Source organism: Corallococcus macrosporus (assembly GCF_017302985.1).
Taxonomy (GTDB): Bacteria; Myxococcota; Myxococcia; order Myxococcales; family Myxococcaceae; genus Corallococcus; species Corallococcus macrosporus_A.
Genome location: NZ_JAFIMU010000012.1, coordinates 57,672 through 115,342 on the forward strand (window position 1 = coordinate 57,672; position 57,671 = coordinate 115,342).

Genomic DNA, 57,671 nt, shown 5'->3' on the forward strand with positions numbered 1-57,671 from the left:
AAGATGGGCGTGCTCTTGTTGCAGTGCGGGCAGACGAACTGGCTCATGTTCTCCACGATGCCGAGCACCGGGATGTGGACCTTGTCGAACATCTGCTTGGCGCGCACCACGTCCGCCAGCGCCACGTCCTGCGGCGTCGTCACCAGCACCGCGCCCGCGGCCCGCACGGACTGCGACAGCGTCAGCGCCACGTCGCCCGTGCCGGGGGGCAGGTCCAGGATGAGGTAGTCCAGCTCTCCCCAGTTCACGTCGCGCACCAGCTGCATGAGGGCGCCGTGGAGCATGGGGCCGCGCCAGATGAGCGCCTGATCCGCCTCCACCAGGAAGCCGATGGACATGATCTTCAGGCCGTGGGCGACCAGCGGATCCAGCGTCTTGCCGTTGGGGCTCACCGGGCGCTTGTCCGCGGTGCCTGTCATCAGCGGCACGGAGGGGCCGTAGAAGTCCGCGTCCAGCAGGCCCACCTTGGCGCCGTGCTGCGCGAGCGACGTGGCCAGGTTCACCGCCACCGTGCTCTTGCCCACGCCGCCCTTGCCTGCGCCCACGAGCAGGATGTTCTTCACGCCCGGCAGCAGCGCCCCGCCACCGGAGCCGCCCGCGACGCCGCGCACCTGGGCGCCCCACTCGATGTCGAAGGACTTCAGGCCCGGGACGGCCTTGAGCGCGGCCTCCGCGTCCGCCTGGATCTTCCCCTTCATGGGACAGGCAGGCGTGGTCAGTTCGATCTTCAGCTTCACCGTGTCACCGGTGACGCGCACGTCCTTCACCATCCCGGCCTTCACCAGGTCGACGTGCAGCTCGGGATCGATCACCTTCGACATGGCCGTCATCACATCGGCCTGGGACACGCTCATCGGGACACCTGAAACCTTTTGAAAACAGGCGTTTGCACGCTTGAAGGGGGGCGGAGATTGCCAGCACTCCGGGGGCTGTCAACGTCGTTTAACGCACATCTCCGGAGGCCGCCCGGCCTTCCACCGGGCCCGGACCGCGCCCGGCTTCTGGGCGTCATTCAATGGCCGCCACGCGGTACTCGCCGTCCTCCAGCACCAGCCGCACGGCGCGCTCGCCGCCCAGGGGGAACAGGGCCTCGCCGGCCGCCACGCGCACGTGGGTGTTGAGGGCCAGCCGGGCGCGGCGCAGGCGCTCCTTCGCAAGGGGCTCGCGCTCGAAGTCGTCCTTCAGGCGCTCCGGCGTGTAGCGGGCCCTCAGCGGCGAGGCGAGCAGGCCCCACGCGCCCTTCCAGTCGCGGGACTCCACCTCGTCCAGGAACTTCTTCAGCGCCGCCCGGGGCACGTCCGCAGGGCGCGACTCCACCACGCGCCAGTCCTCGCCCTGGCGGGCCAGCGTGACGGACGAGGCCCGGGCCTCCAGCACGCCCGCGCCCGTGCGGACGGCGGCGGCGCGCTCCTTGCGGGCGGCTTCGTCGGAGAACTCCTCCAGGAAGGCACCCTCGCCCTCCGGGCCGCCGGTCGTCAGGCGGTAGGCGTCCGACAGCCGGTTCTCCTCCAGCGCCTTCGCGTAGGCCTCCGCCACCGAGGCTGGTTCGCGCGAGGCGGTGGCGCAGGCGGTGCCCAACAACAGGAGGCTCAGGGGAGCGAGGCGGGTCATCACTGGCGCGGCAGGGTAGACCCCGGCCCCGGGGCGGGCAATCTCCCCGCGGTGCGCAGGGCTCCAGGCGGGCGGGCGGCGCGCGGTGGTTCAGCGTTTCAACAGCCGGAACAGCCAGATGACCAGGTCCGCCAGGTCGACGCCGTCCGACGCGTCGAAACTGGGCAGGGTGCTCGGGTCGCGGCTCCTGGGGAGGCTGGCGCCGGACACGGCGCCCTTCGGGCGGTGTTCGCCGCAGTAGAGGTCGCCGTTGAACGCGTGGGCGTGGACCACGGAGACCTGGATGCCGCACTGGACGCAGGCCAGGGGGGAGCGCACGCCCAGGCCACCCGTGGGTGAATCCGACGGCGGCAGCGCGGCCGTGGCGCCCGGGGCCTTCCACGGATCCGCGCCCCCATCCGTCGCGGGGGCGACCTCCCAACCCTTGGCCACGGGCGCGGCCTTCGGGGCCGTCACGGTGGCGTTCTCCAGGGCCTCGAACTTGCCCGCGTCCAGCCACGTGCCGCCGCAGTGCGTGCACAGGTCCACGTTGCAGACGCGCGCGTTGACCAGCGCCAGGCGCGCGCCGCAGCCGGGACAGCCCACGGGCTCGCCGTCGCAGGTGGCACAGAGGGCCCGGGCGCGAGGAATCAGGTGCCCGCCCTTGCGGCACCGCGACGCGGCCTGCTTCGCCGCGTTCACCAGCGGCTTGAGCGACGGCCGGTCCGGGAAGCGCTCCAGCTCCCCCCGGTCGAAGTACATGCCGTCACAGCGAGGGCAGACGTCCACCTCCACGTCGGAGGCCTGGACGACGTTCAGCGGCTGGCTGGGGCAGACCGGGCAGGAGCGGGCCATGCGGCGCATGCTAAGGGGCCGCCCCTCCCGGTGAAAAGGGAGCGCGGCCTACTCGATGCGATTGGACGAACCGGAGCGCTGGAGGCTCCAGGCCGCGGTGCAGAACGCGTACGTGGCCGGGTGCGCCGCGCCCATCAGCAGCTTGAGCAGCGACAGCTTCGCCTGGGGGCCGCCGTAGCGGACGATGTCGAAGTCGTCCGACGGAACGCGCGCCTCGTCCAGCGCGTGGCGGCAGACCTCCTCGAAGCCGCCGATGCGGTCCACCAGCCCCGCGTCCTTCGCGCGCACGCCCGAGTAGACGCGCCCCTCCGCGCGCTGGTGGATCTCCTCCTTCGTGCGGCCGCGCGCCTGAGCCACCAGCTCCAGGAAGGACTGGTAGCTCTCCTCCACCTCGCGCTCCAGCGCCGCGCGCTCCTGCGGCGTGAAGCCTCGCGACGAGGAGAAGAAGGCCGCGTTCTCCCCTCGCGCCAGCGTGGTGCGGTGGATGCCCAGCTTCTCCAGCAGCTCGCCGTACTCGAACTTGCCCACGAACACGCCGATGGAGCCCACGACGGCGTGGGGCGCGGACCAGATCTCCTTCGCGCCGATGGCCGCCATGTAGCCGCCGCTCGCGCAAATTTGATCCACGTACGCGATGACGGGCTTCTGCTTCGCCACGCGCTTCACTGCTTCCAATATCTGCTCGGACGCGAGCGCGGATCCGCCGGGGCTCGCCACGGCCAGCACCACCGCCTTCGCGCGCTTGTCCCGGCCCGCCTTCCGCAGCGCCTTCACCACCGTGTCCGCCGCCGCGAACCGGCCTGCCCCGCCGCTGCCCGGGACGATGATGCCCGCCACGTCCACCAGCGCCAGCCGGGGCTTGCGGCGCAGCCGGCGCCACTTCACCGGCGGGAACGCGAGCGTCGCCAGGTACGCGTCATACGTGGGCACCGGCGGCTCCTCGTCCTTCTTCGCCTCCAGGCCCAGGTGCGCGCCCAGGTCCGCCTCGTGGACCAGCCCGTCCACCAGCCCCGCCTCCAGCGCCCGCTTCGCGCTGTAGGGCCCCGCGTCGATGAGCGCCCGCGCCTCGGCCGGCGTCTTGCCCCGGTCGCTGGAGATGGCCTCCACCAGGGTGGCGTAGCGCTCGTCCAGGAAGGACTCCAGCGTCTGCCGCTGGATGTCGGACACCTTGCCGTCCGTGAAGAGCTCCGGCGCCGTCTTGTAGTCGCCGCGCCGGGCGAAGTGCGCGTGGATGCCCACCCGGCCGAACGCCTCGCCCAGCACCGTGGCCTGGGCCGCGTAGCCCACCAGCTCCACCCGGCCCATGGGAGCGAGCAGCACCTCGTCCGCCGCGCCCAGGACGGGGTAGCCGTCCGTGTCCACCATCACCGCCCAGGACACCACCCGCTTGCCGGCGGCCTGGAAGTCCGACAGCAGGCCGCGCAGGGCCTCCCGCCGCGAGTCCGGGATGCCCAGCCCTTCAATCTCCAGCAGGACGCCCTCCACCTTCGGATCCGCGGCCAGCACCTTGAGTGCGCGTCCCAGCGCTTCCAGTGAGGTCGCCGTGGCGGGCTCCACCGGGGTGCCGCCCAGGCGGAAGCGCGGCACGGGGCGCGGGCGGTACGGAAGGTTGCCGGCGAGCCGGAACCGGATCCACGTGGGTCGCTTGCGCGCCGCCATCAGACGGAAGGGCAAGCCCAGGAGCAGCCGCAGCCCCAGGAGGAGGTTCGCCAGCAGGAGGAAGGGGAGCCGGAGCATCCCGCGCGCCTAACGCCCTGCGCCGGGCGAAGCAACCCCTGTTCACCCGCCCCGGGAGGCTCTGTTAGGCTCAAGGCCCATGCCCTCCCCCTCCCTCCCCCGGCTTGTTCTCGTCCTCGCCCTTGTCTGGGGCGGCGCTGTCCTGGCGCAGCCCCAGCGCCGGCAGCCCCAGGAGTTCCAGGAACGCAAGGAGTTGACCCAGGCAGAGAAGGACGCCGCCAAGGCGCGCGCCATGGGCAACAACCTCAACGGCTATGGCAAGGACGTGCAGATCAAGGAGACGCCCATTCCCTGGATGGCCATTGGCCTCGTGGGCATCGTCTTCCTCGTCGCCACGCCCTTCGCCATCCGCGCCTACCGCGGCACCGTGAAGGAGATGGCGGACACCAACACCTTCGGCGCCCGCGGCAACGCGACCGAGGACGAGGCCTAGCGCCTCGCCTGCCGTCTCACGCCGGGCGGACCTCCACGCTCCCGCCCGGCTCCACCTGGATGTGCACCGGCAGGAAGCGCCGCAGCACCTCCGCCTGGACCGTCAGCTCCCCGGTGATGCGAGCGGCGGTGAAGCGCGTGGTCCCCGGCGTCACCGCCCCCAACCGTCCTGACGCCAGGAGCGCCGCCGGCAGCAGCAGCTGCTCCGCCAGGTGCTCGTCGAGCGCGCCGCCCGTCTGCATGAAGCGCGTCAGGGCCTCCGCCGCCTCGCGCCCCACCCCTTCGGCGTCCAGGCCCCGCTCGCCCAGCGACGTGAAGGCCGCCACGGTGTGCTCGAACTGCGCCAGCACGAACGTCGCGGACCCCTGCGAGCGCGTCACCGCGAGCGGCCGGTTGTCGGCCTCCGCCAGGATGCCCCGCTCGCGCAGCGCGGCCACCGCGGCGCGGGACTGACGCTCCGCCACCGCGAAGGGCAGCCCGCCCACGAAGGACATCACCCGCACCTCGCGCAGCACGCCCCGCGCGGGCAGGTCCACGCGCACGGGCGGTTCGACAGGCGCGCCCACCTCCGCGGTGAACTCACCCGCGCCCTCCGGATGGAAGCCCGCGTGGGTGAGCGACAACTGCACGGGCAGCCCGTACGCGCGCGCCACCGGCAGCCACGCCCCGACGAGCGCGTGGAAGCTGGGCCCACCGCGCAGGTGCGTGGCCCCGCGCAGCGTGAGCCGTCCGCCGCCCGCGAGCGCCAGCGGATACACCAGGCACTGGAAGAGCCGGGGCGTGCTGCCGGACGCGCCGGCCTCCAGCAGGTAGTCCCCCGCGCGCACGGGCCCGGGGGTGAAGCCCAGGCCGGTGGCGCCCACGACGGCGCCCTCGCTGGTGCCGCCGCACAGCGCCTCCGCGCCGCGCACGTAGGCCAGGTGCTGGGGACGCAGGCCCGCCGGCTCGCGGTGCTCGCGCAGCCCGGTGAGCTGGAAGGGACGGCCGGTGATGAGCGACAGGGACAGCGCCGAGCGGAGGACGTGGCCGCCCCCCTCCCCCAGGCTTCCGTCGAGCAGCACCCGCCCGGCGTCGGGCCGGTCGTGACCGGTCATGTCCCTCCCGTCATGGCGTGGCGTGGCGCGCGGCCTGGCAGGGGCCGCGCGCCGTGGTGGCGGGCGCGCAGCCTAGCAGACCGCGCGCGGGGGGACCGGGGAACTACTCGTCCAGCGCGGGCAGGACGTTCACCTTCAACGCGCTGGGCTGGGCCGCCGTGTGGTGCAGCCGGTGCATCGCGCGCACGAAGTCCGTGGGCTTCGCCTCGTAGATGCTGGGCACGAAGGTCTGCGGATTGCGGTCGATGAAGGGGAACCAGCTGGACTGCACCTGCACCATCAGCCGGTGGCCGCGCTGGAAGGTGTGGAACACGTCGTTGATGACGAACTTCACCTTCGTCACCTCGTTGGGCGTGAAGGGCTTGGGCTGGGAGTAGCTGTCGCGGAAGCGGCCGCGGAACGGCTCCCCGCGCACCAGCGTCTGCTGCGAGCCCCGGTTGCGCTCGCCGGACTGCTCCTGCTCCTTCGTCCAGCCGGGCATCTTCCCGGGGTTCACGTCCACCAGCTTCACCACCCAGTCCGCGTCGCTGCCGGTGGTGGACACCCACAGCTCCGCCTCCAGCGGGCCCGCGAGCGTGAGGTCCTGGGTCAGCGGCGCCGTCTGGTACGTGAGCACGTCCGGCCGGCGCGAGGCGAAGCGCTGATCCTCCGTCATGTACGTCTTGGACCAGCCGGGGCTCAGGTCCGTCGTGTACGGCACGGGCTTCGCCGGGTCGCTCACGTACTCGTCGAACGAGGCCTGCGCCGCCTTGGGCGCCTGGAACGTCAGCGCGCCCTGGGGCTGGAAGTACAGGCGCGTCTCCTTCGTGCCCTTGGGCGGCCACGCGTCCAACTGGCGCCAGCGGTTGGCGCCGCCCTCGAAGACGAGCGCCTCCGGCACGGCCGCGTCCGGGCCGCCCTTCAGGTGCTGCTTGAAGAAGGCCAGCGCCAGGTCCTGGTACGTGGTGCTGGTGGGGAAGCCGAACTCCGCGTCCCCCAGCGACGTGCCCTCGCCGCGCATCCAGCCGCCGTGCGGCCAGGGGCCCATCACCAGCGTGTTGGAGATGCCGGGGTTCTGCTTCTCGATGGCGGCGTACGTGCGCAGCGGCCCGTAGAGGTCCTCCGTGTCGTACCAGCCGCCCACCACCATCACCGCCGCCTTGATGTTCTTCAGGTGCGGCAGCAGGTTCCGCGCCTGCCAGAAGGCGTCGTAGTTGGGGTGCGCGACGATGTCCTTCCAGAAGGCCACGTCGCCCTTGAAGTGCTGGGGCTCCACGTTGGCCACCGGGCCCAGGTCCAGGAAGAACTGGTAGGCGTCCGGGGTGCCGAAGTCATAGGGCTTCCACTCCACCTCGTCGGTGAGCGTGGGACGCGGCCTGCCGAAGGCGGCGAAGAAGTTGAAGGCCAGCTGCAGGTTGAGGGCGCCATGCCGGTGCATGTCGTCCCAGAACCAGTCCGCGATGGGGGCCTGCGGCGACACCGCCTTGAGCGCGGGGTGCGAATCGATGGCGCCCGCGGACGAGTAGAAGCCCGGATAGGAGATGCCCCAGAGCCCCACCTTGCCGTTGTTGTTCGGCACGCGCTTCACCAGCCACTCGATGGTGTCGTACGTGTCGCTGCTCTCGTCCACGTCCTTGCCGCGCTTGCTGTCGCGGTGGGGGCGCACGTTGACGAACTCGCCTTCGGACAGGTAGCGGCCGCGCACGTCCTGGAAGGCGAAGATGAAGCCGTCCTTCTCGAAGGCCTGCGTGGCCATGCCCTTGGGGTAGCGGCCTGCGCCGTACGGGCCCACCGAGTACGGCGTGCGCGTGAGCAGCACGGGGTAGCGCTTCTGGGGGCTCGCGTCGTTGGGGACGTAGAAGGCCGTGAAGAGCTTCACGCCGTCGCGCATGGGGATGCGCACCTCGTACTTCGTGTAGTGCGACCGGAGGTACGCGGCGCGCTCCGCCTCCGGATCCGCGGGGGGCTTGGGCGGTGTGGCCTGGCCCTGCGCGAAGGCGGGACCGGCCAGGGAGAACAGCGCGAGCGCGGCCACGAGGCCACGGCGGTGGAAGGTCATGCTCCCCTCCTCTTTCGTGAAAGAAATGCGGGGGAAAATGCGGAGGAAATGCATCTTGGGGGAAGCCGCCGGGGCAAGGAAGCTGGAACGCCCGCCGCATCGCGCCGCGCGCGGAGCGTGCAAGGTTTGCACAGCCTCCTCGCGTGCATGGGCATGCAGCGATTGCATCCACGGCAAGGTTTGCACACTCGGGACAAATCAGACACGCGTTGTCAATAACAGCCGCGTCCTTCGTTCCTTTGGCAACGGGGACGCGGTGGTGTGCCCCACGAACTTCGAAGGCCTGCGGGAGACGGACACATGAAGGCGAGCTTCACGACGTTGCGGCGGTGGTGTCTGGCGGTGGGGATGGTGACGGCCCTGGGCGCGGAGGCGGATCCGCCGCCGGTGAACAGCGCGCAGGGCACGCAGCTGCACGGCTCGGAGCGCTTCGAGACCGTGAACATCCCGCTGGACTCCTTCGAGACCGCCACTTCGCCCGCGGGGTTCACGTGCACGAAGTCCGCGCTGATGTTCGGCGGGCGGCTGGTGGGCATGCAGTCCTGCCCGGGCGCCAACCCACCGCTGTGGTTCCTGGAGGGGCCCGGCCTCGTGGGCGCGACCTTCCGCGCTCCCTTCGAGGGGCGCTCCGTGAAGCTCACCGTCGAGGAGGCCCGCTGTCACGAGAGCATCACGGGGCCCGCCGTCGCGTGCACGACGCAGAACCTGGCGGACGGCAAGGCGTTCTGGGAGTACCGCGTGACGGCGGCCACGGAGGACACCCTGTCCCAGCCGCTGTGCCCCACGGGCAGCGGCTTCGCGCTGACGGCGCCCCACGCCTGGTCCACGGGCGGCGAGCTGCTTCCCAACTCCGAGTACTTCACCTTCGCCTGCGCGGCGAAGAACGAGGGCACCGCGAGCCAGCCGTTCTTCGTGGGCGGCGGCGTCATCGCCAAGTGTATCGACTGGGGCTATGCGCCCTGGGCCTCCGGGTCGTTCACGCAGGCCGTCGCGCAGGAGTACCACCAGCTGTGCACGCGCATGGCCGCGGCGGACTACTGCGGCGAGGGCCGCAGCAACACGCTGGATGGGACGCCGCTGAAGTTCATGGGGCCGCAGGACGCCATCCTGCTGAACGCGGGGAACCTGCCGGCCACGCTGGAGGGCTACTCGCTGGAGGCCGTGTGGAAGGTGGATGACTGCGGCGACGTGCGGCCGCTGTGCCTGGGCAAGAAGCGCTGGGACACGCTTCCCCTGGAGGCCACGTGCGTGAACCGCAAGCTCCTCCTGGCCCCGCGTGCGACGCGGCCGTGCGAGTCGATCAACCTGTCTTCGTACGCCAACGCGACACTGCTCGTGTCCTATTCGCTCTTCATCGACCGGTCGCTGGTGACGTTCAAGGACGCGAACAACACCTACGTGACGACCACCGCGGTGACGGTGGATCAGGTGACCCTCGAAGGCGGCAAGAACGTGACGGGCATCTCCCTGGACATGGACGCGAACGGGGTGGCGGACGCGACGCCGTACACCGCGCTGCGCAAGGAGGGGCCCATCCTCTCCCCGAAGCTGCCCGCCAACATCCGCGCGCGCATGAGCAACTTCATCAAGCCGCTGTACCGGTGCGCGGACGGCACCGGGCGCTACCTGCTCACGGACAAGTCGACGTGTGACGGCGTCCCCGGGTACTTCCTCAAGGTGCTCAACGGGGACCAGGGCATCGAGGGCTTCGTGTACAGCTCCGTGGACGTCACCAGCACGGGCCAGCGCCGGCCGCTGAAGCTGTGGCGGTCCCTAACGGTTCCGGGCGCTTTCGCCACGTCGACGCAGCCTCCGGCCGGGTTCGTCTTCGTCCGGGAGCTGGGCTACCTGCCGGCGGTGGGACAGCTGCCGGGACGGGACCTCTGATCAAGGTACGGACGCGCACACGCGCATCCCGATGAAGGGGAAGCGTGTGCGCGGCTCGCCGTCGCCGTGGTTGTAGGCACGGGCGGTGAGCGCGTCCTGGTAGAACGACCCGCCGCCGTACGCGGGCGTGCCTTGCGTGTCCGTCACCAGCCACTCCCACACGTTGCCGGACAGGTCCGCTACGCCGAAGGGGCTGTCGGACGCGGGATGCGAGCCCACCGCGTCCGGACCGAAGGCGCGCGGCTTGCGGCCGTAGGTGGCGTCGAAGTTGGCGTCATCCGGCGCGAGCACCGGGCCGTGCGGATAGTCGCGCCCATCCGCGCCCCGGGCCGCGCGTTCCCATTCGCGCTCGGTGCACAGGCGCGCATGCGGCAGGCGGCCGGTGGCATCCAGCCAGGCGGTGTACGCGCGAGCGTCCTCCCAGGAGATGCCGGACACGGGGAAGCGGCGCCAGTCCTGTTCGGCGCGCAGGGCGCGGTCCTGGTAGCGCAGCGGCTCCCCTTCCCTCGCCCGGTACGTGACGCCTTCGTGCTCCAGGTGGAAGGTCCAGGTGCCGTCCGTGGCCGGGCGCAGCTCGATGGTGCCGAAGTAGTTGGTGCCTCGGGGCCTGCGTGCGGCGCGCTCGGAGGGGGGCAGCTCGCGGAGCCAGGCGAGCCAGTCCGCGTAGGTGACTTCGTGGCGCGCGATGAGGAAGGCGCCGGTGGTGAGCGGGTGCATCGGGCGCGTGCGGATGACGGTGCGGCGGATGGTCTCCGCGTCGCTGCTGCCGTAGAGGAAGCGGCCGGCGGGCACGTGGACGTAGCCGTCCGGGACGTGCTCGGGGATGGGGACCTTGGCCCGGAAGGTCTCTCCGCGCGTGAGCATCACGGGGTGGTGGACGGGCGGACGGCCCGGGAGCGTGAACGTCAGCCGGTGCGAGCCGGGCTCCAGCGTGAGGCCGGAGGTCATGGGCGTCTTGTCGAAGACCCTGGGTTCGGACCAGCGCGGCGGGCCGCCAGGGATGGGCTTGAAGGTCTCGACGTGGATGACGGCGCCGGGCGGGTCGCTGTCCAGCTCCATCCGGACGGGCGCGGTCAGCTTCCGGCTCGTCTCGGCGCCGGTGTCCAGCGCATCGAGGTGCTCGGTCAGCGCGGTCTGCGTGCTGGGGTCGCGGTCCCGCTCCGCGACGAGGATGCGCTGGAGCAGGAGTTCGTTGACGCGTTGATCCAGCGTGCGGTTCGAGCCCCGGCCCACGCGCGTTTGCGCGGCTTCGAGGATGGCGCTGGCGTCCTCGTAGCGGCGGGCCTGCTTCGCGCCCAGGTCCAGGGCCTGGGCCCAGGCGGTCTCCGCTTCGGCGGAGCGGTCGGTGTCGAACGCGGTGAAGGCCTCCATGCGAAGGGCTTCGATGCGGTCGTTCAGGGCGCGGCCTTCATCGACGAGGGATGCGGCGGAGGTCATCGCCTGCTCCGCGTCGAGCCGCCGGGAGCGCTCGCCCCACCAGTTGCCGCCGAGGAGGACGGCCACCGCGAGCCCCGGGAGCGCGAGCACTCGGGTGACGCGGAGCCAGCGTGGACGCGGTGGCGGAAGCGCCGGAGCCGCGTTGCGCGAAGCGATGGACTCCAGGGCTTCGCGCAAGGCGTCCGCGGACTCGAAGCGCGCGAATGGATCATGCGCGAGGCAGCGCGTGAGCACCGCCGCGAAGGACGCATCGACGCCGGGCACGGCGGCGTCCAACGGTTCGAAGACCCGGGGACGCAGCGGGGCCTCCGCGAGCGGTCCGGGCGTGGGACCGCCGCACAGCTCGTAGAGGAGCACGCCCAGCGAGAACAGATCGCTGCGGACCGTGGCGGGCTCCCCGCGCCAGACCTCGGGCGCCATGTAGAGCGGCGTCCCGATGCGGCCCGTGGACATCAGGTCCGCGGGACCGAGGAGGCGCTCGGGTGGAAGCGGTGTGGACGTCGCGGTCCGTTGCGCTGCGTCCGCGTTCGCCAGGTCCATGGCGCGCGGTGAGGCACCGCTGTCGGAGCGGCCTGTGCTCGCGGGATCCCTCGGCACGTCGATGGTCGCGGTGCGCCGGGGATCCGCGGTGCCCGGGACATCCACTGTCGCATCCCCTTGCACGGGTGCGGCTCGGGCCACCTCCGGCAAGTGCACGGGCGCCATCGCCACGTCGAGCAGCTTCGCCACTCCGAAGTCGAGCAGCTTCACCTGCCCGTCCTCGGTCAGCAGCGCGTTCGCGGGCTTGAGGTCGCGGTGCAGCACGCCCTGCCGGTGCGCCGCCGCGAGCCCCCTTGCCAGTCCTATCCCAATCTCCAGCACGCGCGTCCACGGCACCGGCCGGGCCAGCCGGTCCAGGCTGTCCCCTCTCAAGAACTCGGAGACGAGGTACGGCCGGTCCTTCACCTCACCGACGCGGTGGATGCCCACCACGTTCGGGTGCTGCACCCTCGCGATCGCTCGCGCCTCCGTGCGGAAGCGCTCGCGCTGCACCTCATCCGGTGCGACGCCCGCGATGAACTTCACCGCCACCAGCCGGTCCAGCACCGTGTCGTGCGCGAGGTACACCTCCCCCATCGCGCCGCGTCCCAGCGGCTGCACCAGTCGGTACTCCCCGAACGTCGCGGGGGGCTGCCACGCTGGAAGCGGCTCGCTCCTCATTCACCCGCCGGGCCCCGGCCTCGCGAGGGCGTGATGCGGTGCTGCTTCAGCTTGAACGCGAACGTGCGCAGCGGCATCCCGATGAGCTGCGCCGCCCGCGTCTGCACCCCACCCGTCGCCTCCAGCGCTTCCTGCATCCGCTGCCGCTCCAGCGTCCGCAGCTCCTCCGCCAGGTTCTGGAACACCTTCGGCGCCTCCGCGGCCCCTTCCGTCCGCACCGCCTCGGGCTCCTGCTGCGCGTCCGTCCCCGACCGCAGCGACTCCGGCAGGTGCGACGGCTCCACCACCGGCCCCGGCGACGTGGCCACCGCGTACTCCACCGTGTTCTTCAGCTCGCGCACGTTGCCCGGCCACGCGTGCGCGCCCAGCACCTCCATGGTCGCGGCGGACAGGTGCAGCGGCGGACGCCCTGCCCTCGCGCATGCGTCCTCCATGAACGCCCGAGCCAGCAGCGGCAGCTCCCGGGGCCTGTCCCGCAGCGGCGGCAACACCACCACCGCCGCGGACAGGCGGAAGAACAGGTCCTGCCGGAACCGCCCCGCCTTCACCTCGTCCGCCAGCACCCGGTGCGTGGCCGCCACCACGCGCAGGTCCACCGGCCGCTCACGCGAATCCCCCAGCCGGGTAATCACCTGCTGATCCAACGCGCGCAGCAGCTTGGCCTGGATGGGCAGCGACAGCTCCGCGACCTCGTCCAGGAACAGCGTCCCGCCGCTCGCCCGCTCCAGCAGGCCCGCGCGCGCCCGGTCCGCGCCGGAGAACGCGCCCCGCTCGTGGCCGAACAACTCCCCTTCCACCAGGCTCTCCGGCAGCGCCGCGCAGTTGAGCGGCACGAACGGCTGCGCCGAGCGCGGCGACCAGTGATGCACCGCCCACGCCGCGTTCTCCTTCCCCGCCCCCGTCTCGCCGTGGATGAGCACCGGCAGCGGGCTCGCCGCCAGCCGTCGGAGCAGTTCGAACAGGCGCATCAGCGCCGCGTCCGCCACCACCACCGACCGCTCGCCCAGCGCCAGCCGGTACATGGACGGTCCGCTGACCCGCACCTCCCCCGGGGCCGCCGCCAGCGCCGCCGCCTTCGCCGCGCCCAGCAGCGCGTCCCCCTGCATCCCGTCCCCCGGCGCCGACGCCAGCCCCGCCCGCACGCGCCCGGCCATCGGCGTGAGCACCGACACCAGGTGCGCCGCCGCCGCTTCCGCCTCCTCGCCGGACAGGTCCGGCAGGAGCACCATCAGCGTGCCGCCCACCTGCCCCACGCCGTCCATCAACCGCAGCGCGCCGTGCAGCGCCCGCACCAGCTCCACCTGCGGCACCCGCGCGGACTCCACCTCCAGCGCGAGCACGCTCACCGCCAGCCCCGAGCTGCGCACCCGGTCCAGCTCCTCGGAGAGCCGCGCCCGCAGCCCTTCCGCCTCCAGCGCCCGCCGCTCCGGCAGGGGCCGCTCGCCCCGGTGGAACACCAGCGTCACGTTGCCCAGCGTCACCACGTCGCCGCCGTCCAGCGGCCGGGTGCCCTGCACGCGCTCGCCGTTGACCCGCACGCCGTTGTGGCTGCCCAGGTCCGCGATGAACGCCTCGCCCTCCGCCACGCCCACCTTCGCGTGCTGGCGGCTCACCGACGCGTCCTCCACCAGGATGTCCGCCCCCGCCGCGCGGCCAATCACCACCGCCCCCTCCCGGGGCAGCGGCACCAGCGTGGAGGTGTTCCCCTGCAACAGCAGCAGGTACAGCCGGTCCGCCGGGGCGGCGCGGGAGGCCCCCCTGCGGGAGTCCTCGGTGTCCATCAGGTCGCGTGACGGCATTCCCTGAAAGAATGCCCAGGCCCATGAATTCCGGGCAACCTGGATGCCCGATTGATTTGCGGGTCAGGCCATGCGCGGTCCATGCTCCCCCGGGAGGAGAGGGACGCTCATGGCCAAGATGCTGAAAGAAGGGGATTCGGTTCCGGACGTCACACTGCGGGGCCCGGGCGACGTGCCGGTGCGCCTGCGCGACCTGCTGGGTGACAAGGCGATGGTCATCTACTTCTACCCTCGGGACGACTCCCCGGGCTGTACCGTCCAGGCCTGCACCCTGCGGGACCAGTACCAGGACTTCACCGACGCGGGCGCGGACGTGGTGGGCATCAGCAGCGACTCCGCGGAGTCCCACGAGAAGTTCATCGCGAAGCACCGGCTCCCCTTCCGCCTCCTCAGCGACCCGGATGGCGCGGCGCGCAAGGCCTTTGGCGTGGGCACCAACTTCCTGGGGCTTTTGCCCGGGCGGGTGACGTTCGTCGCCGACAAGGGCGGCACCATCCGCTACGCGTTCGACTCGCAGGTGCAGGTGAAGAAGCACGCGGAAGTGGCGCTGGATGTCGTCCGGTCGCTCACGGGCCAGGGAGCCGCTCCCACCCGTCCTGCCTGACACACGCGTTTGCCCCGCGTTTCCCGGTAGACTGATTCACGACGTCCCGGCGGTGGGAGCCCGGACGTCGCACCCCCGTCACGAGCAACAATGGGACGCCTCGGGTGGGCCGGAGGTCATGTCATGCGGTTTCACTGGTTGCTGGGACTGTCGCTGTGCGTCGGCGGCTGCGCGAGCCTGACGAAGGACCTCCATGACGAGGGCCTGGCGGACGAAGAGGTGCCCACGGAGGAGACGGTGTACCTCGTGCCGCTGGACGAGGCCCTCTTCACCATGCGGCGCGTCTTCGAGGAGCAGCGCTACGACGTCTTCGAGCGCGACGGCCACCACGAGCTCTACACGTCCGCGCACGAGCCCGGCATGAACCTCCCGGGCAACCGCACCTTCGAGCGCTACTTCGTGAAGGGCGCGGCGGTGGGCCCGCGCCAGTCCGTCGTCCGCGTCTTCCGCCTGCGCTACCGCGAGCAGGACACCAACATCGAGGTGAAGCCCAAGTGGCTCAACGAGCGCATCCAGGACGAGGAGAAGTACCTCGCCCGGAAGACGTTCGAGCGCTTCACGTTCGAGGGTGTGCCGGACATGGAGGGCTTCAAGATGGTGCGCGGCACGCGCGACCTGCCGCTGGAGCGCCAGTTGCTGGCGAAGCTGGAGATGGTGCCGTCGCTGGAGCTGGTGGGCGGCAGGACCACGGCGCCCGTGCGCTCCGTGCAGGTGGAGGGCTGGGGGGAGGACGGGGCCCAGCCGGTGAAGTGCGGCGAGCCGCTGCAGGGCGTGGAGCCGCTGCTCACGGCCGGGCACACGGTGCTGGTGGGCGATCCGCTGGGCACGCGCGAGCTGCCGGAGGTGGCCACGCGGATGCTCTGCGACGCGGCGGAGAAGAAGCTGCCGGTGGCGCTGGCGCTGTCCATGCCGTCGGAGGACCAGGGCGCGCTGGATGACTACCTGGCCAGCGAGGGCCGCGGTCCGGACCTGGAGCGGCTGCTGGTGGTCAGCTCCTTCTGGCGCCGGGTGTACCAGGACGGCCGCAGCAGCGGCGCGCTCCTGCACCTCATCGAGCAGGCCCGCCGGCTGCGCGCGCAGGGCAACAGCGTCACGGTGCTGGCCTTCGACTCCAACAACGCGTCCGGCAACGCGCGCGAGGAGGAGATGGCGAAGAACCTCATCGCGTACCGCCAGGCGAACCCGGACACGTGGCTGCTGGCGCTCGCGGGTGACGTGCACGTGCGCACGAAGCCGGTGAGCTGGAACAAGGACTTCGAGCCGCTGGGTGCACGGCTGACGAAGGCCCTGCCCTCCTCGCCGGTGAAGGCGCTGGAGGTGGGCTTCACGCGAGGCTCGCAGTTCTCCTGCCGCTTCAACGTCTGGGAGCAGGTGGACTGCAACGTCTTCGCGCTGAGCCCGACGCCGGAGCTGCGCCAGGAGCCGGGCACGCCGCGCAAGGTGGCCCTCTTCGACGCGCCCAGCGACAAGGGCTTCCACGGCCGGCTCTGGGTGGGAACGCTCAACGCCTCCCCGCCCGTCATCCAGCGCGCCGTCCCGCCCGTGGCCCAGCAGCAGCAGGGCGCCGCGAAGCCCGCGGCCCCCGCGCCCTGATCAGCTACCGCTGACAGGCATTCCCTCGAAGGCCTCCCATCCGCCGGGAGGCACCGGGACTCCCATCGCGTCCAGACACTCGCGGGCCTGGGCGTTCCATCCAGGATTCATGAGGTGACCGGGAGGCGCGGCTGACAATGACTCAGAAAGCGCTTTCATCTTGGGAGCCGCCGCCCGGAAGCGCTCCGCATCGGGGCTCCCCCACGCCTTCGCACAGAAGACCGAGAGCGCCTCCATTCGAGCCTGGAGCACTGTTCGCAGTTCCTCCGCCGGAGCCTGGGTGCACCACCGTTCGTAGAGACGAGGCGCCGCCAGGACGGTCAGGAGGTTGAGCGCCTCTGCCACCAGCGCTGCGTCCTGCGCCCACGAATCCTCAGCCACAGAAGGGCCCCAGGCGAGCGTTGAAGGGCGCTGTGTTGAACAGCAGCGCCCTCCCCGTCACGGTGTCACCGCTCGTGCATGTGTAGACCGCCCATCCTGTGAAGACGAGGTTCTCCGTGCCCTTGATGAAGCAGTAGGGGCACTTGCCTTCACCACAGCTTGAGACGAAGCACGGCGTGTTTCCGCAGGTGACGGTCGCGGGCCAGCCGCGCCTGGCGCATCCCGGAGCCTTCGTCAGGGGTGGCTCCGCATGGGCTGTCGATAGCTGCAAGACGCCAAGCATTCCGAGCCCCAGCAGCAGAGGTCCATGTCGCGGCACGCGGTCCCCTTCACCCAGCAAACATCCGGAACATAGAGTGTTCCGTTCACGACCCGGGGGCGCAATCCCTTCACCCGGAGTGTTAGACTCGGACGTCCGGGGATGGCGCCTGCCTTGGGCTGTCTCCGTCCACGAACGGGGGCAGGACCATGCGGTGGCACTGGACGCTGGGACTTCTTTGCATGACGGGGTGCGCGAGCCTCTCGCGCGGACTGGACGGGGATCCGCTGGACACGGAGCCCATCCCCACCGTGGAGCGCGTGTACCTGGTGCCGCTGGACGAGGCGATGTTCGTCGCCCGCCGCCTGCTCGAAGAACAGCGCCTGGACGTCTTCGAGAACAACACCACGCATGAGCTGTACTCCCAGTCCTGGGAGATTGGCGTGAACGTGCGCGGCAACCGCACCTTCGAACGCTACCTGGTGCGCCCCGAAGCCGTGGGCCCGCGCCAGTCCATCGTGCGCATCTTCCGGCTCCAGTACCGCGAGGCGGATGACGCCGTCGAGGAGCAGGTGCCCGAGCCGGGCAGCCAGCGGGCGAACGACCACTACTACAACCACTTCCGCGAGGTGTTCGCCCACGAGAAGTTCGAGGGCATCCCGCAGATGGAGGGCTTCAAGCTGCGCCGCGGCTTCCGCGACCTGCCCCAGGAGCGCAAGCTGCTCATGCGCCTGGAGATGGTGCCCTCGCTGGAGCTGGTGGGCGGCAAGGCGTCCATTCCCGTGCGCGACGTGAAGGTCGCGGGCTGGACCCCTGAAGCGTCCGACGCGGCGCCCCGCTGCGGCGACCCCGTGCAGGGCGTGGACGCGCTGCTCACCCCGGGCGGCACGGTGCTGGTGGCGGACCCCATGGGCACGCGCGAGCTGCCGGACGCCGCCGCGCGGATGCTCTGCGACGCCACGGCGAAGAAGCTGCCGGTGGCGCTGGCCCTGTCCGTTCCGTCCGTGGATCAGTCGGCGCTGGACGAGTACGTGACGAGCGCCGGCACGGACGCGGACCTGGAGCGGCTGCTGGTGCTGAGCGACTTCTTCCGCCGCGTGGATCAGGACGGCCGCAGCAGCGCGGGCGTCATCCACCTGCTGGAGGCCGCGCGGCGCCTGCGGGCCCAGGGCCATGCCGTGTCCGTGGTGGCGTTCGACTCGAAGGGGGCGGCGGGCAACGCGCGCGAGGCGGAGATGGCGGCGAACCTGCTGGCCTTCCGGCAGGAGCACCCGGACGCGTGGATGCTGGTGCTCGCGGGCGACGTGCACGTGCGCACCGGTGGCGTGGGCTGGGATTCGAAGTTCGAACCCATGGGCCACCGGCTGGCGGCCGCCCTGCCCTCTTCATCCGTGCGAGCGCTGGACGTGGGCTTCGCGCGAGGCGCCCACTTCGCCTGCCGCTTCAACGTCTGGCAGCAGGTGGACTGCGACGTGCACGGCATCAACCCCTCGGCGGAAGCGCGCCAGGAGCCGGACTCACCGCGCAAGGTGGCCCTCTTCGACGCGCCAGGGGACACCGGCTTCCACGGCCGGCTCTACCTGGGCACGCTGAGCCCGTCCCTGCCCGTCCTCCAGCGCACCTCGAAGCCCGTGGCCCAGCAGCAGGCCCCCGCGAAGCCCGCGGCCCCCGCGCCCTGAGGCACCGACAGCGCGGGCCCCGGAGGAAACCGGAGCCCGCGCACGTCGGATGCGCCTACGGCACCTTCGTGTTGAGCGACACGCCGCTCACGACCAGGGCGTAGTCCGCGTCCACCGCCGTCGTCTCCGTGCGCGCGTCCTGGACCAGCTCCTCGGCCAGGACCTCCACCTTCCACGTGCCCGTGGCCGGGTTCGCGATGAAGACGTTCTCCACGGTGTCGACCTTGTTGGACACGCCTCCGGACGTGGACACGTTGCCCGCCGTCAGGCCGTTGTTGCCCCAGTACACGGTGCCGTTGGGCGCCGTCACTCGCAGGGACAGGTCGTTGATGCGCGCCCGGGCCGCGCCCACCGTGCCCATGGGGTCCGTGTAGACCATCGTGACGTTGAGCTCCGTCTCACCGCTGGCCACGGCGAAGGTGTACGTCTTGGTGGCCAGCGGCGTGAGGACGTCCGTCTCGTCGACGACGAACGTCTTCGCCGCGCGGTCGTACAGGCGCTTCAGGTCGGACGTGCCCCAGCCCTGCTTGTTGCGGTCGATGTCCGCGTTGGCGCCGCCCGCGAGCCAGTTGTACTTCGCCGCGCCGTTGATCATCAGCGCCTTCGCCGTGGCCATCTGCGGGCGGCTGGTGAAGACGTCCGCCTTGCCGCCGTGGCCGGCCCACACGCCCTGGTGCCACATCTGGTGCAGGAGGCCGAAGTGGCCGGACGTCTGCGGCGTCGCGGAGCTGGTGCCGCTGAACTCCGTGTAGCTGCTGTCGGAGGAGCCGGACGCGCCCCGGATGCTGTCGTAGTAGAAGGCCAGGTCCGGCTTGATGCGGCCGTCCGCCGCCGGGCCGATGCTCGCGCCCGAGGACCAGCGGTCATCCGTGCGGGTCTGCGTGTTGTAGTGCCGGATGCCGCCCACGGAGACGATGTTCTTCGCCCACGCCTGCGGCCGCGAGTTGCGCGTGCCGCTGTTGCTCTGCGACTGCGTGCTCAACAGCGGCGCCTTGAAGAGGTAGTCGTCCACCTCCGCGGAGATGGTCGTGTACGACGTCGTCAGCGTGCTGCCCACGCTGGAGGTCTGGAACACCGCGCGGTACGGGCCGCTCGGGTTGATCAGCTCCTGGTTCGCCGTGTAGCGGGACTTGGTGCCGCCGAACTGCGTGGACTCGCTGTAGAGGAAGAAGATGCCCTGCCCGGCCGGCAGCAGGCCCTTGGCCAGCGGATCCACGCCCTGGGCGAAGTTGTGGCTGTAGCAGCTGGTGCCGTGCAGCGAGCCGGAGGACGTGCCCACGCTGTGGATGATGGGCGCGGTGGGCCACTCGCGGTGGGTGGTGCGCAGCTCGGTGTCGAAGATCTCCCCGCGCACGCCCTGCCCCGTCCAGCCCTTGAGCCCCTGGATGTAGTTGGCGCCGCCCGTCTCACGCACGATGTCCATGTCCACCTCGCCGGGGCCACCCCAGCGGTCGATGAACTGCACCTCGTTGGCGCGCACGAGCGAGGCCAGTTGCTCCTGGCTGAGCGTGGCCTCCACGCGCAGGCCGCCCGGCTCCACCAGGTCCACCTTGCCGCCCAGCCGCTCCACCAGCGCCGTCACGCGGGCCTGCCGCGCGGCGCCGCGCTCGCCCAGCATGATGGAGTAGCGCTGGGGCGCCAGCGCCGCCGCGCGTCCGAGCAGCGCGTCCCGCAGCACCGGCTCCAGGCGCCATTCCGGGTGGTAGTCCCCCACCCAGCGCACGGCGGGCAGTTGGGCCACGCGCGCGCGGACCTCCGAGGGCATCTCCACCAGGTACGTGTGGTCCGACAGGAAGCGCAGCACCTTGCCGCCCGCGCTCTCGAGGGTCTCGCGGTACTCCGGCAGCGGCGTGGCGTGGAACTGCACCAGCGACAGCGCGTTGTCCCGGTCCGCCACCAGCGTGTTGCCCAGGAGCGGCGCGGTGCGCGCCAGCGGGTCGAAGGACGCCTCCGCCAGCCGGATGAGGTACTCCTCCTGCTGCACGCGCCCCAGCAGCTCCGTGCCGCCGCGCGTGTACGCGGAGAAGGCGCGCTCCGTGCCGTCCGTCTGACGCTCACGCCAGACGTGCAGCTGGACGCCGGTGGCCTGCACCACGTCCAGGGTGCGCAGGGCGCTGACCGGCCGAGCCGTCTGGTGGAACACCAGCCCCGCCGGCGTCGCCAGCGTGGTGCCCCCCGCCTGGAGCGCCTTCGCCACCGCCGCGCCCGGGGCCGCCGGAGCCCGCGTCGCCGCTGAAGGGGTGCGCTCCACCGCGAGCGCGCCGGCAGGAACCGCGAGGGTGCAGCCCAGCACCAGCGCCGTCACCGGCCGCCAGCCACCACGAGACGTCGAGAACTGCTTCCGCATGTTCTGCATTTCGGGCACTCCCTTCAAAGTGAGAAAAACCTGTAATACGCATTACGGCAGTATTTCAAGTCCTTGCCACTCAGTTGCAACAGGGCGTGCTTTTTGCGGCGTGGGTGTCCCTTCCAGGTGGGCGCGGGTGGTTCTGGAGGGGTCGCGGCGCTCAGGTTTCAGCATGACTTCCATCCCCGTGGTCCCGCCGTCCCGCACGGGGTATGGGGACCTCCCATCGATGAGGTCCCCTCCCCGCCCCGTCGGCCCGCATGCATGACCTGAACGCGCTGGTCGGCACGCACGACCTGCTCTTCCTCACGCTGGACACGCTCCGTTACGACGTGGCCCGTGAGGCGCTGGAAGCAGGCCGCACCCCCACCCTGGCCGCGCTGCTGCCCGGCGGCCGGTGGGAGGAGCGCCACAGCCCGGCGAGCTTCACCTACGCCGCGCACCAGGCCTTCTTCGCGGGCTTCCTCCCCACCCCCGTCACCCCGGGGCGCCACCCGCGCCCCTTCGCCCTGCGCTTCGAGGGCAGCGAGACGACGGGCCCCGGCACCTGCGTGCTGGACGCGCCGGACCTCGTCACGGGCCTGGCCGGGCGCGGCTATCACACGGTGTGTATTGGCGGGACGGGCTTCTTCAACCAGAAGAACCCCCTGGGCCGCGTGCTCCCGGGCCTCTTCTCCGAGGCGCACTGGGACCCCTCGCTGGGCGTCACCGATCCCCAATCCACGGAAAATCAGGCATCACTCGCGGTGAAAATCCTGGGCGCCCTGCCCCGGGAGCAGCGGGTGTTCCTGTTCATCAACGTCTCCGCGCTGCACCAGCCCAACCGGCACTACGTGCCCGGGGCGACGGAGGACTCGAAGGCGACGCAGGCGGCGGCGCTGGCGTACGTGGACGGCCAGCTCGGGCGACTGTTCCAGGCGCTGCGCCGGCGGGGCCCCTCCTTCTGCATCGTGTGCTCGGACCACGGGACGGCGTACGGCGAGGATGGCTACTCGGGCCACCGGCTGGGGCACCCGGTGGTGTGGACGGTGCCCTATGGCGAGTTCGTGCTGACGGTAGACTCCGCGCCATGACGCGCCTGGAGTCGATGCTCGAAGGGACGCCATACGTGGCGTACCTCTACGGCTACCCGCACAAGACGGCCTACCGGCCGCTGACGCCCGCGCTGCCGCTGGAGGACGTCTGGGCGAAGGAGCGGCGGGACGCGCTGTTCCTCTACCTGCACGTGCCCTTCTGCGAGATGCGCTGCGGGTTCTGCAACCTCTTCACCGCCGCGGGCCCGAAGGAGGACGTCGTCGCCGCGTGGCTCGGCGCGCTGAAGCGGGAGGCCCGCCGGGTGAAGGACGCGCTGGGGCCGGCCACGTTCGCGCGCGCGGCCATCGGCGGTGGCACCCCCACCCTGCTGGACGTCGCGGGGCTGGAGACGGTGTTCGATCTGACGGCGGAGCTGGGCGTCGACCCGCGCGACGTGCCCATGTCCGTGGAGGTGTCGCCGGAGACGGTGGACGCGGACAAGGTCGCGCTCTTGAAGGCCCGGGGCGTGGACCGGGTGAGCATGGGCGTGCAGAGCTTCCTGGAGGCGGAGGTCGCCGCGGTGAAGCGGCCGCAGAAGACGGCCCAGGTGGAGGCCACGCTGGACCTCTTGCGCAGCGCGGGCTTCCCCACGCTCAACCTGGACCTCATCTACGGCATCGAGGGTCAGACGGTGGAGACGTTCCAGCACTCGCTGGCGGCGGCGCTGAAGTACGCGCCGGAGGAGCTGTACCTCTACCCGCTCTACGTGCGGCCCCTCACCTTCCTCGGCAAGAAGTCGCGCGCGTGGGACGACCTGCGGCTGTCGCTCTACCGGGCCGGCCGGGACTTCCTCCTGTCACGCGGCTACACGCAGGTGTCCATGCGGATGTTCCGCGCGGCGCACGCACCAGCGGCTCGCGGCGTGGTGTACCGCTGCCAGGAGGACGGCATGGTGGGCCTGGGCGTGGGGGCGCGCTCCTACGCGGGCGCGGTGCACTACTCGTCGGAGTACGCCGTGGCCTCGCGCGAGGTGCGCGGCATCATCCAGGCGTACGTCGAACGGGACGCGGCGTCGTTCGGCGAGGTGCGCTACGGCTTCGTGCTGGACGCGGCCGAGCAGCGCCACCGGCACCTGGTGCTGTCGCTGCTCGCGGAGGGCGTGGACCCGGGCGTGTACCGCCAGCGCTTCGGCACGGAGGCGAAGGCGGACTTCCCGATGCTCGCGGAGCTGGAGGCGCACGGGCTGGCTCGCGACGTGGACGGCGTGTTCCAGCTCACGCCCGCGGGCGTGGAGCGCTCGGACCTGATTGGCCCGTGGCTGGACTCCGAGGCGGTGCGCGCGCGCATGGCGGAGTACGCCTGGCGATGAAGCTCACCGTGCTCTACCGGGGCCCGCTGTCCGGCTGCAACTACGGCTGCGAGTACTGCCCCTTCGGCAAGTGGAAGCAGAGCGAGGAGGAGCTCACGAAGGACCGCGCGGACCTGGAGCGGTTCCTCCAGTGGGTGGAGTCGCGCACGCAGGACACCGTGTCCGTCTTCTTCACGCCGTGGGGCGAGGCGCTCATCTGGCCCTGGTACCAGCAGGCCCTGGCGCGGCTGACGCACCTGCCGCACGTGGAGCGCGCGGCGGTGCAGACGAACCTCTCCTGTCGGCTGGACTGGCTCGGCGACTGCCGCACGGAGAAGCTGGGCATCTGGGCCACGTACCATCCGGAGTGGATGAAGCGCTCGCGCTTCCTGGCCCAGTGCGAGCAGTTGTCGGAGCACGGCGTGCGGCACAGCGCGGGCATGGTGGGCTTCCGGCGCTTCGCGGACGAGGCGGAGGCCCTGCGCCGCGAGCTGCCCGAGGACACGTACCTGTGGATCAACGCCGTGAAGGACGGCCTGGACGCGTACACGCCCGAGGACGTGGAGCGCTTCACGCGCATCGACCCGCTGTTCCCGGTGAACAACACCCGCCACCCCAGCCGGGGCCGCGCCTGCCGTGGCGGCGAGTCCGTGCTGTCCGTGGACGGTGACGGCACCGCGTACCGGTGCCACTTCATCAAGGAGCCGCTGGGCAACCTCTACGCGCCGGACTTCGACGCGGCGCTGAAGCCGCGCCCGTGCTCGAAGGACACGTGCGGGTGTCACATCGGCTACGTGCACCTGGAGTACCTGGAGCTGGACCGCGTGTTCGGCTCGGGGCTCCTGGAGCGCGTGCCCGCGACGCGGCTGTGGACGGGCGGCGCTCAGCGCAGCGCTTCGCGTATCTCCCAGTCGTAGACGGACAGCCCGTCGCGCGTGAGGCCGGGGAGCAGGTCCCCGAAGGCGTTCGCCTCCAGCACGCGGTGGCCGTGGAAGAAGTCCTCGAACATCAGGTCGATGCCCACGTGGAGGCAGTCGTGCGCGCGGGCCACGGCGCGGCAGCTCTCCATTGCGGCCTCCCGCTCGCGGGGCGGCACGGCGGCGTGGAACGCGTCCAGGTCTCCCCGGTAGCCGCCCAGGTGCAGGTTGGTGATGGGCAGGCGGCTCTGGCGCACGACGGTGAAGGCGGGCTCGCCGCGCACGGTGAGGACGCGGCAGTCGAACACGTCCCCGCCCAGCCGCGCCTTGGGCCGCGCCTCCTCCACCTGCGAGCCCTCGCGCAGGAGGAAGGCCAGCACCGCGTCCACCTCCCGCGCGTCCGTCACGCGGCGCACCTTGAGGGAGTTGAACCAGCCGGTGGCGCCCCGGTGCAGGCTGGTGAGCAGCGAGCCTCCGGCGCCCTCCGCCCTGCCCGGCCGGTACATCGCGAGGCATGACGCCGAGGAGCCGCAGGACAGCTTCACGAACGCCTCGCGGAAGTCCGCCGCGCGCAGGGCCTGCCGCAGGGCTTCCGGCGTGGCCCCCGGAGGCAGGTCCAGGAACGGCGGCACGGGGATGCCCAGGCCCGCGTACCGGCGCGAGGTGATCCGCTTGTCGAACAGGTCCGCGATGGCGCCCGGCGAGGACAGCACGCGCCAGCGGGGACGCAGGGCGAACCGGGCGGACAGGTCCTCCAGCACGCGCAGGAAGCCCAGGTGGTGCTGCCGCGGACACAGCACGCGGCCGTGTTCATCCGGCAGCGCGGCCAGCGCTTCCGGCGTCACGGTGTCGCAGCCGGTGCCGAGCGCATCGGTGTAACCGCGCTGGAGGAAGGCCCGCTCCACGGCCGCGTCCTCGCCCGCCGCGTCGATGCGGACGATGCGCTCCGTGTCGGGCAGCTCCAGGAGGACGTCGGGGGCGCGGGCCACCGTCTCCCATGCCACCACGTGCGCGGGGGGAAGCCCGGCGCGGCCCAGGGCCTCCTGGAAGAGCGTGACGCGCCGGTTCCCGGGGTTGCCGATGATCAGGAACGGCGGCGCGGCGGACGGCATGGGGACGGGCTACTCGCCCACGGCGGCGTAGCGCGACTCCTCGTCGTAGGGCGTGCGCTGGTTGCCGCTCGCCACGGCCTGGGCGACCTTCGCCACGGCCTTCTGCCCCTCCTTCGTGAGGAAGTTCTGGGTGACGTCCAGGGACTTGAGGTGCCCGAAGGCCTTGGCGTTCTCCGCCAGCGTCCGAGCGCCCTCGTCGGACATCGTGCCCATGGACAGGTCCAGCTCCTGGAGCTGCGCCAGGATCTTCGACTTCGGCAGCGCCGCGCACAGGTCGTCGGTGAACTCCGCGTTGCGCAGGCCCAGCTTGCGCAGGGCCGGCACGCCCTCCGCGTCGAGCAGGGGCTTCAAGTCCTTCACGCCGCCGCCCGCGCCGTAGTTCTCCTGGCCGAACCAGATCTCCAGTGACTCCAGCTTGGGCCACTTCGCCTTCACGATGTCCTTCACCGCGCCCAGGTGCAGGCCGCCCGTCTCCACCGTGAAGGAGCGCAGCTCCGGCAGGTCGATCTTCCCGAAGTCCACCTCGCCGCCACGCACGCGCAGCTCCTGGAGCTGGGGGTAGACCTTGTAGAGCGGCTTGAGGTCGCCCACCTGCGTCCAGGAGATCTCCGTCTCGTCGGGGAACTCGAAGTCGCCGATGAACAGCGAGCGCAGCGGCGGCGCGGGCTTCGCCTTCGCGAGCACCTCCAGCGTGTCGTCGTATTCGTTCTCGCCGTCGAAGCTGGCCATGCCGATCGTCAGCCGGCTCAGGAAGCGCGCGGAGGGATGGGCCAGCAGCTCGCCCAGCAGCTCCGGGATGTCCGCCACCGAGTCGTAGTCCACCTGACCCACACGCGCTTCGCGGATGAAGCCCAGGTGCCACTCGAGCTTGAGCGACTCGTCGGAGACGGCCTCCGCCAGCGACTCGCCCAGCAGCTCGTCGGCGTGCTCCTCGATGAACTTCTCCGCCTTCTTGCGCGCGGCCGTGGCCGTGGCCGCGGGGGCGTCCAGCGCGGAGTGCTGGATCCGGATGAGCTCGGCGCGCGGATCGCCCTCGCCCTCGAGCCATGCGGCGTACGCGAGGTAGCCCTTCACGTCGTCGGGCTTCGCGAGGATGGCGGCCTCCAGGTCCGGGTTGACGGCGGACTCGGCGGTGGCCTCTTCCCCGTCGCCGTCCGACCCTTCGGCGAGCGTGTAGCCCTTGCGCTCCTTCTCGTGGATCTGCGCCTCGTAGGCCTTCTTCGCCTCGGCCTTTGAGTCGAACTCCTCGACCTTCTCCTGGCCGTCGGAGCCGATGCGGCCCCAGCGCTTGGTCAGCGTGGTGCCCTCCAGGGTGATCTCCCAGAACTTGCTGGAGCTGCCTTCGGTGAACTCGTAACGGGGCATGCAGGGGACGCTAGAGGACCCCTCCTGCAACCTCAAGGCTCAGGGGCGCAGCAGCACCAGCTCCACGCGGCGGTTGAGCTCCCGGCCCCGGGGAATCAGGTTGGGGGCCTTGGGGCTGCGGTCGCCCAGGCCCACGGCCTCCACGCGGGAGGGGGCCACTCCGGCGCGGATCAGCATGTCCGCCACGGCGCGGGCGCGGGCGTCGGAGAGGCTCTGACGCGCGGGCTCGGGGACTTCCTTCGAGTCGGTGTGGCCCTCGATGCGCAGGCGGGCCTTCGGGTCGCGCACGAGCAGGTCCACCGCCAGGTCCAGGCCCGCGAGCGCCGTCTTCGCGGGCACGGGCTTCTTCTCTTCGAAGCTCAGGGGCTCGGGCAGCTCGATGCGGCCCTCCTGCACCTTGGCGGCCTTGGCGGCCTTGGGCGCGGGCACCAGCGCGAAGGCCAGTGACGCCTCGGCGCCGGCGCTCAGCTCCACCTGGCGCGTCTGCGCGAGGAACCCGTCCGCGATGAGGTCCACGGTGTACGCACCCGCGGACAGCGGCACGTCCTGCGGCTTGCGGCCGGGGACGGTGAGCTTCAGGGGCTCGCCGTTGCCGCGCACGAAGGCGGTGGCGTTGGTGGGCTTCTTCGACGTCACCTGGAGCCGCAGGCGGCTGGGCGCCACGGGCGTGCGCTCCACGGGCGGCGTCACGGAGACGACGGCCTGCGGGGGCTTCACGCCCGCGTCCGGCACGGCCGTGGGCTGGGTGACCTTCACCGGCGCGCCGGCGTCCACCGGGGACGGCTTCACGGGCGGGGGCGCGGTGGCGACGGTGGGCTCGTCCTTCAGCGGCTGGATCATCTCCGCGGTGACGGCGTGGGTGAGCTTGAGCTTGAGGCGCGGATCCGGCGCGTTGGGGACGACGGCGGGAGACGCCTTCACCACGACGCGCAGGCCGCGCTGGGTCTGGAAGCCGACGGACGCGGTGATCTTCCAGAGGAAGCCGTTGGTCTCGCTGAACAGGCTCCAGGAGCCGTTGGTGTACGTGACGCGCGAGACGAGGGTGTGCTCGCCGGGTTCGACCTTCAGGTTCGCGAGCCGGTGCACACCGGGCGCGTTGAGCTCCTCCAGCGACGGGACGGCGAGCGGTTCGCCATCCAGGAGGAAGTCGGTCTCCACGAGCCGGTAGCCGTCCTCGGGCTTGAAGCCGGCGAAGAGGACCTGCACCTCGGAGGGGGACTCGGGGACCATGTCGCGCAGCTGGCGTTCCAGCTCCGCGCGCACCTGTTCCTCGCGCGACGTTTCGGCCGCGAGCGCACCCGGGGCCAGGAGTCCGGCGAGGACCAGTGACCCGATCTTGAGGAAGGAGGAATCCACGAGGCGCCACGCAGCATGGCACAAGGCGCCCCGGGACGATGCAGGGATACAGCGCTGTAGAGGGAGCAGGCGGGCGCGACGGGCCTGTAGTGAGTCGGCGGGTTGACGGCTTCGCGGTGAATCCCCCGTTCCATCCAGTCCTGGCGCGGGGAGGCGGGGATGGATCATCCTGGCCGCGCATGGATCCGCGGCCTGACGCCCCACCGACGCCTGTCCCCTCCTCTCCCAGGGTGCCCGCCCGCTTTTCACGGCGGGCATGGGCCTGGAGCGCGGTGGGAGCGGTGGCGACGCTGGGGGTGCTGGCGGGGATGGTGCGGGTGGAGCGCTCGGCGCGAGGCTCGGTGCTACTCGAACAGGGCGAGTGGGTGGACGTCCCGGCGCCGGCCGAGGGGCGTGTGATGTCGGTGGACGTGGGGCTGAGCGAGCCGGTCCAGGCCGGGCAGGTGCTGGCGAGGCTGGAGACGGCGGCGGGGAGCGCGGAGGTGGTGGCGCCCCTGTCGGCGATGGTGGGCCGGTTGTCGGTGACGAAGGGGGCTCGGGTCACGGCGGGGCAGCCGGTGGCGGCGCTGTTGAATCAGGACACGCTGCCGTCGCTGCACGCGGTGTTCCCCGGCGAGTATCGGCCGGAGCTGGCCCCGGGCATGACGCTGGAGTACCAGCTGTCAGGGATGCCGGTCCCCTTCGAGGCGGTCATCGAGAAGGTGGAGACCCCGGAGGCCTCGCTCCAGTACGCGAAGGCGCAGCTGCCGGGCAGCGACGCGTTCGAACAGGGAGCGGTGCTGGTCCAGGCGCACGTGCCGTCCCGCAACTACGAACGGGACGGCAAGCAGCGCGTCTACAAGGACGGCATGAAGGGCCGGGCCCGGGTGAAGCTGGGAACCCAGCGGCTCATCGTCGCGTGGTTCCCGGGCCTGCGTGATGCGCTGCCGTGAGGCGGGCCTGGTCGCGCTCCTCGCGACCCTGACGTCTGGCTGTGGGGCGACGCGCCCCATCCCTGGGGTCGTTCAGGGCTCCACGGGGGACGCATTGGCGAGCATCCCAGGCCCCATGCCCGCCTTCGGCCCATTTGATTCGTTTTCGGATGCCCTGCAGGCCGCGTGTCCGCTCATCCTGGGCAAGCCGCAAGCCACTGCGGGCAGACCCACAGGACAGAACTTCCAGCTGCGCTGGCGCCTCTCTCGCGAGTACTGCGCCTGGCTCTATTACACGCCGGACCGGAAGTACGAGATGAGCATGCTCGCGGCTGGCGCGTTGCATGACGATCCCCAGAAGCGCACCTGTGCTCTTCCCGCGACGGTGGACGACGCGCGCTACGCACCAGGGAGCCTGGGTTACGTTTTCGTCCTCCACAACCATCCCTACGACAATGTGTTGTCGGACCGCGACATCCGGTTCATCGTCGACATGGCGGCCGAGCACGGTGTGACCGTGACGACGCATGCGGGTGAGGTTCCACTCTCCATCGTCGCCTTCTTCTCCCTCTCCGATAGCCTTGAGCATCCACCGTGTGACGGGTTCTTCCAGTACATCCCCGCGACCGGAGAGTTGTTGCGGTGGCTTCGAGGCGACGACGGATGGGGACGACAGGTCATTGGTCGGGTGGAGTGGCTGGACGGCACGCGCTATCGCATCGTGCGCGAATAGGGACACGGGCCTTCGTGACGGAGAATCGCGGACGATGAAGCCACGTGCGTCACTGCTGCTGATGGGGCTTGCCGTCGTCGGATGTGCTCGCGCGTTCGTCGCGGGCACTGCTCCGGTGCAGGATGACCGCTCTATCGTCTTCCCCCAGTTCTTCGAACAGGCCCCCGTCCAGGTCGGTGCGGCGGACACGCTTTTCGTCATCGATGGGACCGTGCTCCGGGCCCTGTCCCTGGCGGCGGATGACTTCCTGCCTCCGGAGCGGCCCGATACAGCGTGCGCTGACCGACGCGCCTCTCATGTCTTCAGGGTCACCCAGCGCGAAGACATCGTCTTCATCCGCATCGATGTGGACCCCGCGGCCTGCGGCGGCGCACGGCAGGGACTTGATTCTGGAGTGCGGTACGCCATCAGCCGAGATGGCCGCATCCTCCGGCGCGTCCTGGACGGCATGGAGCAGTACATCCCCACCACGGATGGCGGTGTCATGGAGAAGGCTGCGCCTGGCGTCTCGCCATCCTTCGACCCTGCGCACCCGCGTCCCCTGCCCTTCCTGGACGCCTCCAGGGACGCAGGCGGGCCTGACGCTCACGCGCCCTGACGCGAGAGCCGGCGCTCCAGGCGTTCCAGCCGGAGCTGGTGGTCCGCGGGAACCTCCACCGGGGCCGCCAGCCGCGCGTGGTACAGGGCCCGGGGCAGGTCCTTGAGGGAGTGCTCGTAGAGCTTCGTCAGCGACAGGTGCAGCACCGCGCCCTGGCCGGGCTTCGCGAACGTGAGCGCTCGCTGCAAATGCGCCACCGCCGTCTCGCAGTCGCCGGCACGGCGGCACAGGCGCGAGGCCAGCACCAGTGCTTCGATTCCCACCGGACCTCCGCTCTCCGCGGCGGCCTTCGCGAAGGTCAGCGCCCGCTCCGCGTCCCCTGCCCTTTCCGCCACCTGCGCGAAGCCGAGCAGATCCCTCGGGTCCTGGTGCTCCGTGCCTTCCGACTGGAAGCGGCGCACCAGATCGCCCATCAGCGCCGCCAGCAGAAGGATGTCCTTCTGGTTGTGCTCCAGCACCGGCACCAGCTCCGACCCGTCCGTGCCGCGCAGGAAGCGGAAGTACAGCTCGGGGATCTGCGAACCGTCCACGTCCCCGACCCGGTGATGCCCCAGCACCTTCGACTCCAGGTGCACGAGCCGGGCGCCCTCGCCCCGGTGCTTGAACACGCGCCGCGCGCAGTGCAGCAGGTCCAGGTGCGGCAGCTCCTTCGGCACCGGCACCCGGTTGAGCACGAAGCGCGTGCGGAGCAACGGCCAGTCGAAGCTCTTGCCGTTGTACGTGACCAGGCAGGACGACGACGCCATGCGCTCGGCCAGCAGGCGCAGCATGGGCGCCTCCTCCCCCATGCGCCGCAGGAAGAGCTGCTGCACGCGCATGGAGCGGCCCTCGAACCACCCCAGGCCCACCAGGAACGGCACCGTGCCCGTGCCTCCCGCGAGCCCCGTCGTCTCCGTGTCCAGCATCAGCATCCGCGTGAAGTCCACCGACTCCAGCTCCGGATGCAGCGCGAGCCCCGCCACCAGCCGCGCCTCCACGTCGAGCGCCGCCGCGACCGGCGCGATGCCGTGGCGGTGCTCTGGCGAGTACACCTGCTCAGCGACGTGCACCGTGCCGTGTGGTGTGGACCGCGCCTCCACCGGCAACGCCCGGGGCTCGGGGACCGGCTCCACCGCCCTCCGAGCCGACGCCGTGCCCTGACGCTCCGCCCAGAACGACAGCATCTGGCGCAGCGCTTCCACCCGCGGATCCGGGACACCGGGCTCCGCAATCCCACCCCGCTTCGCCGCGAACCGCCGCCGCGCCTCCTCGCGCAGGTCCACGAGCCCGCTCGAGCGCCCGACCTCTGCCGAGGGGATGTTCTCCGGCGGTGTCACCTCGACGGCGGGCTCACCCTCCCCGTCCATCGACAGGCGCTTGCGCAGCGCCTGCACCAGCACCTCCGCGACGGTCGTCGTCCCCGCCTCTTCCGCCGACGGAACCCGAGGCGCCTCCACCGCCGGTGTCTCCACCACGGGAGCCACCACGGTGTTCACGGGCGCCCGGGCCTGACTGCCGGGGCCCGCGCTGCTGAGTCGGGACAGCTTGCGCTTCAGGTCCATGCGCCGTCCGTGCTCCTCACTGCACCCCGGCGACGCCGAGCGCCGCCAGCAGGTCCAACGCCAACCGCTTGCGCGGATGCGATCCCGACGGTGCGCTGCCCGGCTGGCCGCCCGCCGCCGGCCCGATGCACGCCGGACACCCGTCCTCGCACGGACACGACTCCAGCAGCTTGCGCCCTCGCAGCAGCAGCTCCTCGCGCTGGTCGTACAGCCGCGCCGCCAGCCCCACGCCGCCGGGCACGTTGTCGTAGAGGAACAGCGTCGGATCGAAGCCCACGCCTCCCTCCTTGCGCGGCGGACCGTCCGGCTCGTCCTTGCTGCCCAGCGTGCGGCCCAGGTCGCGCGGGTCGCTCATCAACCCCACGCACGCCACCGTGCGCAGCGCCGAACCCAGGCCTCGCAGCGCGTCGATGACCGCGGGCCTCGGAGCATCCATCGAGCGCACCACCGCCTCCGGCACCGTCAGCCACAGCGCCGACGTGTGCATCTGCATCTCCGGCAGCCGCACGTCGCCGTAGCCCACGTTCTCGTGCGTGTGGAACTTGATCTTCTTGTAGCCGACCACCTTCTCGATGACCGACACCTCGCCCAGCCCCGCGTGCAGTGACGGCCCCAGCGGCGCGCCCTGGTCCTCCTGGATGACGCTCACGCGCACGTTCGTCATCGCGTCCGTGAAGTAGTCCGGCGCCACCTTGCGCACGAAGGCCTTGTGGTTCTCCAGGTCCAGCTGCTCCACCTGGTACTGCTCGGAGTCGTGCTGGTAGATGGCCTGCTCGTGCAGCTGCGTGTGCGCCGAGCGGAAGTCCATCTCCGCCAGCGTCTTGTCCGTGCCGCGCTCGATGACCACCACGTTGTCCCAGCCCACGCTGCGCAGGGACACGTGGTGCGCCGGGTACGCGTCCGACGACCAGTGGAACATCCGCCGCCCGCCCTCCGGCGCCTGCGACGGGTGCACCACCTGGTGCTGCGTGAGGAAGTCCAGCGCCTCCGTGGTGTTCTCCACCGGCACGTCGCCGAACGAGTCGCCTTCCTCGAAGGGCAGCTCGAACGCCGCGCACTTCAGGTGCTGGACCAGGATCTCCACGTTGTCCGGATCAATCCGCGCGTGCTCCACCGGTGCACCCGTGAGCGCGCGCGGATCCGCCGCGAAGTATTGATCCAGCGGCGCGCTGGACGTCACCAGCAGCGCCAGGCTCCCCATGCCGCGCCGGCCCGCTCGGCCGAAGCGCTGCGCCAGCGCCGCCACGGAGCCCGGGTAGCCCGCGCACACGACGGCATCCAGCGACCCGATGTCGATGCCCAGCTCCAGCGCGTTGGTGGCCACCACGCAGCGCACCTCGCCCGCGCGCATCGCGGCCTCCGTCGCGCGCCGGGTGCCCGGCAGGTAGCCGCCGCGGTAGCCCTGGATGAGGGACGGATCCAGCTTCTCCTCCACGAACCGGTCGCGGAGGTACTTGAGCATCACCTCCACGTTGTTGCGCGACTGGCCGAACAGCAGCGTGGACACCCCCGCGCGCACCAGGTCCGAGGTGAGCCGCACGGCGCTCTTGAGATAGCTGGCGCGGATGCCCAGCTCCGCGTTCACCACGGGCGGGTTGTAGACCATCACCCGGCGCTCACCGGACGGCGCGCCGCTCTCCGACACGAGCGCCACCTCGCGCCCCAGCATCCGCTCCGCGTGCGCCTTCGGATTCCCGATGGTCGCCGACGCCAGGATGAACGTGGGCGAAGCACCGTGGAACCGCGCCACCCGCTGAAGCCGCCGCAGCACGTTCGCCAGGTGCGAGCCGAAGACGCCCCGGTACGTGTGCAGCTCGTCGATGACGACGTAGCGCAGGTTCGCGAACAGCCGGGCCCAGTTCGCGTGGTGCGGCAGGATGCCCGTGTGCAGCATGTCCGGATTGGTGAGCACCACGCCCGCGCGCTCCCGGGCCGCCCGGCGCGCGTCGCCCGGCGTGTCGCCGTCGAAGGTGATGGCGCCGTGGCCCAGGCCCGCCTCGCGCATGAAGGCGCGCAGCGACTCTTCCTGGTCGCGCGACAGGGCCTTCGTGGGGAACAGGTAGAGCGCCCGCGCTTCCGGCTCGCGAGCGAAGCGGTCCAGGAGCGGCAGGTTGTAGCAGAGGCTCTTGCCGGACGCGGTCGGCGTGGCGATGACCAGGCTCTCCCCGTCGCGGGCCCGCTCGAAGGCCTCCGCCTGGTGGGAGAAGAGCTGTTCGACGCCACGGCGCTTGAGCGCGTCCCGGACCTGGGGGGACAGCCCCTCCGGCAGCGGCGCGAACACTCCGGCGCGAGCCGGCGTCACGGCGTCGTGGACGATGTTCGGCCACACCTGCCGGTCCGTCCGCCATCCCTGGAGGACGGCGTCCAGCCCGCGAGCCCCGGACCACGGCGTGCGGCGCGGGCCGGAGAAGGCCTCGGTTTCCTTCTCGGGCTTCATAGGGCCGGCCACTGTACAGACGTGTACCCGGAAGGACAACGCGCGTCAGGACCTGTCGCGCCGGTCCCCGAGGAAGCGACCACCCACCCTCCAGCGGGGTGGTAGCCCGGCCCCGGACGCCTACCTGGACCGACGGCCCCACAAGCCTCGACGCGCGTCCCGGGTGGACCCTAGTGTCCCGCGCCCGTGGCGCTCGCGATCTTCCTCTTCACGTACATCTTCATCGCCGGGGCGAGGCTGCCCTTCGTCAAGCTGGACCGTCCCGGAGGCGCGCTCTTGGGCGCCACGCTGATGGTCGTCGCCGGGGTCGTCACGCCCGCGGAGGTCTTCGGCCACAGCTCGGACCGGGGCCAGCAGGCCATCGACATGGACACCCTCGTCCTGCTGCTGGGGATGATGCTGCTGGCCGTGTACCTGGCGCAGGCGAACTTCTTCCGCGCCGCCGGGGCCAAGGCCCTCAAGGTCGCGCACACGCCCCGGCTGCTGCTGGTGGCCGTGACGTTCGTGAGCGCGTTCCTGTCCGCGTTCCTCGTCAACGACACCGTGTGCCTGTTCCTCACGCCGCTGGTGCTGGTGGTGGTGGAGGACGCGCGCCTGCCGCCCGTGCCGTACCTGCTGGCGGTGTGCATGGGCAGCAACAGCGGCTCCGTGGCCACGTTCACCGGCAACCCGCAGAACATGCTGATTCAAGGCGCGTCCGGCCTGGGCTACGCGCGGTTCGCCGCGTACATGGCGCTGCCCGCGGTGCTGTCCACCGCCATCGTCGCCGTGGCGCTCCTGTACCTCTTCCGCAAGGAGCTGCCGGCCGCGCGCTTCGACACGCATCCGCCCCCGCTGGAGGTGGACCGCCGGCTGCTCGCGCTGGGACTGGGGAGCCTCCTGGGCGTGGTGGTGGCGTTCTTCGCGGGCCTGCCCATGAGCTGGAGCGCGCTCGCGGGCGGCGTGCTGGTGATGTCGCTGTCCGGCCACGACTCGCGCGAGGCGCTGGAGCGCGTGGACTGGGTGCTGCTGCTCTTCTTCGCCAGCCTCTTCATCGTCGTGCACGGGGTGAACAAGGCGGGCTGGGCGGAGGAGATCCGCCAGCTGTTCTCCCCGCTGATGGCCGGGCCGCCGTGGCGCGAGACGCTGGGCTTCGCGGGCCTCACGCTCGTGGCGTCCAACCTCTTCAGCAACGTGCCCTTCGTGATGCTCGCGCGCGCGTGGGTGCCGGCGATGCAGGAGCCGGAGCTGGCGTGGCACGTGCTGGCGCTGGGCTCCACGCTGGCGGGCAACCTCACGCTGGTGGGCAGCGTGGCGAACCTCATCGTCTTCGAGGCCGCGCGCGGCAAGGTCCGGATGGGCTTCGTGGACTACCTGCGCGTCGGCGTGCCCGTGACGCTGATCAGCTTCGCCGTGGGGCTGGGCGTGCTCCTGGCCGAGCACGCCCTCTTCTAGACCGACGACTCGTTGCCTCAGCTACGCTCGACCAGGACGCCGTCTCCGTGCGCAGCGACCGAGACGTAGAAGGCGCGGAGCTTCTTGAAGAGCCCCTCGACAAAACTCCTCACCTCTTCCGTCGGCTCAATCCCGGAGTGCTTGTAGATATCGGGCGATTCTCCTACGGGAGGGCAGTGCCTCCATACGGACTCGAAGGGGAGCTCCTGCAACATGCGAGCGATGCGCTCCACCGTCTCCGGCCGCGTGTAGCGCAGAGGGACATCCTGTCCCGAGAGAACGTGCTCGGCGATGATGGCCTCACCCAGAATCGCCATGTCGGCCAGGGTGTCCGCTTCCGTGCCCGGCTCGTCCCTCCGGTGTGCTGACAGGAAGAAGTGGAGCAGGTCCCAGTCCCGAGCGAGAAACAGGTTGAGCGTTCTCAGGTCGGGGCGCACCCGACGGAGCTCGAGCACGAGCTCCCAGAGCGTGCGTTCGTCGGGCTCCATCGGCATGCGGCGCGAGGCCTCGCGGAGCTCCAGCTTGGGGTCCCCGAACATGCGTATGGCCATGAAGAGGATGGAGCCAACGGCCACGTCCGTCCGGGCCACCTCCAGCAGCACGGAGGATGCAGGAACGGCCTGATAAGTCATGTCGAATCCCATGGTTCCCCCCAGCTGCGCGGTACGCGCGGCGTCGTACGCGCGGTCAGCGTACCGGCGCTGACTCAGGAGGCAGCGCTCGGGGCGCGAAGGGAGTCAACAGGCTGACAGCAGCGGGAGAATGCCCGCCTCAGCCCAGGCCGGCCCCAGAACCTGTCCGACAGTCGGACAGGTTCTTGGCTCAGGGATCCGGATCCGGCAGCTCGCCCGGAGGCAGCTGACGCTCGGGCGGCGTGGGCGCGGCAGCCGGCGCGGGCGCCGGGGTGACGGCGGAGGGCACGGTGTCCGGCGCGGCGTTGCCGGTGGGGGCCGAGCCCTTGCGGTTCGCGGGCGTCAGGTCCTTCACGAACATGTCCGCGACCTTGTCCAGCAGCTCCGTCATGGCCAGGCGGAACAGCTCCGGCTCCTTGCCGACCTTGAACGGATCCAGGTGCGGGGCCTTCTGCTCCACCGCGTCCAGGTCGAACGGCCGGCGCCACAGCTCCGAGCGCCCGTCCAGCCGGAACATGCGCCCGTAACCCTTGAGGTAGGCCCCCGCGTGGCCATCCTCGCTGCGCATGCCGAAGTCCTGGATGACGAACTCCACGACGGTGTCCGCGCCCAGCGGGGCCATCAGGTCGTAGTCCGGCGCGTTCGCGGGCACCTCCTCCACGAGGAAGCTCTCCAGCGCGGAGGCCACCCGGGCCGGATCCACCGCGTCCGTCCACGGGGCCTCTTCCGGCAGGCGCGACAGGGTGGTGACGCGCAGGCGTTCGGAGAGCTCGAAGCGCGTGACGGCCTGCTGGAGCTTCACGGTGAGCCGGCGGTCCGCCTCCTTGGGCTCCAGCTTCTTGAGCTTGTCGGAGTACGCGCTGTCCTCCTGGAACACGCGGCTCTTGGGGCCCGCGCCATCCTCGATGCGGGAAATGAAGGCGGGCCGCTGGACCCGGTCCAGGTCCGCGCCGGACAGACGCTGCGACGCGCACCCGGCGGTGAAGGCGATGAGGACTGCCGCGAAAAGGAGTCTTCGGCTTCGCACCATGAGCCCAGGCTAACCCATCCCCGCCCCCCTGGCCTGTTTGCGACCCACCGAAAGCCTGGGGGGCGTCCGGCGCTGCTATGCTGCCCGGCCGTGAATCCTCCCCCTTCTGTTCCTCCCGGCCCGGGCCCCAACCGCAAGCGGCGGCTGGGAGAAATCCTGATGGACGCCGGCCTGCTCACCGAAACCCAGCTCCGCAGCGCGCTCGCCGAGCAGCGCAAGTGGGGCGGCCGGCTGGGCCTCACGCTGGTGCAGATGGGCGTCGTGGACGAAAGCTCCATGGTGCACGCCCTGTCGCGGCAGCTGGCCATCCCCACGGTGGACCTGGACACGCACGTCCCCGTCCCCCCCGCCCTCCAGGCCCTGCGCGTGGACATCGCCGAGCGCTACACCGTCTTCCCCATCGCCTACGAGCCCGGCGGCAAGACGCTCACGGTGGCCACGTCGGATCCGACCAACGTGGAGTCCCTCCAGGAGCTGGCCTTCCACTCCGGCCAGAAGCTCCAGGTGGTGGTGGCGACCGCGTCCTCCATCGAGCGCGCCATCCGGCACCACTACCACGGTGAGATCACCTCCACGGCCGCCACGCCGCTGAGCTTCGGCATGGACGAGGCCACCTTCGAGCTGGCCCCGCCGCAGGCCGAAAGCGCCCCTCCCCCGCGCGCCCCCACGCCGCCGCCGGTGGTGCGCGACGCGGAGCTGGCGTCGAAGGTGGAGGCGCTCACGCAGCAGGTGGCGGACCTGGAGCGCATGGTGGCGCAGCAGGCCCGCGTGATGCGCGCGATGATGGATGCGCTGGAGGCCCGGGGCGCGCTGACCCGCGAGGAGGTCCAGGCGAAGGCCCGGTGATCACGGCATGACGCTCCCCTTCTCCGAAAAGCTGAAGCTGGAGCTGACCGTCACCGCGGGCGAGCAGCCGTACGTCATCCCCGGCGGACAGGTGCGGGACTTCTCGCTGCGGATGACGCCCGCGGGCTTCCGCTGCTCGCTGACGTTCTGGACGGCGCTGGAGAAGGCGGACGCGGCGCTGTTCACCGCGTTCTGCAAGCCGGACCTGGTGCGGGTGCGGCTGGCGCTGTCCGCCGTGTTCGACCCGCCGCCCGCGCCGCTGGTGGTGCAGGGCATCGTCACGGAGAAGCGCGTCAGCGGCACCGCGCACGGCAACAAGGACAGCGTGGCGGTGGCCTTCCGCCAGTACACGGTGACCTTCGAGGACCCCGCGCGGGTGCTCTGGACGCAGCACCGCCCGGTGGAACTGCACACGGCGAAGAAGCTGTCGGACCTGCTGGACGCGCACAAGCCCGGCGGCCTGCTGCTCACCTACGACTGGGACGCGCTGGAAGAGAAGCACGCGATGGTGTGCCTGGGCATCGGCGACGACCACCCGGCCGCCAGCTTCTACGACTTCGTCCTCTGGTTCGTGGACACGCGCGGCGGCGTGCTCACGTACGACAGCCCCAAGGACACGTACACCTTCTCCGCGAAGAAGCCGGCCACGGGCACCGTCACCGGGCTCAGCCGCAAGCACGTGGCGCGCGTGGACGTGGAGATGCCGCCGGTCATCCGCCACAGCGCGCGGGTGCTCAACGGCTTCGGCGCGGGCGCCACCACGGTGGCGCTGGAGCAGTCCCAGGCGGTGGCGGGCATCCAGCACGACGTGCTCGTGCGCACGCCCATCGCGGCGGAGGCGGAGCAGCGTCAGTCGCTGGAGAAGGGACGCCTGCGCGTGAAGAAGCGGCGCCTGCGGCTGACGTTCCTCGACGTGCCGCCCATCGCGCTGCATCCGGGCGCGCTGATCAAGCTGGACGGCGCGCGGTGGAGCCCGGGCCTCGTGGGCCTGGGGGAGGACCTGCGCGTGGCGGAGCTGGCCTTCGACGGCGCGGGGCTCCAGGCCGGTCCGCACGATGGACAGCAGGAGGACATGGAGGGCTACTCGGTCACCCTGTCCGTGCTGCTGGAGCAGAAGTCGGATCCGGTGCCGGAGCTGCCCGCGTACCGGCCGCCCCGCTACCCCATCTACGTGGAGGGCAAGGTGCACAGCCCCGGCGGCGAGGCCACGGACCGCATCTACCTCCAGGTGGACGATCCGAAGACGTCCGTGACGAACTACCGGGTGACCATCCCGCTGTGGAACAAGACGGTGAGCGTGCCGGCGGAGCCCGGCCACTTCCCGGGGACGTTCTACTTCCCCCCGTACAAGAACGAGCGGGCGCTGGTGGCGCTGCACTTCGACCACGCGGACCTGCACCGCTACCTGGACTGGGGCGAGGGCGTGCGCATGCCCCAGGACAGCCAGGGCGATCAGCTCCTCTTCGGCAAGAACGGCGAGAACCAGACGGCGCTGACGCACGACTTCCAGGACAACAAGCCGGTGTGGAACCTGGGGCGGGTGAACTCCAACGACACGGAGGTCATCCGCCTGTCCGAAGGCCATCTCCTCATCCAGACGAAGGAGAACCCCGGCGCCGCGGCCACCACGCCCACCTATGACGTGACGCCGCAGGTGGAGACGGCCAAGGGCGACCTCACGGCGGGCGTGGACGGCGCGGTGAGCAACGCGACGGCGGCCTACAAGGAGTCCACGGCGGCGGTGAACGCGAAGCTGAACGCGGCGACGGAGGAGACGGGCGCGGCCCTCTCCGCCGCGGAGGCCCAGGTGAAGGGCAAGGCCGCCGAGTCCCGCGCGAAACTCACGGGCGCGCTCAACGGCCTGGACGGCCAGACGGGCGCCCTCGGTGGCGCCGCCGCGGATGCCAAGGCCGCGCTCGCGGGGCTGAAATGAACGAGCTGCGCGCGACGGTGGCGAAGCACAAGTCGACCGTGGAGGGCTTCGGCTCCGGCATCACGCCGCGCCTCTCCACCGCGAAGGGCGAAGTGGAGACCCTGGCCCAGGGCGTCGTGGAGCAGGTCGCCGCGCTGCGCCCGTCCATCTCCGGCTCACTGGGCGCGCTGCTCGCGCAGGTGAACGCGGCGAACGTGACGCTGACGGACCCCTCCCCCCGCTTCGACGCGCTCGCCACGGAGGTGCAGGGCCATCAGCAGACGCTGACGGCCTCCAGCACGACGGCGCGCACGAAGGCGGAGTCGCTGGGCCAGGAAGCGACGGCGAAGAGCCAGGGGCTGGAGGCGCAGGCGAAGTCATCCGCCGAGTCGTCCCAGGGCCAGCTCACCGCGCTCCAGCAGCAGGTGGCCCAGAAGTGCGACGCGGACAAGAAGTCCTTCGACGCGAAGCTCGCGAAGCGCAAGGGCTCCAAGGAGGAGACGGAGGCCCGCCGCGCGCAGGGATACGCGCTGATTGATCAGACCCGCTCGCAGCTCACGCAGGACCTCACGGGCGTGGGGTCGACGATCGCTGCGGCGCTGGCGGCGGTGCTGGTGCGGCTGGCGACGTCCCGCGACGCGGCGACGGGCCGGAGCACGCAGCTCACGTCCACCCTGGACGGCGCGGTGAAGGACCCCGTGAGCGCGCTGGCCACGCTGCACCAGGAGATCGTCAACGCGGGCAAGACGACGAAGGACGCCCACCAGCAGCAGCAGTCCGCGCTGGAGACGCAGCGCAAGTCACTGGTGGATCAGCTGATGGCCGCTGCCGCGGCGGCCGTGGCCATCGTGGACCCGCTGGACACCCAGGTGGCGCCGTCGCTGACGGCGGGCAAGACGCAGGCGGACGGGGCGCTGGACACGCTGGGCAAGACGATCGCCACACAGGTGGCCAGCGTCACGGCGCAGCTCACGGCGGTGGAGAAGCTCATCGACCAGGTGCAGAAGCAGGTGGAGTCCGCCATCACCACGGTGAGCGGCACCATCGATGGCCTGGTGCAGGGCGCGATCACGGCGGTGGAGACCCTCAAGGCGCCGCTGAAGGCGACGCTGGACGCGGCGTTCACCACGCTCGACACGCTGGTCGCGACGGTGAGCACCCTCAAGCAGCAGGTGATGGCGCTGTTCGAAGTCCTGCCCCAGAAGCTGGAGCAGCTTCAGACCCTCTTCCAGCAGATCGTCGGCTCGCTGGAGGCGCTGCTGGAGCGCGCCATGGGCCTCCTGGACGCCATCCCGGCCGCGGACCTGCCCAAGCCGCTGGTGAGCCCCGCGGTGCAGGGCATCACGCAGGTGGTGACGCAGATCACCACGCAACTGGGCACCCTCTCCTCCCAGGTGGGCACGCAGCTCAAGGCGGTGCAGGACACCATCGTGTCGCAGGTGGAGACGGTGCAGACGCAGGCGCAGACGCAGATCGACACGGCCACCACCCAGGCCGTGACGCAGATGGGCACGCTCACGGACTCCATCCTCCAGGCCATCGAGCAGGCCTCCGCGCAGGTGGGCCAGGTCGTCGCCGCGGCCGTCACGCAGATCGGCACCGTGAAGGACCAGGGCGTGCAGCAGATCCAGGCCATGAAGCAGCAGGTGGCCGCGCGGGTGACGCCGCTGGACACGCAGGTGCCCCAGCGGCTGGAGGCCCTGGACGCGCAGGTGGGCTCCGGCATCGATGCGGCCGTGCAGGGCATGCAGACGGCGAGGGACTCGGCGGAGGGCCAGGTGACGTCCGCGAAGGGCCGGCTGGACTCGCACCTGGGCACCACGAACACGTCCGTGACGGGCGGCCTGTCGTCGCTGGAGCAGGCCCGCACGGGCGCGGAGACGTCGCTCACCTCGCAGGCGGATCAGGCGCTCGCGGCCTTCAAGCAGCGCGCGGAGGGCCTGAAGTCAGGCGCCCAGACGCAGGTGGACTCCGTCTCCACCCAGGCCACGACGCAGAAGCCGCAGCTGCTCTCCCCGCTCGACGCGATTGGCGCCCAGCTCCAGGCGGGTGCCTTCGGGAAGCCGGTGACGGCGGCGAACGGCCGGGTGACGTCCGCGCTGAACGCGCTGGGGCCCCAGTTGGACGGCCTCGCGTCCTGACCTACTTGGGCGTCGCGACGGCTTCGGGCGCCTTGGGCGCTTCCGGGGCCTTGGGGGCTTCCGCTGGCGTGGACTCCTGGGCCGGCACGCCCTTGGGCAGGTCCGTGCGGATGCGGCTCTCCTGCAGCTCGATGTCCACCGACCTGGGCACCGGCACGTCCAGCAGCGCCTGCCACGCGCCGTTGGGCGTCGTGAAGAGGAAGCTCACCGCCACCGCCTGCTCCGGCGGCAGGGGGATCTTCACCTGCTTCGTGCGGCTCGGGTAGATGACCACCGTCTGGAGCACGGACTCGTCCGGGCTGATGACCTTGGCCGCGACGTCCGCGTAGCCCTCCGTCATCGTCGTCTTCGACACCGTGCGGATCAGCATGTACAGCGGCCGGCCCTGGTTGGTGCCCGCCGGCGCCCTGACGTTCACCGTCAGGCTGGGCGCCGCGCAGCTGCCCGCCACCACCGCTGTCACCAGACCCGCCGCCAGCCTCACGCCCTTCATGGCACCACCCCACGGAATGGCGCCCAAGGCTCGCCGCGCAACCCGAAGCTGATCTCCAGCACCTTCTCGTTCGCTGCCAGCCCACGCCCCGGCAGCACCCACACCACGTTTGACTGGTCCGTCAGCGTCGCGGACTCCAGCAGGCGGAAGCAGTTCCACGAAGACTCGGACATCTCCATGGAGCGGTAGCGCTTCCCGTCCCGCGACGGCGAGCGCAGCTCCACGCCGATGGACGACGGTTGCGGGCTCCACCAGCTCAGCGGGAACTCGCCCCACGCCGGCCGCTGGTTGAACCCGAACGACGCCGCGCCGCCGCACTTCAGGTACGACAGCGTCACGAAGCTGTCCGGCGTGGGCGCCGTCGGCAGCGGCAGCGGACGCACCTGCATCGGGATGGGCCGGGGCTTGCCTTCGTCATCCCACAGCAGCTTCGACAGGCGGCCCAGTTGGCCCAGCGCGGTGAGCATGCGCGGCGGCAGGAGCAGCCGCGACTTCAGCGGATAGCGCAGCGACCAGTCCGTCCCGCGCTCCTCCACCACCGGCGACAGCACCTGGGTGACGTACTGCCAGAAGGCTCCGTCCTTGCGGCGCAGCACCTCCAGCTCCACCGGGTCCACTTCCTGCGACGCGCTGGGGTTGAACGGGTAGCGCTTGATGAGCGGATCCAGCGTGCGGCGGGCCTGGTACGTCCACTGCTCCGCGATGACGCGCTCCAGCTCCGCGCGACCCCGGTTGCGCACGACGACGAAGGGCTGGCGGAACGGCAGTCGGAACTCGCCCACCAGGCCGTGCTGATCCAGCCACGCGTCCACCCGGCGCAGGTACGAGTCCTCCTCCTCCAGCAGCATGCTCAGCGCCACGCGTCCCACCGGCGACAGCATCTCCGCCAGCTGCGAGCCCGCCGAGGACGCCATCGCACCAGTGGGCGCCGCGGGATCCTTGGGCGCGGCGGGCTTCACCGGCGCGGGCTTCACCCCGGACAGCTCCTGCTGAAGCTGCGACACCAGCGTGGTGTAGGCCGCCAGCTCCGTGAGCGCACCGGCCTTGTCCGGCGTCATCAGCTGCACCACCGGCTTGAAGGGTGCCACCGCCTCGCGCATCGGCGCGTAGTACTCGCTGTCCAGCGGACCCACGCCCGCGCGGACCGCCACGTCGCGCAGCATGGCCTCCAGCGGGGAGGACGGCTGCAGCAGCACGGACAGGTCGCTGGCCAGCGAGCCGCGCGGCGTGGTGCGGAAGCGGTAGCCCCGGTAGGTGGCGTAGAGGTCCTGGCCGTAGCGCTTCGCGAACGTCTCCACCTTGCCCTGCACGAAGGTGGCGCGCTCCACGGCCTCCTCGCGCGACAGGCTCGACTTGGCCAGCCGCTCGGTGAACTCGTCCACCAGGGGGCTCAGCTGCGCGTCGAAGGCGGCCTTGCCCAGCACCTTGCCCACCACCGGGGCCTGGCCGCTGGTGAACTCCGTCTCGTCGTCCCCCACTCCCTCGGAGGCGACCTCGGACGTCGTCTCACCCGTGCGCGGGTTGAGCGCGTTGCCGTCGAACGGCGAGCGGCCCGTCTCCTTCAGCGTGCGCAGCACCTTGTCCAGCAGCTGCCGCGACACGTCCATCGGGCGGAACTCGTAGTCGCGCCGCAGCACCTCCACCTGGTAGCGCGCGTCGCCGTCGCTGGGGGCGAAGAGGCCGTCCGCGCGGGTGAGCAGCTGCGCGGGCGTCATGCGGGAGGCAGCGCGCAGGGCGGCGTCCGCTTCGTCCTCCATGCGCAGGATGGCCTCCAGCGTCTGGCGGTTCTGGCGCAGCCAGTCCAGCGAGTCCAGCAGGCTGCCCACGCCCTTGAGCTGGCTTGCGTCCGGCTCCGCGTCCGACGCGTTGATGAGGTCCATCACCTTCCGCGCGGAGCTGTAAGGCGCCGTCTCCGCCAGCGAGGCGCGCAGCCGCTCACGGTCGTCGGCCAGCGCGCGCCACCGGGCCAGGTCCAGCTCCTTCGCGGCCAGCACGTCCTGCAGCTGCGTGAAGTGCTCGCGCCACGGGCCCAGCAGGCCGTCCATCGTCAGGTAGGCGAAGGGCCAGCGCGTCCAGGGGACGTTCTCATCGAAGGGCTTGTCGCTGGCGATGACGTAGTTGGCGATCATCGGCTCCGCGAGGCCCATCGCATCCAGCCAGTTGGGCTCCTGGTCCGCGCCGGACAGGCTCAACCCGAAGGCCTCCGCCGTCCAACCGAGCTGCTTCTTGTGCGCGCCGTGCACGCTGTGCAGCACGAACTGGCCCAGGTCCTCGTTGCGCGAGGCGTAGAGCACGCCCAGCGTGTAGAGCACCTGCTCCGGACGGCAGAGCGTCTCCTGGTGGCAGCCGTCGTCCACCGCCCGCGACGGGGTCAGCGGCGTGGCGCGCGTGCCCCGGCTGGTGAACGCGGGCGCGGGCTGGCAGCCGGGAATCTCGCTGGCGCATCGCCGGCACTGGTCCTGGCACTTCTCCAGCATCGGCTTCAGGTAGGACATCCGGATGCTGCGCGCGAGCCGGGCCCGCAGCTCCTCCCACTCGTCGGTGAAGCTGTGGGCCAGGGGCGGCCAGTAGCGCGTGGCGCCCCAGAGGTCCTCCATGGCGCGCACCGCTTCGTTCGTCTGGGACTCCACCACGGAGCCGGACACGCTCTGGTTGCGCTCCTCCAGCCGCTGCACCGTCACCTGGAACGCGTCCAGCTTGTCCTGTGCGCGCAGGAGCAGCCGGTAGAAGTGCGCGTAGGCCAGCAGCACCGGCAGGCAGCACACCGCGACGATGGCCGCGCACCGGCGCAGGTGCGTCCAGCGGTAGTCCCGGACCAGCCGCTCCACGGGTTGATCCGCCCGCACCGCCAGCGCCCCGGTGGGCTGCGCGTCCTTCTCCTTCGACGTCAGGTAGATGCGCTGGAGGTTCAGCGGATACGCCAGCGAGCCGCCCTCCACCAGCGTGGACACGAAGCGCCCCAGCACCGCGAACGCCTCGCCGCCGCGCGAGTAGAAGGACGCCAGCCGCTCGAACGCGTCCGGCGCCAGGGAGGTGAGCCCCAGCGCCAGGTACTTCTCCATGGGCTGGAGCGCGTTCGCCAGCTCCCCTTCCCTGCCGGCCGGCGGCACCGCCAGTTGGAGCGGGACGCCGTTGGCGCGCAGGAGCTGCGCGAAGTCCGCGTAGCCGTCCAGCGTGTCCATGTGCGTGAGGACCAGCCGCGTCTCCACGGGCGCCTGGCACACCTCCGACAGGAGGTTGAGCTTGCCGCGCAGGAGCTGGGTGACGCGCTTCACCTCGTCCGGCGAGGTCTCCAGCAGCCAGCCCACCTTCAGGACGATGACGGCGCGGCCCACGTGCTTGCGCCCGAAGGTGGCCTTCCACAGCCGGCGCAGCGCGCGCCGCGCGTGGTGCGAGTCGTCCTCCAGCACGGGCGCGGACAGCTCCTGCACGACGACTTCCGGCCCCAGGAAGATCTTGAGGAGCGGGTCGTCCGTGTAGCTGGGCATGAACTGGCGCTGCTGCCGCTCCCAGTCCACCTCCGCCTCGATGAGGTCCGACTTGCCGCTGCCCGCGGGGCCCAGCACCACCAGCGTGGGGAAGTCCCGCACGGACGCGCGGAAGCGCCACGGCAGCTTCGCCAGGAACTGCTTGCGGATGGCCAGCAGCTGTCCCGACGCCAGCGGCTTCTGCTCGCCCGCGAGCGCCGGACCGCGCTGCTTGTGCTTGCGCCACCACAGCGTCACGCCCACGCCAATGGCCGCGAGCAGCACCACGATGCCCAGCACGAGCACCCAGTGGGCCTTCAACGCGGCCAGGATGGACTGGATCACGCCCACGGTCAGCCGCCACTCCTTCCGGCCGGCTTCACGGCGAGCTGGAGCGCTTCCAGCACGTCCTCCGCCTCTTCCAGCGTGGCGGTGAGCTTCGCGCGCAGCTTCTCCTGCTCCGGAGGCGACGGCAGCATCCCGTCCCCAGGCGGATCCAGCGCCACCAGCCCCTCACGCACGGAGTCCAGCAGCGGCTGCACGCCCTCGCGCAGGGAGCCCAGCTCCGCGCCCACCTGCTGCTCCAGCGCGTCCAGCAGCGCGAGCGCCTTGGGTGGAGCCTTGGGCGCTGTCGCGGGAGCACGGCCGTCGCGTGTCGGGAAGGGCCTCAATTGGAGACCCACCACAGGAAGATGGGCAGCCCCAGGACGATGGCGGCCGTCACGGCGTAGTAGTGCACCGGGAAGTCGTAGACGGTGGGCACCGAGGACGGCACCACCGGCGCGGGCGGCGCCAGGGCGGCCGGCTGCGGGATGCGCTCGGAGAGGCGCTTCGACACATCGCGGATGCGCTCCGGCTGCCCCACGAGGCGGCCGGTGAAGCCCGCGGCCAGGCAGAAGCGGATCATCTCGAAGACGATGGTGGGGGTGTCATTGCGACGCAACTTCTCTTCCACGAAGTCGTAGAAGAGGTCGCCACCGGAGTCGACCTGGAACAGGTTCTGCTGCAGGAGCGGCCAGAGATGTTGCTCCGCGTCCGACAGCCGCCGCAGCACCCACTCATCCAGGAAGAAGACGAAGGGACGGATCAGATCCTCCACTTCGTCCGGAGTCATGTCCGCGCCGAACGCGGCGCGCAGGCGCTCCAGTTCCACCATGAGCGCCTGCTCCAGGTGGCCCAGGGCCTCCTGCCCCACCCTGCCCTGCGGACGGCGCGCACCCGGGGCCGGCTCGGCGGGCAGGGCCCGGTCGAGGAGCTGACGCACGCGACGCTGCGTGGCCAGGAGTGCGTTCCAATGCTCCAGTTTCATGCGTGTGTTTGACTATGTTGGAAGCTGTAGCGGCCCCAACCCGGCCACCGAGGCCTTGAGCTCGACGGTCGCCTCGTTGTTCCAAGCATCAAGCAGGTCCCTCAACTGCTCAAGAAAGCAGATGACGACAGGCTCGAAGCTCTGGTCGAAGGGCTCCATCACGGCCTCGTAGGCGTGGCGGATCCCCGAACCCTTGAGCGCGCTGTCGGGCACCACACTGAACTTCAACTCCTTGAGCCACGGAAGGACGCGGCGGAACGGGCTCTCCGCGGGGGTCCCCAGGTGACCCAGCAGGGCGACCACCTCGTCCCGGCCCAGCGTGGGCTTCGCCTTCCATGCGAGGAATTGCGTCAACGCCTCGACATCATCCCGTAGCACGCTGTCGCGGTGGGGCTGGAGGCTGCCCACCGTCTGCCATTTCAGGCCCTCGATGTGACGGCCCGGCACGGACACCTCCACCCTGCCCGCCGCCTGCGCGGAGAACTGCGGCTGGTGCCACAGCGCCTCCAACACGATCTTGCGCGGCGCCGTGAACGCCTCCGGCATGCGCACGATGAGGCTCTGCCGGGACGTGAGCTTCTCGTCGAAGGTCTCGTCCACCTCGTAGCTGGGGCCCTTGCCGGGCAGGAACGCGGGCCGCAGCGGGGACAGGCCCGCCTTGGTCATCTCGAAGACGCCCGTCACCGAGTGCAGGCTGAACTCGCGCCCCGCGCTCATGCTGAGGATGGGGTGCTCCGCGCGCGTGCCGTCCGCCACCACCACCTGCGCGGGCTCCGCCTTCAGGTTCACCACCGGCACGGTGAAGAGCTGGAAGAAGTCCGGGTGCAGCGAGCGCCCCACCGTCCAGTCCTTGTCCAGGTCCAGGCAGAGGCAGAAGCGCATCCAGGAGCTGCCGCGCGGCGGCGGCACCTTCACGTGCACGAAGAGCTGCTGTTCCGGGAACTGGAAGAACGCGCGCAGGCGCTGGAACGGGTGCGCGTAGAGGCCGCCGTCGTCCGGCGCGGGCGGGTCCCGGTTGAAGGACACCTCGCAGGGGCTGCCCACGGAGTGCTCATCCGCCTGTTCGTCGTAGACGACGCTCACCTGCTTCAGGTGCTTGCGCAGCGCGTGGAACACCGCCAGCGACGAGCGGTACTCGTCCAGGTGCCGCACGTGCAGGCTGAGCACGTCGATGGGGTCCTTGCGCGCGAAGCGGGACTCGAAGCGCAGGATGAGCCGGTGGCCGCTTCGCACCTGCGGCACCACGTCCGTACCCTTGAGGAAGATGGGCAGCACGCGCAGGTCGCGCTGGAGGCGGAAGGAGCCCGCCACCCCTTCCGCGGGCGTCAGCCGCAGCTCCGTGCCCCGGGTGAGGAGCACCGGCTCCACCATCTTCTCCGTGGGCACGGCCTGCGCCATGGCGGCGGCGGGCACGGGCTCCAGGAGGAAGTCGAAGAAGCCCGCGAACAGCCGGCGCCAGGTGGAGCGCAGGTTGTGCAGCGTGGCGTGCCGCGTCTGCACGGAGAAGAACGCCATCGCCTCGATGAGGCGGCGCACGTCCGGGTCCTCGCGGTCCAACGGAGCCGCCGGGTGCCGCTCCTGGAAGCGCTGCCGGAAGCGCTCCAGCCCGTCCAGCTCCGACAGGAAGTCCAGGTAGATCTTCTCGGAGAAGTCCTTCACCGCCCGCTCTCCCGCCGTACGTCCGTTGTTGCCATGTGTTCCGTCAGCCCAGCTTCACCAGCGTGCCGCCCACGCTGGTGATGGAGCCCTTCAGGTTCGCCATGCCGCTGCTCTCCAGGTCGAGCTTGCCGGTGCCGGACACCTTGGTCATCGCGCCGGACATCTCCGCCTGGGACTTGCCGGCCAATTTCAGCGTCATGCCGTCCACCTTCGCCTCGCCGCCGGACGTCACCATCTCCGCGCCCGCGTTGCCCTTCATGGCCAGCTTGGACGTGGCCTCGATGTTCACGTTGGCGCTGGAGGACAGCTTCGCGTCGCTGGTGGCCGTCTGGGTGAGCTTGGCGCTGGACGTGAGCGTCATGTCCTTGGTGCTCTCCACCGTGAGCGTGTCCTGGCTGGTCCACTTGGAGACGCCCTTGGACTTCATCGTGAGGGTCTGCGTGTCGAAGGTGAGGTCCTTCACCGTCACGACGATGCTGTCCTGCTTCTGCACGATGGTGCTCGTCTCCTGCTGGCCCTTCACCGTGATGGTGATGCTGGTGCCGTCCATGACGACGGTCTGGGTGATCTGATCATCCGCGTTGTCGACCTGGACGGTGATGCCCTTCACCTTGTCCAGCTCGATCTTGCAAACCAGCGTGCCCATCGGTCCCTCCCGCCGTCAGGCGGACTCTTCCTTCACCAGGATGAGCAGGTTGCCTTCCTTGAGTTCGATCTTCTCCGTGTCGCTTTCGTTCGTGCGCTGGAGGCGCCACAGCGGCTTGTTGTCCTCGTAGAAGTGCCGCATGGACGTGCCGCTCGTCGTGGTCTTGCCGACGAGCAGGTGCACGCCCTGCCCGTCCGAGGGCAGCCGCGCGCCCGCCCGCCAGTCCAGGTGGCGCTTGAGCCACGCACGCAGGAAGTCCAGCGCCACCAGCACCCGGGCGCCCTTGTAGGCCGGGAAGTAGAAGTGCCCCGGCTGCAGGTTCGCGTTGAAGGGCACCTGGATGATCTGGTTCGCGAAGAGCGGCAGCTTGACCTTGTAGCTGTCCAGCGAGGTGGCGTCGTCCGTGTACGCCTGCCAGGTCTCGTCCTTCTGCTCGCCCACCTCGCTGACGATGAGCCCCTCCACGAAGCGCGGATACACGGGCGCCGTGAAGGACGGCAGGTCCACGTGCTTCTCGTCCTTCTTCTCCAGCCGCGTGGTGAAGGAGATGAGGTAGCGGCTCTCCGGCTTGGGCCGCCGCGCGCCCTCCTCCCCCTCCCCGGCCGCGCCCGGCTCGTCGCCCTCCGGGGGCAGCGGCTCCGCGCGCAGGCTCATCCGGCGCACGCGGAAGTCCTGCGCGGACGGCACGCCCGCGGCCTTCCACCCGGCCGTGTCCGGCAGCTTCACCAGCGCGCCCGGGGCGAAGGCCACCGCCGGGAAGCGGTTCCAGTCCAGCTCCACCTCCAGGCCGCGCACCTTGAGGCGCGCGGTCTCCAGCGTGACGCGGGCCTGCACGTCGTCCGCGATGTCCGTGCGCAGGAGCACGTCCTGCCGGATGCCGGTGACGGCCTGGGTGTTGGTGATGGCCTGGTTCTTGGGGCTCTCCGCGGCGGCGTTGAGGATGGCCACGTCGTGGCGCGCCACCTCCGGGAACACCACCGTCACGCTGTCCACGTCCGCCGCGCGCAGCGTGAGCGGCGTCCCGGTGGCGTCCTTCGCCGCGCGCAGCTGGTAGCCCTGCGCCGTGTAGTCGTACGCCATCACGCCGTTGCGCGTGTGCACGAACCAGACGACGAAGTCGTAGAAGCTGGCGCCGGACTCCGGCGTGAGGCCCAGGAAGATGAGCGGCAGCGTGGCGTCCAGCTGCGCGGCCCAGTCATTGGCCAGGGAGATCTTGTCGCCCTTGTGCGCGTCCAGCACGTCCTGCAGCGTCTTCTGCGTGTAGAGCACGCACGGGTGGTGCTGCGACCAGAGCAGCCGCGCGGGGTCCACGAAGCGCACGGTGTAGTGCCGGTAGGTGATGCCCGCGCCCTTCACCTGGGCGACGCTCTCCTCCGTGAGGGACTTGTCCAGCCCCAGCCCCTTCACCTTCAGCGACGTGAAGGTGGGCTTCGTCGCCGTGTCGGAGTGCACGGCCTTCAGCTCCAGCGCCACCTCCACCAGGTCCGGCTTGAGGAAGTCCGCCAGCAGCTTGTCCTGCTTCTGGCCGCCGTGCGCCGTCTCGTCGAGGACGCGGAACTCCACCCTGCCCTCGTGTCCCCAGCCGTGCAGGTCCAGCTCGAACGCGAGCACGTCCGACGAGGGGATGGCGTGCGCCGTCCCACCGATGGTGAGCGTGAGGCCCAGGTCCAGGCGGTCGGCGAAGGGCATCAGGTGTCCTCCGCCTGCACGCGCACCCGGCCGGTGGTGGAGTGGAACATCAGCCGCAGGTGGCAGGGGGTGCCGTCGAAGGTGCCCTTGCAGTCGAAGTACAGCCACAGCGCGCTGTCGCGGCCGCGCAGCTTCACCTCGGGCTCCGACAGCCGGGGCTCGTGCTGGGTGATCTCCTGCTGGATTTCGGCGGTGAGCGCCTCCACCAGCTCGCGCGTGCCCAGCTTCTCCGTGTACCCGCCCAGCCCGAAGTCGTGCATGAAGAAGCCGTAGCCCTTCTTCGTGTTGAGCACGGCCTCGATGTTGCGCATCACGTGCTCCAGGCTGTCGCGCACGTTGGAGCGCTGGGAGCGTCCCGCGAACTTGTCCAGGAACGGTGCGCGCGCCATGGCGTCTAGCTCCTCCGCCAGAACAGCGACGTCTGGGCGCCCCGGAGCGCGGGCGTCACGTAGAAGGCCAGGCCGTCCTCGCGCAGCGCGTGCTGCCACTCCTCGCCGTTGCTCAGGAGGTACCAGTCAATCTCCGGTCCCAGCGCGTGCGGGAACGAAGGATAAGGCACGTGCTTGAACGGCACGCCCTTCAGGGCCTGGCGGCGCACCAGCGGCAGCCGCGAGGGGCTGGCCAGCTTCACGCCGTCCAGCGGTGTGCGCTCTCCGGGCTGGGTGCGTTGCACCAATAGGTACGCCTCGCTGGCGGAGCGGATCTCCGGCGGCAGCGGCGTGAGCTGGAACTGCCCTTCCTTCGCCTGGAAGGCCTTGTGCGTGGAGCGCGTGGCCTCCGGCTGGAAGCTGCGCTGGAGCAGGCGGATCCACCCGCCCAGGGACTCGTTCAGCCCCTCGTGCTGGTACACCGGCATCTGATCATCCGGGAGCATCTCCAGGTAGCAGCACGCCTCGAAGTACAGCCGGCGGAGCGCGTCGAACAGGTGGTACGGGTGCACGTACACCTGCCGGAACATGTCCCGGCGCAGCGCGATGAGCCGCTGCACCTCGAAGAGCGCCCGGCGCGCGTTGGTGAGCCGGTCCGTGCGCAGGTACGTGTCGGAGATGTTCGTGAGCAGCTGCTGGCGCACCTGGTCCAACAGGTCGTCCAGCGTGGTGAGCAGCTTCTCCAGGAAGGGGTTGGGCCCCACGAGCAGCAGCGCGGGCACCCAGTCCGGGGACGTGTGCCACGCGCCGTCCTCGTCCTGGGACACGGCGGCCAGCCCCAGGGACGCGACGGTGCCGTCCAGCACCGGCTCCGTGGACAGCTGCAGCTTGTGCAGCACGCGCTGGAGCACCGGCGGATCATCCGCGTACAGGCGGATGCCCTCCGCGCTGACGGTTTCCTTCAGGACGTGCAGGTAGACGATGAACTCCGTCTTGCCCACGGCCTCCAGGGACAGGGGCGCGATGACGGCGTTGCCCGGGACGTCCAGCAGGTCCCCGGTCTTGGTGACGACGGTGAGCGCGGAGATGGACAGGCTGCCGCTCTGCAGGAGCGACTCGTTCCAGGCCATGTTCGCGACGCCGTAGGACGGCAGGCCGGACAGCGTGGAGTGGAGGCGGATCTCCGCGTCCAGCGCGTCCTCCTGCGCGACGAAATGCTCCGGAAGAAGCGTCTGGCCTACGTGCCAGCGGACCCGTGCGAGCTTGTACCGCTGCATGCGCCGTTCTTTCCTTCCACCCGTCCAACCAGGCCGGGAGCGAGTGCTGCTCCCAGCCCGGTCTAGACGCGAAACGCGGCCAACGCTACTTGGCGGCCGCCTCGGTGATGCCCCACTTCTTCGCGATCTTCTTCGTCGACGAGGTGGCCAGGTTCAGCGACTGCTCGGACGCCTGCGGCTTGATGCCGATCTGGAACGTGAAGTTCTTGGGCGACTGCACTTCACGCGACTCGTTGTCCGCGACGGACATGTTCAGGTCGTCGCCGTTCTTCTCGAGCAGGCCCTTCATCTCCGCGTCGAGGAAGTTGGACTTGAAGTACTTCTTCCCGATGGGGTCGTACTCGTAGATGACGTACTTGAAGTTGACTTCGATGTTGCTGAAGTTGCCCAGCAGCATCTCCGCGATCTTCTGCTTGTTCGCCACCGACACCTGGCCGGAGAAGTACATGGCGTCCGTCACGCCCGTCTCCCACAGGTAGTGGTTGAGCACCGCGACGACCTTGTCCGCGATGGCCGCGTCCGGGTTCTCAGGATCCTTGATGCTCTCCTGATCCGGGGCCAGCGCCTCGCCGCCGATGGTGATGGCGGTGATGTAGCCCACGGGGCTTTGCTTGTCCTTCTTGAAGTTGAAGCCCTGATACACGTCCAGGTTGCGCGAAAACTGGGGCATCTGTCACTCCAGGGTAAGCGGGGCGGGCACTCGCCTGCCCCAAGTTGGGATGCGGCCTAACCGAGCCGCGACTCGAGCATCAGCTCCACGTTGAGGCCTTCGAACTGGATGTGCGGGAGCACGGCCAGCTTGCAGTCGTACCAGCCGATCTCACCGGGGCGCGGGAACACCGTCACGCTGCTCGCCTTGAACGGGAAGCGGCGCACGGTGAGGTCGTCCGGGTTGGCCACGGTCGTGACGTAGTTGGACAGCCACGAGTCCAGCTGGCGCTGGATGTAGGGCGCGTCCGCCGTGTTGCCGATGTTGTCGCGCATGATGCACTTCACGTAGTGCGCCAGCCGCGTGACGGAGAACGTGTAGGCCAGGTTCGTGACGAGCTGCGAGTTCTCCGAGTCCTTGGGGTCCTTGAACGTCTTGGCGACCTTGGCGGACTGGGTGCTGAAGAACGTCGCGTCGCTGGAACCCTTGCGGTACACGAGCGGGATGAAGCCGCTCCGCGCGAACTCGTACTCGCGGTAGTCCGGGATGGCGATCTCCACCGGGGCCTTGATCTCTTCCTGGCCGCGCAGGGAGAAGGTGTCCACGGGCAGGCCGGTGATGAGGCCGCCGCCCTTGGGGCCGCGGATGGACTGGCACCAGCCGGAGATCTCGAACGCCTTCACCATGTTGCGCGCGAGCAGGATGGCGGAGTTGCCCCAGAGGTACTTGTCGGAGTCGCCGCGCGCCGTCTCGGTGAAGTTGAGGACGTCGCAGGGGTTCTTGTCCGGGTGCCAGGGCAGGCGCAGCACGTAGCGCGGGAAGGTCAGGCCCACGTACGCGGCCTCCTCCGTGTCGCGGAACGCGTTCCAGCGGCCGAACCGCGGGTGGGCCAGCACGCCCTCCAGGTTCTTGATGGCCTCCATCTCCTCGATGGTCTCGCAGCCAAAGAACTTGTGGTTCACGGCGGAGATGAACGGCGCGTGCGCGGCGTTGGACACCTTGGCCATGCGCTGCAGCCAGGTCAGGTCCGCGGGCGTGGAGGAGAAGTCGTACAGGCCCACGATGGCGCCGAAGGGGCGGCCGCCGTACTGGTCGTACTCCTGGATGTAGACCTTGTCGAACAGCGCTCCGGCGAAGATGTTGCTGGAGTTGTTCTCGAAGTCCTCCGCCAGCTCATCCTTGGCGACGTCCAGGATGTCGATGGCGATGTTGGCCTTGAAGTTGGTGTGGCTGACCAGGTCGTCCAGGCCGCGCCACGTGGACTCCAGCTTCTGGAAGGTCTCGTTGTGGAGGATCTCGTTCATCTGCGCGTCGATCATGCGATCGATGCGGCTGATGACGTCCAGCACCTGGCCCTTGTCGAAGCGGGCGGTGTTGTCCGGGCCCTCGACGGGGGCGACGTTCTGGAGGAGCGCGGCGACGCTGGAGAGGAAGCGGCTCTCCAGGGTGACCTGCTGCTCGTCCACGGCGGGCGCGAAGTTGGTGGTGATCATCGGCGCCGATTCCTGGGGCGGATCGAGCCGGACGCTGCTGAACAGGCGCTTCAGATAGGTGGTCTCAGCCATGGCGGAGTCCTTTTAAGTTCGGAAAGGGAGGAAGGAAGGCGGATCAGGACGCGGCGGGCGGCTTGGCCCCGGCGGCGACGGTGGCGGCGACGGCGGCCGTGGCGGCGGCGGCACCCGTGGCGGGCTTGGCGGCGGCGGCGCCGGCGGCGGGCGCGTCCGTCTTCGCCGTCTCTCCGGAGGGCAGACGCATGGTCTCGTAGCCCTTCAGCTCGTTGAGCAGCTCCTTGAGCTGCTCCGGCTTGGAGAACAGCTCGTAGAGCTCGCGGCGCAGGTCCTTGCGGTTGTCGATGTTGGACTGCATCTCCACGAGGAGCGTCTTCAGGAGCAGCAGCGCCTTGAGCTTCGGCACGTGCTTGACGATCTCATCCGGGTGGAAGGACTTCATCCGGTCGATGGGGAGCGTGACGTTCAGCTCCTCCTCCACGTCCGGGTTGATGCGGTTGGCGACCTGGAAGTTGGCGGACATCTTCATGTCCTTCATCAACTCGTCCAGGTTGCGGCCGTCCACGGAGCGCAGCTTGCGCGTCTCCAGGTCCGTCTTGCGATCCTCGGAGGTGCCCAGCGAATAGTCGCCCATCACCAGCAGGCGCAGCGGCAGGTTCACCGTCTCCTGCTCGCCGTTGATGGTGGTGCGGTACGTGAGGGTGATGCGGGATTTGGGCAACTGGTCCTGAATGGCCACGGTGACTCCCTGACGATCGCAGTGCGTTTTCTTCCCCCCGTACTGCTGGAGCCGCCCCGGGAGTACGCCCTGCCGAGTGAACATTTACAGCGTAGGCGCGATCAGGAATTCCCGTCAACCAGCCGACATGACAGGTTTAGCGGGGTTCGGATGATCGCAATTGTGCGGTGTCCCCCGTGAACAGGAGGACCTCCTGGGTCTGTTCCGGGCCTCCTACCAGGGGCTCGTAACCCAGATGACTGCCGTCCTGGAGCTTCGCGTAGCTGCTCTGATCGCGCAGGCACAGGACGACGGTGAGGGCGAGCGGCGTCTCCGCGAGGCTCGGGAGGATGCGGGTGTTGAGGCGCCGGCGGGCCTCCACGGCCCAGGGGATGCCGGTGCCGGAGTGCGGCTCGTTGAGGAACAGCCGCACCTCCACCCCGCCGGTGGGGACGGTGGCGAAGCCGCCCACCGCGCTGCCGTCTCCGAGCGCGGCGGCGCCCAGGCGGATGCCCTTGGCCTCGATGCGCTGGCGGCGCGTCTCGCGGCGCACCAGCACCTCCGCCTCGGGGAACACCTTCGCGAAGAGCCAGTGCAGGCTGCTGGGACACGCGAGCCGCAACAGGCGCAGCCGGTGCGAGGTGTTGTGCTCCCAGCCGGGCAGCAGGGACTCGTCGCGGTCCGGGAACTGCCCCGCGAAGCGCGTCCGCAGCAACAGGTGGTCGAAGTAACCCAGGAAGTCAGCCATCGTGTCCTGCTCCAGGCGGTCCATGGCCTGGAAGAGGAAGGACGGCAGCGGCGTCTGGACGCTGAGCAGGCCCAGGTTGACGGTGATGACCACGCGCTTGCGCGGCTGACGGGTGAACTCGATGGCATGCACCAGGTGCGGCTGGTGCACGGTGCTGCGGTGGCTGCGGAACTCCACGTCCGCCTCGCCGTAGCCCTCCTTCGCGAGCAGGTCCAGGAGGGCCGGCACGTCGAAGCTGCGGATGCGCTCGGTGATGCGCTCCTCGACGGTGAGCTTGCGGCCCGGCTGTTCGCGCTCCAGTGCCATGGGGGCTATTCGTCGTACTCGGAGCCGCCGCGGCCCTGGCGCGCTTGCGCGACGAGGAACGCGTCCAGGTCCACGCGGTAGAGCTGATCCATGGCGCGGAAGGACAGCGTCTCCGTGTTGTGCAGCATGGGCTCGATGGCCTCCGCGTGCTGCGCCAGGCCGTTGAAGAAGCCGGAGAAGAGCTGCGGCAGGTACACGCGCGGGTCGAACCGCTCCACGGTGGCGAGCACGTCCACGGCGATGACGCTGGCCTTGGTGTAGTCCTCGCGCTCCACCAGCGCTTCAAAGGCAGACAGCTTGCGCACCAGCTGCGCGAGCGCGGGCGACATGGGCAGGCTCGGACCGGCGTCGGGAGCCTCGGCGCGCGCGGCCTTCTTCTTCTTGGGCGCGGGGCGGACCTCTTCCTCCTCGCCGTCGTCCTCCTCTTCCTCGTCGTCGTCCTCGTCGGGAGCGGCGGCGAGCGCGGGCGCGGCGGCCTTGGGCTCCTCCGGCGGGGGCAGGAAGGGCACGCCCTGGGCGTGGGAGCGCAGCGTCCCGAGCAGCGTGCGCATGGCGTCCGTGCACGCGCTCTTCTG

Annotated in this window: 45 protein-coding genes (2 of these 45 cut by a window edge); 15 read left to right on the plus strand and 30 right to left on the minus strand. The window is 70.5% G+C overall.

Going from position 1 to position 57,671, the window contains the following annotated elements; all coding sequences use genetic code 11:
- The 4 genes from apbC to sppA all read right to left on the minus strand — a co-directional run.
- Nucleotides 1-854 carry the 5' portion of an iron-sulfur cluster carrier protein ApbC gene (apbC, locus tag JYK02_RS33280; protein ID WP_207056941.1) on the minus strand. 232 nt of this gene lie to the left of the window's left edge, so 854 of the gene's 1,086 nt are visible here — the first part of the coding sequence; the start codon lies at nucleotides 852-854; its stop codon lies beyond the left edge, outside the window.
- A 154-nt stretch (nucleotides 855-1,008) separates the two neighbouring features.
- Nucleotides 1,009-1,611, minus strand: a complete 603-nt coding sequence (locus tag JYK02_RS33285) for a hypothetical protein (RefSeq protein WP_207056942.1) — start codon at nucleotides 1,609-1,611, stop codon at nucleotides 1,009-1,011.
- A 90-nt stretch (nucleotides 1,612-1,701) separates the two neighbouring features.
- On the minus strand, nucleotides 1,702-2,445 hold the full coding sequence (locus tag JYK02_RS33290; protein WP_207056943.1) for a zf-TFIIB domain-containing protein: 744 nt from the start codon (nucleotides 2,443-2,445) through the stop codon (nucleotides 1,702-1,704).
- Nucleotides 2,446-2,493: 48 nt separating this feature from the next.
- Nucleotides 2,494-4,182: a signal peptide peptidase SppA gene (sppA, locus tag JYK02_RS33295; protein WP_207056944.1), complete on the minus strand. Its 1,689-nt coding sequence runs from the start codon at nucleotides 4,180-4,182 to the stop codon at nucleotides 2,494-2,496.
- A 79-nt stretch (nucleotides 4,183-4,261) separates the two neighbouring features.
- Between sppA and JYK02_RS33300 the strand changes: the two genes are divergently transcribed.
- Entirely contained in the window at nucleotides 4,262-4,615 is a 354-nt protein-coding gene (locus JYK02_RS33300) for a hypothetical protein (protein ID WP_207056945.1), read from the plus strand.
- 16 nt (nucleotides 4,616-4,631) lie between these two features.
- Here the strand turns inward: JYK02_RS33300 and JYK02_RS33305 are convergent, their stop codons facing one another.
- Complete coding sequence (locus JYK02_RS33305) at nucleotides 4,632-5,708, minus strand: RNA 3'-terminal phosphate cyclase (protein WP_207056946.1); 1,077 nt, start codon at nucleotides 5,706-5,708, stop codon at nucleotides 4,632-4,634.
- Between the two features lie 103 nt (nucleotides 5,709-5,811).
- A complete protein-coding gene (locus JYK02_RS33310) occupies nucleotides 5,812-7,746 on the minus strand; it encodes a CocE/NonD family hydrolase (protein WP_207056947.1) in 1,935 nt (644 codons plus the stop codon).
- A gap of 300 nt (nucleotides 7,747-8,046) precedes the next feature.
- On the opposite strand from JYK02_RS33310, the gene JYK02_RS33315 reads away from it, so the two are divergent.
- Complete coding sequence (locus tag JYK02_RS33315; protein ID WP_207056948.1) at nucleotides 8,047-9,633, plus strand: ADYC domain-containing protein; 1,587 nt, start codon at nucleotides 8,047-8,049, stop codon at nucleotides 9,631-9,633.
- On the opposite strand, the gene JYK02_RS33320 is transcribed toward JYK02_RS33315, so the two are convergent.
- Nucleotides 9,634-12,210, minus strand: a complete 2,577-nt coding sequence (locus tag JYK02_RS33320) for a bifunctional serine/threonine-protein kinase/formylglycine-generating enzyme family protein (protein ID WP_347402641.1) — start codon at nucleotides 12,208-12,210, stop codon at nucleotides 9,634-9,636.
- Nucleotides 12,211-12,266: 56 nt separating this feature from the next.
- Entirely contained in the window at nucleotides 12,267-14,069 is a 1,803-nt protein-coding gene (locus JYK02_RS40610) for a sigma 54-interacting transcriptional regulator (RefSeq protein ID WP_277991479.1), read from the minus strand.
- A 109-nt stretch (nucleotides 14,070-14,178) separates the two neighbouring features.
- Here JYK02_RS40610 and JYK02_RS33330 point away from each other — a divergent pair, with 109 nt between their 5' ends.
- The 3 genes from JYK02_RS33330 to JYK02_RS33340 all read left to right on the plus strand — a co-directional run bounded on the left by JYK02_RS33330 (nucleotide 14,179) and on the right by JYK02_RS33340 (nucleotide 18,585).
- Nucleotides 14,179-14,673 carry a peroxiredoxin gene (locus JYK02_RS33330; RefSeq protein WP_207056950.1) on the plus strand — a complete coding sequence of 165 codons (495 nt, stop codon included), beginning with the start codon at nucleotides 14,179-14,181 and terminating at the stop codon, nucleotides 14,671-14,673.
- Between the two features lie 123 nt (nucleotides 14,674-14,796).
- Nucleotides 14,797-16,266, plus strand: a complete 1,470-nt coding sequence (locus tag JYK02_RS33335; RefSeq protein WP_207056951.1) for a hypothetical protein — start codon at nucleotides 14,797-14,799, stop codon at nucleotides 16,264-16,266.
- Between the two features lie 882 nt (nucleotides 16,267-17,148).
- Complete coding sequence (locus tag JYK02_RS33340; RefSeq protein ID WP_242589499.1) at nucleotides 17,149-18,585, plus strand: hypothetical protein; 1,437 nt, start codon at nucleotides 17,149-17,151, stop codon at nucleotides 18,583-18,585.
- A gap of 55 nt (nucleotides 18,586-18,640) precedes the next feature.
- Here the strand turns inward: JYK02_RS33340 and JYK02_RS33345 are convergent, their stop codons facing one another.
- Entirely contained in the window at nucleotides 18,641-20,941 is a 2,301-nt protein-coding gene (locus JYK02_RS33345) for a S8 family serine peptidase (protein ID WP_207056953.1), read from the minus strand.
- Nucleotides 20,942-21,192: 251 nt separating this feature from the next.
- Between JYK02_RS33345 and JYK02_RS33350 the strand changes: the two genes are divergently transcribed.
- The 3 genes from JYK02_RS33350 to JYK02_RS33360 are packed head-to-tail and all read left to right on the plus strand — an operon-like array spanning nucleotide 21,193 to nucleotide 24,211.
- A complete protein-coding gene (locus JYK02_RS33350; RefSeq protein WP_207056954.1) occupies nucleotides 21,193-22,005 on the plus strand; it encodes an STM4013/SEN3800 family hydrolase in 813 nt (270 codons plus the stop codon).
- Complete coding sequence (locus JYK02_RS33355) at nucleotides 22,002-23,315, plus strand: STM4012 family radical SAM protein (protein WP_207056955.1); 1,314 nt, start codon at nucleotides 22,002-22,004, stop codon at nucleotides 23,313-23,315. Before JYK02_RS33350 ends, JYK02_RS33355 begins: the two co-directional genes overlap by 4 nt.
- A complete protein-coding gene (locus JYK02_RS33360; RefSeq protein WP_207056956.1) occupies nucleotides 23,312-24,211 on the plus strand; it encodes an STM4011 family radical SAM protein in 900 nt (299 codons plus the stop codon). Before JYK02_RS33355 ends, JYK02_RS33360 begins: the two co-directional genes overlap by 4 nt.
- Here JYK02_RS33360 and JYK02_RS33365 read toward each other — a convergent pair.
- The 3 genes from JYK02_RS33365 to JYK02_RS33375 are packed head-to-tail and all read right to left on the minus strand — an operon-like array spanning nucleotide 24,178 to nucleotide 28,044.
- Entirely contained in the window at nucleotides 24,178-25,323 is a 1,146-nt protein-coding gene (locus tag JYK02_RS33365) for an STM4014 family protein (protein ID WP_207056957.1), read from the minus strand. The genes JYK02_RS33360 and JYK02_RS33365 overlap by 34 nt on opposite strands.
- A gap of 9 nt (nucleotides 25,324-25,332) precedes the next feature.
- Nucleotides 25,333-26,688 (minus strand): WGR domain-containing protein, encoded by a 1,356-nt coding sequence (locus JYK02_RS33370; protein ID WP_207056958.1) that lies wholly within the window; start codon nucleotides 26,686-26,688, stop codon nucleotides 25,333-25,335.
- A 39-nt stretch (nucleotides 26,689-26,727) separates the two neighbouring features.
- Nucleotides 26,728-28,044 (minus strand): OmpA family protein, encoded by a 1,317-nt coding sequence (locus JYK02_RS33375; RefSeq protein ID WP_207056959.1) that lies wholly within the window; start codon nucleotides 28,042-28,044, stop codon nucleotides 26,728-26,730.
- Nucleotides 28,045-28,325: 281 nt separating this feature from the next.
- Between JYK02_RS33375 and JYK02_RS33380 the strand changes: the two genes are divergently transcribed.
- The 3 genes from JYK02_RS33380 (at nucleotide 28,326) to JYK02_RS33390 (ending at nucleotide 30,286) form a co-directional block, all read left to right on the plus strand.
- On the plus strand, nucleotides 28,326-28,976 hold the full coding sequence (locus tag JYK02_RS33380; protein WP_207056960.1) for a biotin/lipoyl-containing protein: 651 nt from the start codon (nucleotides 28,326-28,328) through the stop codon (nucleotides 28,974-28,976).
- Between the two features lie 115 nt (nucleotides 28,977-29,091).
- Entirely contained in the window at nucleotides 29,092-29,688 is a 597-nt protein-coding gene (locus JYK02_RS33385) for a hypothetical protein (protein WP_207056961.1), read from the plus strand.
- 34 nt (nucleotides 29,689-29,722) lie between these two features.
- A complete protein-coding gene (locus JYK02_RS33390) occupies nucleotides 29,723-30,286 on the plus strand; it encodes a hypothetical protein (RefSeq protein ID WP_207056962.1) in 564 nt (187 codons plus the stop codon).
- On the opposite strand, the gene JYK02_RS40615 is transcribed toward JYK02_RS33390, so the two are convergent.
- Both JYK02_RS40615 and JYK02_RS33400 read right to left on the minus strand, forming a co-directional pair.
- The gene (locus JYK02_RS40615) at nucleotides 30,274-31,827 is read right to left on the minus strand and encodes a ribonuclease H-like domain-containing protein (RefSeq protein ID WP_207056963.1); all 1,554 of its coding nucleotides are present in this window, start codon (nucleotides 31,825-31,827) and stop codon (nucleotides 30,274-30,276) included. The genes JYK02_RS33390 and JYK02_RS40615 overlap by 13 nt on opposite strands.
- 16 nt (nucleotides 31,828-31,843) lie before the next feature.
- Complete coding sequence (locus JYK02_RS33400; RefSeq protein ID WP_207056964.1) at nucleotides 31,844-34,264, minus strand: DEAD/DEAH box helicase; 2,421 nt, start codon at nucleotides 34,262-34,264, stop codon at nucleotides 31,844-31,846.
- 186 nt (nucleotides 34,265-34,450) lie between these two features.
- Here JYK02_RS33400 and JYK02_RS33405 point away from each other — a divergent pair, with 186 nt between their 5' ends.
- The gene (locus tag JYK02_RS33405) at nucleotides 34,451-35,698 is read left to right on the plus strand and encodes an SLC13 family permease (RefSeq protein ID WP_207056965.1); all 1,248 of its coding nucleotides are present in this window, start codon (nucleotides 34,451-34,453) and stop codon (nucleotides 35,696-35,698) included.
- Nucleotides 35,699-35,715: 17 nt separating this feature from the next.
- Here the strand turns inward: JYK02_RS33405 and JYK02_RS33410 are convergent, their stop codons facing one another.
- Nucleotides 35,716-36,342: a DUF1877 family protein gene (locus tag JYK02_RS33410; protein WP_207056966.1), complete on the minus strand. Its 627-nt coding sequence runs from the start codon at nucleotides 36,340-36,342 to the stop codon at nucleotides 35,716-35,718.
- Nucleotides 36,343-36,520: 178 nt separating this feature from the next.
- The gene (locus JYK02_RS33415; RefSeq protein WP_207056967.1) at nucleotides 36,521-37,360 is read right to left on the minus strand and encodes a hypothetical protein; all 840 of its coding nucleotides are present in this window, start codon (nucleotides 37,358-37,360) and stop codon (nucleotides 36,521-36,523) included.
- A gap of 90 nt (nucleotides 37,361-37,450) precedes the next feature.
- On the opposite strand from JYK02_RS33415, the gene JYK02_RS33420 reads away from it, so the two are divergent.
- From JYK02_RS33420 to JYK02_RS33430, 3 genes are read left to right on the plus strand one after another with little or no spacing between them, the layout of a single operon-like run.
- Nucleotides 37,451-38,206, plus strand: coding sequence for a hypothetical protein (locus JYK02_RS33420; protein ID WP_347402642.1), 756 nt, complete (start codon nucleotides 37,451-37,453; stop codon nucleotides 38,204-38,206).
- 7 nt (nucleotides 38,207-38,213) lie between these two features.
- A complete protein-coding gene (locus tag JYK02_RS33425; RefSeq protein WP_207056968.1) occupies nucleotides 38,214-40,139 on the plus strand; it encodes a hypothetical protein in 1,926 nt (641 codons plus the stop codon).
- Entirely contained in the window at nucleotides 40,136-42,259 is a 2,124-nt protein-coding gene (locus tag JYK02_RS33430; protein WP_207056969.1) for a hypothetical protein, read from the plus strand. Before JYK02_RS33425 ends, JYK02_RS33430 begins: the two co-directional genes overlap by 4 nt.
- Before the next feature lies 1 nt (nucleotide 42,260).
- On the opposite strand, the gene JYK02_RS33435 is transcribed toward JYK02_RS33430, so the two are convergent.
- The 14 genes from JYK02_RS33435 to JYK02_RS33500 all read right to left on the minus strand — a co-directional run.
- Entirely contained in the window at nucleotides 42,261-42,752 is a 492-nt protein-coding gene (locus JYK02_RS33435; RefSeq protein ID WP_207056970.1) for a hypothetical protein, read from the minus strand.
- Nucleotides 42,749-46,570, minus strand: a complete 3,822-nt coding sequence (locus JYK02_RS33440; RefSeq protein WP_207056971.1) for a type VI secretion IcmF C-terminal domain-containing protein — start codon at nucleotides 46,568-46,570, stop codon at nucleotides 42,749-42,751. The genes JYK02_RS33435 and JYK02_RS33440 overlap by 4 nt, the downstream gene beginning before the upstream one ends.
- Nucleotides 46,571-46,572: 2 nt before the next feature.
- Entirely contained in the window at nucleotides 46,573-46,890 is a 318-nt protein-coding gene (locus JYK02_RS33445; RefSeq protein WP_242589501.1) for a hypothetical protein, read from the minus strand.
- A complete protein-coding gene (locus JYK02_RS33450) occupies nucleotides 46,887-47,528 on the minus strand; it encodes a DotU family type IV/VI secretion system protein (protein ID WP_207056972.1) in 642 nt (213 codons plus the stop codon). The genes JYK02_RS33445 and JYK02_RS33450 overlap by 4 nt, the downstream gene beginning before the upstream one ends.
- A 12-nt stretch (nucleotides 47,529-47,540) precedes the next feature.
- Nucleotides 47,541-49,187, minus strand: coding sequence for a type VI secretion system baseplate subunit TssF (locus JYK02_RS33455; protein ID WP_207056973.1), 1,647 nt, complete (start codon nucleotides 49,185-49,187; stop codon nucleotides 47,541-47,543).
- Nucleotides 49,188-49,230: 43 nt separating this feature from the next.
- On the minus strand, nucleotides 49,231-49,833 hold the full coding sequence (locus tag JYK02_RS33460) for a hypothetical protein (RefSeq protein WP_207056974.1): 603 nt from the start codon (nucleotides 49,831-49,833) through the stop codon (nucleotides 49,231-49,233).
- Nucleotides 49,834-49,848: 15 nt separating this feature from the next.
- Nucleotides 49,849-51,522 carry a hypothetical protein gene (locus JYK02_RS33465; protein WP_207056975.1) on the minus strand — a complete coding sequence of 558 codons (1,674 nt, stop codon included), beginning with the start codon at nucleotides 51,520-51,522 and terminating at the stop codon, nucleotides 49,849-49,851.
- On the minus strand, nucleotides 51,522-51,911 hold the full coding sequence (locus JYK02_RS33470; protein ID WP_207056976.1) for a GPW/gp25 family protein: 390 nt from the start codon (nucleotides 51,909-51,911) through the stop codon (nucleotides 51,522-51,524). The genes JYK02_RS33465 and JYK02_RS33470 overlap by 1 nt, the downstream gene beginning before the upstream one ends.
- Before the next feature lie 5 nt (nucleotides 51,912-51,916).
- Entirely contained in the window at nucleotides 51,917-53,167 is a 1,251-nt protein-coding gene (gene tssK, locus JYK02_RS33475) for a type VI secretion system baseplate subunit TssK (RefSeq protein WP_207056977.1), read from the minus strand.
- 85 nt (nucleotides 53,168-53,252) lie between these two features.
- Complete coding sequence (locus JYK02_RS33480) at nucleotides 53,253-53,837, minus strand: hypothetical protein (protein ID WP_207056978.1); 585 nt, start codon at nucleotides 53,835-53,837, stop codon at nucleotides 53,253-53,255.
- A gap of 56 nt (nucleotides 53,838-53,893) precedes the next feature.
- Complete coding sequence (gene tssC, locus JYK02_RS33485; protein ID WP_207056979.1) at nucleotides 53,894-55,381, minus strand: type VI secretion system contractile sheath large subunit; 1,488 nt, start codon at nucleotides 55,379-55,381, stop codon at nucleotides 53,894-53,896.
- A 43-nt stretch (nucleotides 55,382-55,424) separates the two neighbouring features.
- On the minus strand, nucleotides 55,425-56,063 hold the full coding sequence (tssB, locus tag JYK02_RS33490; protein ID WP_207056980.1) for a type VI secretion system contractile sheath small subunit: 639 nt from the start codon (nucleotides 56,061-56,063) through the stop codon (nucleotides 55,425-55,427).
- Nucleotides 56,064-56,199: 136 nt separating this feature from the next.
- A complete protein-coding gene (locus tag JYK02_RS33495) occupies nucleotides 56,200-57,096 on the minus strand; it encodes a hypothetical protein (RefSeq protein ID WP_207056981.1) in 897 nt (298 codons plus the stop codon).
- Between the two features lie 5 nt (nucleotides 57,097-57,101).
- On the minus strand, nucleotides 57,102-57,671 hold the 3' portion of the coding sequence (locus JYK02_RS33500) for a type VI secretion system protein IglI family protein (RefSeq protein WP_207056982.1). The gene runs 507 nt beyond the window's last position; the window shows 570 of its 1,077 coding nt (coding positions 508-1,077); the start codon falls outside the window, past its right edge; its stop codon occupies nucleotides 57,102-57,104.

Coding starts and splice junctions, on each gene's coding strand:
- JYK02_RS33285 (WP_207056942.1), bottom strand. CDS start 1,611: ATGACCCGCCTCGCTCCCCTGAGCCTCCTGTTGTTGGGCACCGCCTGC.
- JYK02_RS33290 (WP_207056943.1), bottom strand. CDS start 2,445: ATGGCCCGCTCCTGCCCGGTCTGCCCCAGCCAGCCGCTGAACGTCGTC.
- sppA (WP_207056944.1), bottom strand. CDS start 4,182: ATGCTCCGGCTCCCCTTCCTCCTGCTGGCGAACCTCCTCCTGGGGCTG.
- JYK02_RS33300 (WP_207056945.1), top strand. CDS start 4,262: ATGCCCTCCCCCTCCCTCCCCCGGCTTGTTCTCGTCCTCGCCCTTGTC.
- JYK02_RS33305 (WP_207056946.1), bottom strand. CDS start 5,708: ATGACCGGTCACGACCGGCCCGACGCCGGGCGGGTGCTGCTCGACGGA.
- JYK02_RS33310 (WP_207056947.1), bottom strand. CDS start 7,746: ATGACCTTCCACCGCCGTGGCCTCGTGGCCGCGCTCGCGCTGTTCTCC.
- JYK02_RS33315 (WP_207056948.1), top strand. CDS start 8,047: ATGAAGGCGAGCTTCACGACGTTGCGGCGGTGGTGTCTGGCGGTGGGG.
- JYK02_RS40610 (WP_277991479.1), bottom strand. CDS start 14,069: ATGCCGTCACGCGACCTGATGGACACCGAGGACTCCCGCAGGGGGGCC.
- JYK02_RS33330 (WP_207056950.1), top strand. CDS start 14,179: ATGGCCAAGATGCTGAAAGAAGGGGATTCGGTTCCGGACGTCACACTG.
- JYK02_RS33335 (WP_207056951.1), top strand. CDS start 14,797: ATGCGGTTTCACTGGTTGCTGGGACTGTCGCTGTGCGTCGGCGGCTGC.
- JYK02_RS33340 (WP_242589499.1), top strand. CDS start 17,149: ATGACGGGGTGCGCGAGCCTCTCGCGCGGACTGGACGGGGATCCGCTG.
- JYK02_RS33345 (WP_207056953.1), bottom strand. CDS start 20,941: ATGCAGAACATGCGGAAGCAGTTCTCGACGTCTCGTGGTGGCTGGCGG.
- JYK02_RS33350 (WP_207056954.1), top strand. CDS start 21,193: ATGCATGACCTGAACGCGCTGGTCGGCACGCACGACCTGCTCTTCCTC.
- JYK02_RS33355 (WP_207056955.1), top strand. CDS start 22,002: ATGACGCGCCTGGAGTCGATGCTCGAAGGGACGCCATACGTGGCGTAC.
- JYK02_RS33360 (WP_207056956.1), top strand. CDS start 23,312: ATGAAGCTCACCGTGCTCTACCGGGGCCCGCTGTCCGGCTGCAACTAC.
- JYK02_RS33365 (WP_207056957.1), bottom strand. CDS start 25,323: ATGCCGTCCGCCGCGCCGCCGTTCCTGATCATCGGCAACCCCGGGAAC.
- JYK02_RS33370 (WP_207056958.1), bottom strand. CDS start 26,688: ATGCCCCGTTACGAGTTCACCGAAGGCAGCTCCAGCAAGTTCTGGGAG.
- JYK02_RS33385 (WP_207056961.1), top strand. CDS start 29,092: ATGCCCGCCTTCGGCCCATTTGATTCGTTTTCGGATGCCCTGCAGGCC.
- JYK02_RS33390 (WP_207056962.1), top strand. CDS start 29,723: ATGAAGCCACGTGCGTCACTGCTGCTGATGGGGCTTGCCGTCGTCGGA.
- JYK02_RS40615 (WP_207056963.1), bottom strand. CDS start 31,827: ATGGACCTGAAGCGCAAGCTGTCCCGACTCAGCAGCGCGGGCCCCGGC.
- JYK02_RS33400 (WP_207056964.1), bottom strand. CDS start 34,264: ATGAAGCCCGAGAAGGAAACCGAGGCCTTCTCCGGCCCGCGCCGCACG.
- JYK02_RS33410 (WP_207056966.1), bottom strand. CDS start 36,342: ATGGGATTCGACATGACTTATCAGGCCGTTCCTGCATCCTCCGTGCTG.
- JYK02_RS33415 (WP_207056967.1), bottom strand. CDS start 37,360: ATGGTGCGAAGCCGAAGACTCCTTTTCGCGGCAGTCCTCATCGCCTTC.
- JYK02_RS33425 (WP_207056968.1), top strand. CDS start 38,214: ATGACGCTCCCCTTCTCCGAAAAGCTGAAGCTGGAGCTGACCGTCACC.
- JYK02_RS33430 (WP_207056969.1), top strand. CDS start 40,136: ATGAACGAGCTGCGCGCGACGGTGGCGAAGCACAAGTCGACCGTGGAG.
- JYK02_RS33435 (WP_207056970.1), bottom strand. CDS start 42,752: ATGAAGGGCGTGAGGCTGGCGGCGGGTCTGGTGACAGCGGTGGTGGCG.
- JYK02_RS33450 (WP_207056972.1), bottom strand. CDS start 47,528: ATGAAACTGGAGCATTGGAACGCACTCCTGGCCACGCAGCGTCGCGTG.
- JYK02_RS33460 (WP_207056974.1), bottom strand. CDS start 49,833: ATGGGCACGCTGGTTTGCAAGATCGAGCTGGACAAGGTGAAGGGCATC.
- JYK02_RS33465 (WP_207056975.1), bottom strand. CDS start 51,522: ATGCCCTTCGCCGACCGCCTGGACCTGGGCCTCACGCTCACCATCGGT.
- JYK02_RS33470 (WP_207056976.1), bottom strand. CDS start 51,911: ATGGCGCGCGCACCGTTCCTGGACAAGTTCGCGGGACGCTCCCAGCGC.
- tssK (WP_207056977.1), bottom strand. CDS start 53,167: ATGCAGCGGTACAAGCTCGCACGGGTCCGCTGGCACGTAGGCCAGACG.
- JYK02_RS33480 (WP_207056978.1), bottom strand. CDS start 53,837: ATGCCCCAGTTTTCGCGCAACCTGGACGTGTATCAGGGCTTCAACTTC.
- tssC (WP_207056979.1), bottom strand. CDS start 55,381: ATGGCTGAGACCACCTATCTGAAGCGCCTGTTCAGCAGCGTCCGGCTC.
- JYK02_RS33495 (WP_207056981.1), bottom strand. CDS start 57,096: ATGGCACTGGAGCGCGAACAGCCGGGCCGCAAGCTCACCGTCGAGGAG.